The sequence below is a fragment of the Phycicoccus sp. Root563 genome, assembly GCF_001427915.1.
GTDB lineage: Bacteria > Actinomycetota > Actinomycetes > Actinomycetales > Dermatophilaceae > Pedococcus.
The window spans coordinates 2,372,801-2,428,386 of sequence record NZ_LMGM01000001.1 but is presented as its reverse complement, the minus strand read 5'-3'; the positions used below and the strand labels follow the sequence as shown (position 1 = coordinate 2,428,386).

At 71.3% G+C, this 55,586-nt stretch carries 59 protein-coding genes and 4 tRNA genes (2 of these 63 running past the window's edge); 31 read left to right on the top strand and 32 right to left on the bottom strand.

Going from position 1 to position 55,586, the window contains the following annotated elements; genetic code table 11:
* From ASD62_RS11590 to rpmH, 8 genes are all read right to left on the bottom strand, one after another.
* Positions 1-1,042 carry the 5' portion of a ParB/RepB/Spo0J family partition protein gene (locus ASD62_RS11590; RefSeq protein ID WP_056916090.1) on the bottom strand. It extends 179 nt beyond the left edge of the window, so 1,042 of the gene's 1,221 nt are visible here — the first part of the coding sequence; it begins with the start codon at positions 1,040-1,042; its stop codon lies off the left edge, out of view.
* A gap of 15 nt (positions 1,043-1,057) precedes the next feature.
* Positions 1,058-2,167 (bottom strand): ParA family protein, encoded by a 1,110-nt coding sequence (locus tag ASD62_RS11585; RefSeq protein ID WP_082580749.1) that lies wholly within the window; start codon positions 2,165-2,167, stop codon positions 1,058-1,060.
* A gap of 353 nt (positions 2,168-2,520) precedes the next feature.
* Entirely contained in the window at positions 2,521-3,267 is a 747-nt protein-coding gene (gene rsmG / locus ASD62_RS11580) for a 16S rRNA (guanine(527)-N(7))-methyltransferase RsmG (RefSeq protein ID WP_056916089.1), read from the bottom strand.
* A gap of 150 nt (positions 3,268-3,417) precedes the next feature.
* Complete coding sequence (locus ASD62_RS20730) at positions 3,418-4,134, bottom strand: R3H domain-containing nucleic acid-binding protein (RefSeq protein WP_056917340.1); 717 nt, start codon at positions 4,132-4,134, stop codon at positions 3,418-3,420.
* Between the two features lie 11 nt (positions 4,135-4,145).
* A complete protein-coding gene (yidC, locus tag ASD62_RS11570) occupies positions 4,146-5,165 on the bottom strand; it encodes a membrane protein insertase YidC (protein ID WP_056916088.1) in 1,020 nt (339 codons plus the stop codon).
* A 96-nt stretch (positions 5,166-5,261) separates the two neighbouring features.
* Positions 5,262-5,531: a membrane protein insertion efficiency factor YidD gene (gene yidD / locus ASD62_RS11565; protein ID WP_056916087.1), complete on the bottom strand. Its 270-nt coding sequence runs from the start codon at positions 5,529-5,531 to the stop codon at positions 5,262-5,264.
* Positions 5,528-5,896 (bottom strand): ribonuclease P protein component, encoded by a 369-nt coding sequence (gene rnpA / locus ASD62_RS11560; RefSeq protein WP_056916086.1) that lies wholly within the window; start codon positions 5,894-5,896, stop codon positions 5,528-5,530. The genes yidD and rnpA overlap by 4 nt, the downstream gene beginning before the upstream one ends.
* A 10-nt stretch (positions 5,897-5,906) precedes the next feature.
* Positions 5,907-6,044, bottom strand: coding sequence for a 50S ribosomal protein L34 (gene rpmH / locus ASD62_RS11555; protein ID WP_056882794.1), 138 nt, complete (start codon positions 6,042-6,044; stop codon positions 5,907-5,909).
* Positions 6,045-6,516: 472 nt separating this feature from the next.
* On the opposite strand from rpmH, the gene dnaA reads away from it, so the two are divergent.
* Positions 6,517-8,136: a chromosomal replication initiator protein DnaA gene (dnaA, locus tag ASD62_RS11550; RefSeq protein ID WP_056916085.1), complete on the top strand. Its 1,620-nt coding sequence runs from the start codon at positions 6,517-6,519 to the stop codon at positions 8,134-8,136.
* On the opposite strand, the gene ASD62_RS11545 is transcribed toward dnaA, so the two are convergent.
* Positions 8,117-9,103 (bottom strand): NAD-dependent epimerase/dehydratase family protein, encoded by a 987-nt coding sequence (locus ASD62_RS11545; protein ID WP_056917339.1) that lies wholly within the window; start codon positions 9,101-9,103, stop codon positions 8,117-8,119. The two genes, dnaA and ASD62_RS11545, sit on opposite strands and share 20 nt — an antisense overlap.
* A gap of 133 nt (positions 9,104-9,236) precedes the next feature.
* Between ASD62_RS11545 and ASD62_RS11540 the strand changes: the two genes are divergently transcribed.
* From ASD62_RS11540 to ASD62_RS11500, 9 genes are all read left to right on the top strand, one after another.
* Positions 9,237-9,974, top strand: coding sequence for a TetR/AcrR family transcriptional regulator (locus ASD62_RS11540; protein WP_235530688.1), 738 nt, complete (start codon positions 9,237-9,239; stop codon positions 9,972-9,974).
* 650 nt (positions 9,975-10,624) lie between these two features.
* On the top strand, positions 10,625-11,758 hold the full coding sequence (gene dnaN / locus ASD62_RS11535) for a DNA polymerase III subunit beta (RefSeq protein WP_056916084.1): 1,134 nt from the start codon (positions 10,625-10,627) through the stop codon (positions 11,756-11,758).
* 102 nt (positions 11,759-11,860) lie between these two features.
* Entirely contained in the window at positions 11,861-12,940 is a 1,080-nt protein-coding gene (gene gnd, locus ASD62_RS11530; protein ID WP_056916083.1) for a phosphogluconate dehydrogenase (NAD(+)-dependent, decarboxylating), read from the top strand.
* Positions 12,941-13,018: 78 nt separating this feature from the next.
* Positions 13,019-14,218, top strand: coding sequence for a DNA replication/repair protein RecF (recF, locus tag ASD62_RS11525; RefSeq protein ID WP_056916082.1), 1,200 nt, complete (start codon positions 13,019-13,021; stop codon positions 14,216-14,218).
* Entirely contained in the window at positions 14,211-14,843 is a 633-nt protein-coding gene (locus ASD62_RS20145; protein ID WP_369796225.1) for a DUF721 domain-containing protein, read from the top strand. Before recF ends, ASD62_RS20145 begins: the two co-directional genes overlap by 8 nt.
* Positions 14,844-14,889: 46 nt before the next feature.
* Positions 14,890-15,378: a thioesterase family protein gene (locus tag ASD62_RS11515; protein ID WP_082580745.1), complete on the top strand. Its 489-nt coding sequence runs from the start codon at positions 14,890-14,892 to the stop codon at positions 15,376-15,378.
* Positions 15,375-16,478, top strand: coding sequence for an alcohol dehydrogenase catalytic domain-containing protein (locus ASD62_RS11510; protein WP_056916081.1), 1,104 nt, complete (start codon positions 15,375-15,377; stop codon positions 16,476-16,478). Before ASD62_RS11515 ends, ASD62_RS11510 begins: the two co-directional genes overlap by 4 nt.
* 133 nt (positions 16,479-16,611) lie before the next feature.
* Positions 16,612-16,791 (top strand): hypothetical protein, encoded by a 180-nt coding sequence (locus ASD62_RS20140; RefSeq protein ID WP_157581444.1) that lies wholly within the window; start codon positions 16,612-16,614, stop codon positions 16,789-16,791.
* 82 nt (positions 16,792-16,873) lie between these two features.
* Positions 16,874-18,322 (top strand): protealysin inhibitor emfourin, encoded by a 1,449-nt coding sequence (locus tag ASD62_RS11500; RefSeq protein WP_082580743.1) that lies wholly within the window; start codon positions 16,874-16,876, stop codon positions 18,320-18,322.
* Positions 18,323-18,349: 27 nt separating this feature from the next.
* On the opposite strand, the gene ASD62_RS20135 is transcribed toward ASD62_RS11500, so the two are convergent.
* The gene (locus ASD62_RS20135; RefSeq protein ID WP_157581443.1) at positions 18,350-18,838 is read right to left on the bottom strand and encodes a hypothetical protein; all 489 of its coding nucleotides are present in this window, start codon (positions 18,836-18,838) and stop codon (positions 18,350-18,352) included.
* Between the two features lie 28 nt (positions 18,839-18,866).
* Between ASD62_RS20135 and ASD62_RS20130 the strand changes: the two genes are divergently transcribed.
* The 8 genes from ASD62_RS20130 to ASD62_RS11465 all read left to right on the top strand — a co-directional run bounded on the left by ASD62_RS20130 (position 18,867) and on the right by ASD62_RS11465 (position 26,527).
* Positions 18,867-19,172, top strand: coding sequence for a hypothetical protein (locus ASD62_RS20130; RefSeq protein WP_157581442.1), 306 nt, complete (start codon positions 18,867-18,869; stop codon positions 19,170-19,172).
* A gap of 504 nt (positions 19,173-19,676) precedes the next feature.
* Positions 19,677-21,668, top strand: coding sequence for a DNA topoisomerase (ATP-hydrolyzing) subunit B (gene gyrB / locus ASD62_RS11490; RefSeq protein WP_056917335.1), 1,992 nt, complete (start codon positions 19,677-19,679; stop codon positions 21,666-21,668).
* Positions 21,669-21,840: 172 nt separating this feature from the next.
* Positions 21,841-24,489: a DNA gyrase subunit A gene (gyrA, locus tag ASD62_RS11485; protein ID WP_056916077.1), complete on the top strand. Its 2,649-nt coding sequence runs from the start codon at positions 21,841-21,843 to the stop codon at positions 24,487-24,489.
* Between the two features lie 53 nt (positions 24,490-24,542).
* The gene (locus ASD62_RS11480) at positions 24,543-24,995 is read left to right on the top strand and encodes a DUF3566 domain-containing protein (protein ID WP_056917334.1); all 453 of its coding nucleotides are present in this window, start codon (positions 24,543-24,545) and stop codon (positions 24,993-24,995) included.
* Positions 24,996-25,136: 141 nt separating this feature from the next.
* Positions 25,137-25,213 (top strand) — tRNA-Ile (locus ASD62_RS11475).
* Between the two features lie 44 nt (positions 25,214-25,257).
* Positions 25,258-25,377 (top strand): DLW-39 family protein, encoded by a 120-nt coding sequence (locus ASD62_RS20725; RefSeq protein ID WP_235529214.1) that lies wholly within the window; start codon positions 25,258-25,260, stop codon positions 25,375-25,377.
* A gap of 17 nt (positions 25,378-25,394) precedes the next feature.
* Positions 25,395-25,470 (top strand) — tRNA-Ala (locus ASD62_RS11470).
* Positions 25,471-25,633: 163 nt separating this feature from the next.
* Positions 25,634-26,527: an SGNH/GDSL hydrolase family protein gene (locus ASD62_RS11465; protein ID WP_056916076.1), complete on the top strand. Its 894-nt coding sequence runs from the start codon at positions 25,634-25,636 to the stop codon at positions 26,525-26,527.
* 36 nt (positions 26,528-26,563) lie between these two features.
* Here ASD62_RS11465 and ASD62_RS11460 read toward each other — a convergent pair whose 3' ends face one another.
* From ASD62_RS11460 to selD, 4 genes are all read right to left on the bottom strand, one after another.
* Positions 26,564-27,070 carry a hypothetical protein gene (locus ASD62_RS11460; RefSeq protein ID WP_056916075.1) on the bottom strand — a complete coding sequence of 169 codons (507 nt, stop codon included), beginning with the start codon at positions 27,068-27,070 and terminating at the stop codon, positions 26,564-26,566.
* A gap of 6 nt (positions 27,071-27,076) precedes the next feature.
* Entirely contained in the window at positions 27,077-27,259 is a 183-nt protein-coding gene (locus tag ASD62_RS11455; RefSeq protein WP_056916074.1) for a YegP family protein, read from the bottom strand.
* Positions 27,260-27,393: 134 nt separating this feature from the next.
* The gene (locus ASD62_RS20325; protein WP_056916073.1) at positions 27,394-27,837 is read right to left on the bottom strand and encodes an SRPBCC family protein; all 444 of its coding nucleotides are present in this window, start codon (positions 27,835-27,837) and stop codon (positions 27,394-27,396) included.
* A 369-nt stretch (positions 27,838-28,206) separates the two neighbouring features.
* On the bottom strand, positions 28,207-29,223 hold the full coding sequence (gene selD, locus ASD62_RS11445; RefSeq protein ID WP_056916072.1) for a selenide, water dikinase SelD: 1,017 nt from the start codon (positions 29,221-29,223) through the stop codon (positions 28,207-28,209).
* 24 nt (positions 29,224-29,247) lie between these two features.
* Between selD and ASD62_RS11440 the strand changes: the two genes are divergently transcribed.
* The 3 genes from ASD62_RS11440 (at position 29,248) to selB (ending at position 32,138) form a co-directional block, all read left to right on the top strand.
* Positions 29,248-29,343: transfer RNA gene (locus ASD62_RS11440), tRNA-Sec, on the top strand.
* A gap of 14 nt (positions 29,344-29,357) precedes the next feature.
* Positions 29,358-30,689, top strand: coding sequence for an L-seryl-tRNA(Sec) selenium transferase (gene selA, locus ASD62_RS11435; protein WP_056916071.1), 1,332 nt, complete (start codon positions 29,358-29,360; stop codon positions 30,687-30,689).
* On the top strand, positions 30,690-32,138 hold the full coding sequence (gene selB, locus ASD62_RS11430; RefSeq protein WP_056916070.1) for a selenocysteine-specific translation elongation factor: 1,449 nt from the start codon (positions 30,690-30,692) through the stop codon (positions 32,136-32,138).
* Positions 32,139-32,144: 6 nt separating this feature from the next.
* Here the strand turns inward: selB and ASD62_RS11425 are convergent, their stop codons facing one another.
* The 6 genes from ASD62_RS11425 to ASD62_RS11400 form a co-directional block, all read right to left on the bottom strand.
* A complete protein-coding gene (locus tag ASD62_RS11425; RefSeq protein ID WP_056916069.1) occupies positions 32,145-33,713 on the bottom strand; it encodes a hypothetical protein in 1,569 nt (522 codons plus the stop codon).
* Positions 33,710-34,216, bottom strand: coding sequence for a hypothetical protein (locus ASD62_RS11420; RefSeq protein WP_056916068.1), 507 nt, complete (start codon positions 34,214-34,216; stop codon positions 33,710-33,712). Before ASD62_RS11420 ends, ASD62_RS11425 begins: the two co-directional genes overlap by 4 nt.
* A gap of 3 nt (positions 34,217-34,219) precedes the next feature.
* Positions 34,220-34,819, bottom strand: coding sequence for a hypothetical protein (locus ASD62_RS11415; protein WP_056916067.1), 600 nt, complete (start codon positions 34,817-34,819; stop codon positions 34,220-34,222).
* 93 nt (positions 34,820-34,912) lie between these two features.
* The gene (locus tag ASD62_RS20485; RefSeq protein ID WP_056916066.1) at positions 34,913-35,854 is read right to left on the bottom strand and encodes a hypothetical protein; all 942 of its coding nucleotides are present in this window, start codon (positions 35,852-35,854) and stop codon (positions 34,913-34,915) included.
* A 3-nt stretch (positions 35,855-35,857) separates the two neighbouring features.
* Positions 35,858-36,427: a MauE/DoxX family redox-associated membrane protein gene (locus ASD62_RS11405; protein WP_056916065.1), complete on the bottom strand. Its 570-nt coding sequence runs from the start codon at positions 36,425-36,427 to the stop codon at positions 35,858-35,860.
* 201 nt (positions 36,428-36,628) lie between these two features.
* Entirely contained in the window at positions 36,629-37,462 is an 834-nt protein-coding gene (locus ASD62_RS11400; RefSeq protein ID WP_056916064.1) for a hypothetical protein, read from the bottom strand.
* A 145-nt stretch (positions 37,463-37,607) separates the two neighbouring features.
* On the opposite strand from ASD62_RS11400, the gene ASD62_RS11395 reads away from it, so the two are divergent.
* The 4 genes from ASD62_RS11395 (at position 37,608) to ASD62_RS11385 (ending at position 39,869) form a co-directional block, all read left to right on the top strand.
* Entirely contained in the window at positions 37,608-38,126 is a 519-nt protein-coding gene (locus tag ASD62_RS11395) for a peptidylprolyl isomerase (protein WP_056916063.1), read from the top strand.
* Positions 38,127-38,160: 34 nt separating this feature from the next.
* On the top strand, positions 38,161-39,048 hold the full coding sequence (locus ASD62_RS11390) for a rhomboid family intramembrane serine protease (protein ID WP_056916062.1): 888 nt from the start codon (positions 38,161-38,163) through the stop codon (positions 39,046-39,048).
* A gap of 276 nt (positions 39,049-39,324) precedes the next feature.
* Entirely contained in the window at positions 39,325-39,495 is a 171-nt protein-coding gene (locus ASD62_RS20120; RefSeq protein WP_200956880.1) for a Flp family type IVb pilin, read from the top strand.
* 203 nt (positions 39,496-39,698) lie between these two features.
* Positions 39,699-39,869 carry a Flp family type IVb pilin gene (locus ASD62_RS11385; protein ID WP_056916061.1) on the top strand — a complete coding sequence of 57 codons (171 nt, stop codon included), beginning with the start codon at positions 39,699-39,701 and terminating at the stop codon, positions 39,867-39,869.
* A gap of 150 nt (positions 39,870-40,019) precedes the next feature.
* On the opposite strand, the gene ASD62_RS11380 is transcribed toward ASD62_RS11385, so the two are convergent.
* Complete coding sequence (locus tag ASD62_RS11380) at positions 40,020-40,268, bottom strand: cell division protein CrgA (protein WP_056916060.1); 249 nt, start codon at positions 40,266-40,268, stop codon at positions 40,020-40,022.
* A 65-nt stretch (positions 40,269-40,333) separates the two neighbouring features.
* On the opposite strand from ASD62_RS11380, the gene ASD62_RS11375 reads away from it, so the two are divergent.
* The 4 genes from ASD62_RS11375 to ASD62_RS11360 are packed head-to-tail and all read left to right on the top strand — an operon-like array spanning position 40,334 to position 42,655.
* Positions 40,334-41,086: a DUF881 domain-containing protein gene (locus tag ASD62_RS11375; RefSeq protein ID WP_056916059.1), complete on the top strand. Its 753-nt coding sequence runs from the start codon at positions 40,334-40,336 to the stop codon at positions 41,084-41,086.
* Positions 41,083-41,790: a class E sortase gene (locus ASD62_RS11370; protein WP_056916058.1), complete on the top strand. Its 708-nt coding sequence runs from the start codon at positions 41,083-41,085 to the stop codon at positions 41,788-41,790. Before ASD62_RS11375 ends, ASD62_RS11370 begins: the two co-directional genes overlap by 4 nt.
* Positions 41,787-42,002 carry a hypothetical protein gene (locus tag ASD62_RS11365; protein WP_369818797.1) on the top strand — a complete coding sequence of 72 codons (216 nt, stop codon included), beginning with the start codon at positions 41,787-41,789 and terminating at the stop codon, positions 42,000-42,002. Before ASD62_RS11370 ends, ASD62_RS11365 begins: the two co-directional genes overlap by 4 nt.
* Positions 41,999-42,655 (top strand): aminodeoxychorismate/anthranilate synthase component II, encoded by a 657-nt coding sequence (locus ASD62_RS11360; protein ID WP_056916057.1) that lies wholly within the window; start codon positions 41,999-42,001, stop codon positions 42,653-42,655. Before ASD62_RS11365 ends, ASD62_RS11360 begins: the two co-directional genes overlap by 4 nt.
* Before the next feature lie 17 nt (positions 42,656-42,672).
* Here ASD62_RS11360 and pknB read toward each other — a convergent pair whose 3' ends face one another.
* From pknB to ASD62_RS11325, 7 genes are read right to left on the bottom strand one after another with little or no spacing between them, the layout of a single operon-like run.
* Positions 42,673-44,577, bottom strand: coding sequence for a Stk1 family PASTA domain-containing Ser/Thr kinase (pknB, locus tag ASD62_RS11355; protein WP_056916056.1), 1,905 nt, complete (start codon positions 44,575-44,577; stop codon positions 42,673-42,675).
* Entirely contained in the window at positions 44,574-45,899 is a 1,326-nt protein-coding gene (locus ASD62_RS11350; protein WP_082580738.1) for a serine/threonine-protein kinase, read from the bottom strand. Before ASD62_RS11350 ends, pknB begins: the two co-directional genes overlap by 4 nt.
* The gene (locus ASD62_RS11345; RefSeq protein ID WP_056916055.1) at positions 45,896-47,353 is read right to left on the bottom strand and encodes a penicillin-binding protein 2; all 1,458 of its coding nucleotides are present in this window, start codon (positions 47,351-47,353) and stop codon (positions 45,896-45,898) included. The genes ASD62_RS11350 and ASD62_RS11345 overlap by 4 nt, the downstream gene beginning before the upstream one ends.
* Positions 47,350-48,726 (bottom strand): FtsW/RodA/SpoVE family cell cycle protein, encoded by a 1,377-nt coding sequence (locus tag ASD62_RS11340; protein ID WP_056916054.1) that lies wholly within the window; start codon positions 48,724-48,726, stop codon positions 47,350-47,352. The genes ASD62_RS11345 and ASD62_RS11340 overlap by 4 nt, the downstream gene beginning before the upstream one ends.
* Before the next feature lie 7 nt (positions 48,727-48,733).
* Entirely contained in the window at positions 48,734-50,107 is a 1,374-nt protein-coding gene (locus ASD62_RS11335) for a PP2C family serine/threonine-protein phosphatase (RefSeq protein ID WP_056916053.1), read from the bottom strand.
* 11 nt (positions 50,108-50,118) lie between these two features.
* Positions 50,119-50,643 (bottom strand): FHA domain-containing protein, encoded by a 525-nt coding sequence (locus ASD62_RS11330; RefSeq protein WP_056916052.1) that lies wholly within the window; start codon positions 50,641-50,643, stop codon positions 50,119-50,121.
* Between the two features lie 9 nt (positions 50,644-50,652).
* A complete protein-coding gene (locus ASD62_RS11325; RefSeq protein ID WP_056916051.1) occupies positions 50,653-51,543 on the bottom strand; it encodes a DUF3662 and FHA domain-containing protein in 891 nt (296 codons plus the stop codon).
* A 296-nt stretch (positions 51,544-51,839) separates the two neighbouring features.
* Here ASD62_RS11325 and ASD62_RS11320 point away from each other — a divergent pair.
* Positions 51,840-51,922 (top strand) — tRNA-Leu (locus ASD62_RS11320).
* 174 nt (positions 51,923-52,096) lie between these two features.
* On the opposite strand, the gene ASD62_RS11315 is transcribed toward ASD62_RS11320, so the two are convergent.
* Both ASD62_RS11315 and ASD62_RS11310 read right to left on the bottom strand, forming a co-directional pair.
* The gene (locus ASD62_RS11315) at positions 52,097-52,891 is read right to left on the bottom strand and encodes a class I SAM-dependent methyltransferase (protein ID WP_056916050.1); all 795 of its coding nucleotides are present in this window, start codon (positions 52,889-52,891) and stop codon (positions 52,097-52,099) included.
* Positions 52,892-53,041: 150 nt separating this feature from the next.
* A complete protein-coding gene (locus tag ASD62_RS11310; RefSeq protein ID WP_056916049.1) occupies positions 53,042-53,905 on the bottom strand; it encodes an aldo/keto reductase in 864 nt (287 codons plus the stop codon).
* A 279-nt stretch (positions 53,906-54,184) separates the two neighbouring features.
* Here ASD62_RS11310 and ASD62_RS11305 point away from each other — a divergent pair, with 279 nt between their 5' ends.
* Positions 54,185-54,748 (top strand): NYN domain-containing protein, encoded by a 564-nt coding sequence (locus ASD62_RS11305; RefSeq protein ID WP_056917332.1) that lies wholly within the window; start codon positions 54,185-54,187, stop codon positions 54,746-54,748.
* A gap of 37 nt (positions 54,749-54,785) precedes the next feature.
* Here the strand turns inward: ASD62_RS11305 and ASD62_RS11300 are convergent, their stop codons facing one another.
* Both ASD62_RS11300 and ASD62_RS11295 read right to left on the bottom strand, forming a co-directional pair.
* Complete coding sequence (locus tag ASD62_RS11300; protein ID WP_056916048.1) at positions 54,786-55,289, bottom strand: nucleoside deaminase; 504 nt, start codon at positions 55,287-55,289, stop codon at positions 54,786-54,788.
* A gap of 33 nt (positions 55,290-55,322) precedes the next feature.
* Positions 55,323-55,586: the 3' portion of a hypothetical protein gene (locus tag ASD62_RS11295; RefSeq protein WP_056916047.1), read on the bottom strand. 240 nt of this gene lie beyond the right edge of the window; 264 of the gene's 504 nt are visible here — the last part of the coding sequence; the start codon falls outside the window, past its right edge; its stop codon occupies positions 55,323-55,325.

The window sequence follows — 55,586 nt, the reverse complement described above, 5'->3', positions numbered from 1 at the left end:
GACGACGGGGCTTGGCCTTCTCCTGGTCCCCGCCCAGGGCGACGATCTCCTCGACCGAGCGCACCGACAGCCCCTCGGCCACGATCCGCTGGGCCAGGCGCTCCATACCCGCACCGTCGTCGAGCGACAGGAGGGCCCGGGCGTGCCCGGCCGAGAGCACCCCGGCGGCCACCCGGCGCGCGACGAGCGGGGGCAGCTTGAGCAGGCGCAGGGTGTTGGAGATCTGGGGCCGGGACCGGCCGATCCGTCCGGCGAGCTCGTCGTGCGTGCAGCCGAAGTCCTCGAGGAGCTGCTGGTAGGCCGCAGCCTCCTCCAACGCGTTGAGCTGGCTGCGGTGGAGGTTCTCCAGGAGCGCGTCGCGGAGCAGGTCGTCGTCGTCGGTCTCCTTGACGATGGCCGGCACGGTGCTCTTGCCGGCCTCCTGCGACGCCCGCCAGCGGCGCTCACCCATGATGAGCTCGTAGATGACGCCCTCGGGCGCGTTGTCGAGGTCATCAGGCCCCTGACCTGCAGGAATGGGGCGCACGACGATCGGCTGGAGAACCCCGATCTCGCTGATCGAGTGGACGAGCTCGGCCATGGCGTCCTCGTCGAAGACCGACCGTGGCTGCTTCGGGTTGGGCCGGATCGACCCCACCGGGAGGTCGCCGTACGACGCCCCCGGCACCGGCGCGAGACCACGACCGCCCGTACGGTCCACGACCGAGGCGTCCGTGGCGTCCGCCTCCTGCCGGGGTGCGGTGGCACCCTCCCCGTCAGCCGCCCCCTCGGACCCTGCCCCGTCCCCGCTCCCGTCGGCCGTGGGCCGCTCGGAGGTCTCGGTCCGCCGTTCGGCGGCGCCGCCCTCGACCGAGGTCGTCGCGTCCGGGCCCTCCGTGAGGGTCTCCTCCCCTGCCGGGGTCTCCTGCGCACGGTCCACCGTCGTGGCCGGCCGCTGGTCCTGGAAGAACACGTCGACCGGACGGCTCGAGGTCGGAGAGGTCGGGGCGTTGGGGATGAGGGCACCCAGGCCCCGGCCGAGGGCGCGACGCTTCTCGCTCATGTGGGGGGTTCCTTGTCAGTTCTGCGCGGGGGCGGGCGGGGGGACGGGGCCGGCTGCCCCACGGTCGGCGAGCTCGGCGGCGGCGCCGAGGTACGAGAGCGCGCCACTGGAGTTCGGGTCGTACGTCATCACGGTCTGGCCGTGGCTGGGCGCCTCGGAGATGCGCACGGACCGCGGCACGGTGTTGCGCAGGACCTGCTCGGGGAAGTGGGTGCGGACCTCGTCGGCCACCTGGGCCGAAAGCCTCGTCCGACCGTCATACATGGTGAGCAGGATGGTCGACACGTGCAGCGTGGGGTTCAGGTGGTTGCGGATCAGCTCGATGTTCTTGAGCAGCTGGGAGAGACCCTCGAGCGCGTAGTACTCGCACTGGATCGGGATGAAGACCTCTTGGGCCGCGACGAAGGCGTTGACCGTGAGCAGACCGAGGCTGGGCGGGCAGTCGATGAGGACGTAGTCCGGCGTGGGACGGTCCGACGACTCCGCCTGCAGGAGGTAGGCGGTGATGGCGCGCTGGAGACGGGTCTCTCGCGCCACGAGCGAGACCAGCTCGATCTCGGCACCCGCCAGGTCGATCGTGGCGGGTGCGCACCACAGGCCCGGGATGTCGGGGCACTCCTGCACCACGTCCATCATCGGCGTTCCTTCGACGAGCACGTCGTAGATGCTCGGGACCTCTGCGTGGTGGTCGATGCCCAGCGCGGTGCTGGCATTGCCCTGCGGGTCGATGTCGATGACCAGCACCGTGAGCCCGGCCTGCGCCAGGGCAGCCGCGACGTTGACCGTCGTGGTCGTCTTGCCGACCCCGCCCTTCTGGTTCGCGACGGTGAGCACGCGGGTGGTCGGCGGTTTCGGGAAGACCCGCCCCGTGAGGGCGATCCGCTTGCGGGCGTCCTCGGCGACAGCGCGCGCCAGCGGGGTGTCGTGGTCCCCGTGCGGCAGGGACGAGGCGAGCTCTTCCCGCTGCTCTGTTTCACGTGAAACGACGGCCGCCAGGGCGTCCTCGGCCGCGGCCGAGTCCCCGACGTGCGACGGCGTGGGCGCACCGGCGACTGGCGACTCCGACGCGGACCCGGTTTCACGTGAAACCGGCGCGGTCGCCACGGGCGACGAATCGGCTGCCATACCCGCAGGGACAGGACCTGTCGCCCCGACATCCTTGACATCAGCCGGGGTCGCGTCGTCTGTTTCACGTGAAACAGGAGCATCAACTGCGTCGCTGGTCTGGCTCTCGACGGCTTGCTCCTGCTCGTCGGAGACGTTGGGCCAACCCACAGCGGTGCTGGGGCCCGCCTGACGTCCGGGCCATCCCAGACCCCGGTTCAGCTGCAGCGCTGCTGTCGTCACGCGGTCACCTCGTTGGCCATGGGCATCATCCAACCCTACGTGGGGGTGGCCTCACAAACGCGCCGATCCCGCCTCGCCACGCGGGTGCTCGTCCGGTCTGACCGCTTGGTCCCGTTGCGTCCAGCGCGGGCTCAGGCGTCGCGTCGGGAGGCTGTTCCCGGCCGCGTCGCCTTCTTGACACGACGAGCCTCCGCCTTGGTCGCCGGGCGGGGCTTCACGACGAGCTCCAGCGTGACCGTGGGAACCTCCAGCAGGTCGCCTCCGTAGCGCTGCACCTGCGATCCCACCATGCCGAGCTTGCGGAGCAGGGGTGCGGCCGCCTCCAGCTCGTCGTCGGCGCTGCTGCCCTTCAGGGCGACGAGCGTTCCACCGGCAGCCAGGAGGGGGAACGTCCACCGGGCCAGCTTGTCGATCCTGGCCACCGCTCGAGCCGTGGCCCATTCGACGGACAGCACTCCGTGGAACTCCTCGGCCCGGCCCCGGTGGACCGTGCAGTTGGTCAGACCGAGCGCCTCGATGGTGTCGGACAGCCAGGTCGTGCGGCGCAGCATGGGTTCGACGAGGTGCAGGTGCAGGTCAGGGCGCGCGATGGCCAGCGCCAGGCCGGGGAGCCCGGCCCCGGATCCCACGTCCACGATCGCCGCGCCCTCAGGGAAGGCCTCGTGCACCACGGCGCAGTTGAGGATGTGCCGCTCCCACAGGATCGGGACCTCACGGGGACCGATGAGGCCGTGCGACACCCCGGTGTCGGCCAGGATCGCGGCGAACGCCTCGGCCACGGCGAGGCGGTCCCCGAAGACCACCGCGGCCGCCGCGGGTGCAGCGGGCGCGATGAGCGGAGCCTCGGCGGCGTCTCTGGGGGCGGGCTGGTCGCTCATGTCACCTCGGGGTCGAATCGATCGGGCTGCGCCGACCAGCGTAGGGGCCGGGTCCGGCGAGGGGAAAATGCGCGACGGGCGCAGGTCCGGTGTCCCGGTCCTGCGCCCGTCGGGCGGCGCCTTATCGGCGCTGTTTCACGTGAAACCGCGTCAGCCCGGCAGCACGACGACGAAACGGCGAGGCTCGACCCCGTCCGACTCCGACACCAGGCCGGCGGCGAGCACCTCGTCGTGGACCACCTTGCGCTCGAACGCGGTCATCGGCTCCAGCGACGCCTGCTGGCCCGTCGCCTTGACGTCGGCGATGGCCTTCTGGGCGATGGTCACCAGCGCCGCTCGTCGCTCGGCGCGGTGGCCGGCCACGTCGAGCATGAGGCGGCTGCGCTCACCGGTCGCGGACTGCACCGCGAGCCTGGTGAGCTCCTGCAGCGCGTCGAGGACCTTGCCGTCCGGTCCGACCAGGCGGCGGGGCACCCGCCCTTCGTCGGAGTCGACGATGGAGACGGCAGCACGGTCTCCATCGACGTCCACGTCGATGTCGCCGTCGAGGTCGGCGATGTCCAGCAGGGTCTCGAGGAAGTCGGCTGCCACCTCGCCCTCCCGCTCGAGGTCAGCGGTCTTGGCGGGGCGACGACGGGAGGTCGAGCCGGAGGCTCCTGCGTCGTGGGCACCGGTCGCGTCGGTGGCATCGTCGGAGTCGGAGTCGGTGTCGGCCTCGGAGGCTTCGGAGTGCGCGCTGACGGTGTCCGTCTCGGCGGCGTGCGCGTCGGTGGCGTCACCCGCGGGGGTCGCGTCGGTGCTCGCTGCGACCTCGGTCTGGCCGGCCTGGCTGGTCTCGTCGACGACGGTGTCGTGGTGCTCGGTCATGGTCATCGCTCTCAGTTGTCGGTCTGCGGCTTGGATTCCTGCACGGGCGAGCTCGCGGTGGCCGGCTTCGGCTTGCCTGCGGCACTCGTCTTCTTCTTCTTGTTCCGGCTCGGCTGCTGCCGCTGGCCGGACGCCTTGCGAGCCTCTTCCTCGGGCTTGTCGAGTCCCTTGACCCGGAACTCCTCGACCGGCTTGCCGCGCTTGGCCCGACGCTCCTGCATGGCCTTCTCCGCCGGCGAACCCGGGGCGGGCATCTTGCGGATGACGTAGAACTGCTGGCACATCGACCACACGTTGGTGGTGAGCCAGTAGAGCAGGACACCGATGGGGAAGTTGACGCCGGAGATGGCGAAGAACAACGGCATCAGGTAGAGCAGCATCTTCTGCTGCTTGGCGAAGGGGTTGTCCAGCGCTGAGGCCGGCATGTTCTTCATCATCAGCTGACGCTGGGTGGTGAACGTGGAGGCCGACATCAGCACGATGAGCACGATGGTGACGATCTGCGTGGTCAGGCTGTCCGCACCGATGAACTTGTCGGAGAGCTGGGCACCGAAGAGCGTCGACTGCTCCGCCTGACCGGCCAGGGTGCGGCTGATCGGACCGATCGGCTGGGTCTCGCCCGAGGCGATCTTCTGCAGGCCGTTGAGGACACGGAACAGGCCGAAGAAGAACGGGGACTGCAGCAGGATCGGCAGGCACGAGCTGAACGGGTTGGTCCCGGTCCGCTTGTACAGGTCCATCGTCTCCTGCGTCATCGCCTGACGGGAGTCCGGGTCGGTCTTGCCCTTGTACTTGGCCTGGATCTTCTGCATCTCGGGCTGGATGAGCTGCATCCGCCGGGAGGCGTGGATCTGCTTGACGAACAGCGGGATCATCGCCGCCCGCATGACCACCACGAGGCCGATGATCGACAGCACCCACGCCGCGCCCGAGTCCGGCGGGATCCCGATCGTGTCGAACAGGCTGTGCCAGCCGTACAGGATCCACGCGACGATCCATTCGAACGGGTAGATCAGATCACTGAAGCTCATGGTGTCCTCAATCTGGTGGTGGGCCGTCGGGCTGACGTCCCACCAGTGGTTCCGACCATGCAGTGCGTATGACGCGTGGCCGGCAGGTCTGGTGCCCTACCGCTGGGCTGCGGGCTGGGCGGGTCGTGCTGACTGGGCTGGCACATGGTCGACACCCCCGGCGGTCCAGGGATGACACCTGCCCAACCGCTTCAGGGCGAGCCAGGTTCCCTTGACGGGACCGAATCGCTGGAGGGCGGTGACGGCGTAGGCAGAGCAGGAGGGGTAGTACCGGCACGTCGGGGGCCGCATCGGGGAGACGAACCGCTGGTAGAGCACGATCAGGCCGATCAGCGGAGTCGTGACGACCTTGCCGACGGACCTCATCGTCGACCCGACCCCACCCGAGCGAGGACCTTCGGCAGGACCCGGTCCAGCTCGGCCCCGAGCTGCGCCGAATTCGCCTGCGCGGCAGCGGGATTCGCCCGAACGACGAGGTCCGTACCGGCCGGGACGTCGCTGAGACGGGCCGCCATCAGCGCCCGCAGCCGACGCTTGGTCCGGTTGCGCACCACTGCGCCACCGACGGCCTTGGAGACGACAAAACCGACCCGCGGCGGTTGTCCCGCGCGCGCGTCGGTCTGTCCTGCATGGACCACGATGAGCGTGGAGCCTGCTCGGGCTCCCCTGGGGCCCCTGAGCGCTGCCGAGAACTCCGAGCTCGTGCGGAGCCGGTGCCCTGCGGGCAGCACAGGGACTGCCTCAGGCGGAGAGCTCGGAGCGGCCCTTGGCGCGACGAGCCGACAGGATGGCGCGACCCGCACGGGTGCGCATCCGCAGGCGGAAGCCGTGGGTCTTGGCCCGGCGACGGTTGTTCGGCTGGAAAGTACGCTTGCTCACGAGGTTTCTCCGTTACTGGTCAGGCCCGGTTGGCCTGCTGAGTGCTGGTGGGCGGCACGCGGCCGCAATCGGAAACCCGCGCCGCGACCGGCTCCTGGAAGGGAGCGACCACGGGGTGTCACGGGCATGCGAAAACGGCCGACAGGCCTGCTCCAAGGTACGCGAGCGTGAACGGCAGGGTCAAACCAGCCCGTCGGCGGGCGGCACACGGGACGAACCACCCCGCTTTAACACCGCCGGGGGCGACGTCCACGCGGACACGCCGAGACTCTGCCCCGAATTTGCCCGGGACAGGCAAATTTTCCGGAGTGTGGCTTGCTCCGCGGGGGCTGATGTTGTTAGCGTCCGTCCTCGTCCCGGTCCTTGCCCACAGGTTGTGGATAACCATGTGGATGAGGCACAGTGTGGACCGGACACCATGACCCTGCGACAGGGCAGCAACGCGGACACCGTCGAAAGGGATGTGGGACCTGTGAGTGAGGCCGATCTGGACTTTGCTCAGATCTGGCAGAACACCATCGCCTCCCTCGACGCCGACGGTCTGCCCGTCCGCGAGCGCGCGTTCCTCGCACTGGCCCGGCTCTCGGGCCTGCTCGACGGGACCGCCCTGGTCAAGGTGCCGAACGACTACACCAAGGACGTCGTCGAGCAGCGGGTCCGCGACGCGGTGACCCGTGCGCTGTCCTCCCAGCTCGGCACGCAGGTGCAGCTCGCGGTCACCGTCGACCCCTCGCTCGACGAGGACCACTACGTCGAGGACACCGTCGGGTTGCCCGACCAGCGTGGTGAGCAGCGCGGCGGTACCGCCTCCTACGGCGGGTACGGCGAGGCCCCGGCGAACTTCCGCGACGCGGGGTACGGCGAGAGCCCGCGGGAGGTCGGCCACCTCGAGAACAACGGCTGGGCCCCGAGCCAGCGTGAGCCGCAGCACCAGCCCGCGCACCGGGTCGACCCCGACGAGCGGCCGGACCCCTCGGGCGAGCAGGCCGCCCAGGCCCCCGGACCGGCGCCCGCGCAGCGGCGTCCCCGCGACGAGGTCCCGAGCATCACCGACGAGTCGGCGACCCGGCTCAACCCCAAGTACACCTTCGACACCTTCGTCATCGGGGCGAGCAACCGGTTCGCCCACGCGGCAGCGGTCGCCGTCGCCGAGGCGCCGGCCAAGGCGTACAACCCGCTGTTCGTCTACGGCGAGTCCGGGCTGGGCAAGACCCACCTGCTGCACGCGATCGGGCACTACGCGCGCAACCTCTACCCACACGTCAAGGTGCGCTACGTGAACTCCGAGGAGTTCACCAACGACTTCATCAACAGCATCCGCGACGACAAGGCGAGCAACTTCCAGCGCCGCTACCGCGACGTCGACGTGCTGCTCATCGACGACATCCAGTTCCTGCAGGGCAAGGTGCAGACGCAGGAGGAGTTCTTCCACACCTTCAACACCCTGCACAACGCCAACAAGCAGGTCGTCATCACCAGCGACCTGCCCCCCAAGCTGCTGTCCGGGTTCGAGGAGCGGATGCGGAGCCGGTTCGAGTGGGGCCTGCTCACCGACGTCCAGCCCCCCGACCTCGAGACGCGCATCGCCATCCTGCGCAAGAAGGCCATCCAGGAGCGGATGAGCGCCCCCGACGAGGTGCTCGAGTTCATCGCGAGCCGGATCTCGACGAACATCCGCGAGCTCGAGGGCGCCCTGATCCGCGTCACCGCGTTCGCCAGCCTCAACCGGCAGAGCGTGGATATGGGCCTGGCCGAGATCGTGCTCAAGGACCTCATCCCCAACGAGCAGGGGTCGCAGATCACGAGCGCGACGATCATGGCCCAGACAGCGGCCTACTTCGGGCTCACCATCGAGGACCTGTGCGGAACGTCCCGCTCGCGGGTGCTCGTGACGGCCCGCCAGATCGCGATGTACCTCTGCCGCGAGCTGACGGACCTGTCCCTGCCGAAGATCGGCCAGCAGTTCGGCGGCCGCGACCACACCACGGTCATGCACGCCGACAAGAAGATCCGCCAGCTCATGGCCGAGCGCCGGGCGATCTACAACCAGGTCACCGAGCTGACCAACCGGATCAAGCAGCAGTCTCGCTGATCCCGTTTCCGGCGGCGCCGGGAACAGCAGCAGGGTCCTGCACGAAGGCCACCGTGTCGGCGAGGGTCTGCTCCCACGGTGTGGGCGCCATACCGAAGACGCGCTCGGTCTCGGAGGAGTCGAGCACGAACGGGCGGTCGAACTGGTGCCGGGTCTCGGCCAGCTCGCGCAGGAACGGCACCGCGAGCCCCATCCCCTTCACCACGGGAGCCGGTATGGCGCGCACGGCCGGCGTCCTGCGCCCCACCAGGGCCGCGACCTCACCTGCGACCTGACGCATCGAGCGGGCCGGTGCGCTGGGGACGTGCCACGCCCGTCCCCAGGCCCGGTCGTCCTGGGCGAGCAGCGCGGCGAGCCGGCCGGTGTCACGGACGTCGGTCCAGGTGTGGGCTGCGTCGGGGTCACCCACGAGCAGCCACACCGGCCGACGACGGACCACCGGGGCGACGACCAGCTCCTGGAGCATGCTCATCCGCCCGCCGATGCCCGGCCCGGTGTAGTCGCAGGCCCGCAGCTCGGTGACGCGGACCCGGCCCGCGGCCTGAGCGGCGAGGGCGTCCTCCCACATCCGCACGCGCAGCGCACCCTTGTGCCCGTTGGGCACGAGCGGGGTCTGCTCGGTCATCGGCCCGTCGACCCGGCCGTAGCCGTAGAGGTTCCCGACGATGACCAGCCCGGCACCCGTGCGCTCGGCCGCGCTGAGCAGGGACGCCGCCAGCGGGGGCCAGTCGCGGTCCCACGTCGAGTAGTCCGGCGGGTTGAGGGCGTTGACCAGGGCATCCGCCCCGCGGGTCAGCTCGGTGACCCGGTCAGCATCCGTCGCGTCGGCGGCGACCGGCTCGACCCCGTGGAGGTGTGCACCCCGCCCGGACCGCGACACCAGCCTCACCTCGTGCCCTGCCGCCACCAGCTCACGGGCCGTGTTCTGCCCGACCGCCCCAGCCCCCATCACCACGTACTTCGCCATGACCACCAGCTCCTTGATCCTCAAATGTGAGCACTGCTCTCTGTTTCTCGAAGTAGATACCCGGGAACGGCCCCTCGTCAAGAGCACTGCTCACATTCGTGACACCTGCTCACTGAACTGGCAGGATGGGCGGGTGCCCACCGATGACGCCCCCCGCACCGGGTCCGCCCCCATGGGGATCCGTGCCCGCAACCGCGCCGCGATGGAGGAGGAGATCCTCGAAGCCGGCCGACGCCACCTCGCCCGGGACGGCGCGGCCGCTCTGTCGCTGCGGGCCGTCGCGCGCGACCTGGGCATGGTGTCCTCGGCGCTCTACCGGTACGTCGCCAACCGGGACGACCTGCTCACGCTGCTCATCGTCGCCGCGTACACCTCGCTCGGCGACGCGGTCGAGGAGGCGCACGCCGCCATACCGGACGACGACCTCGGCGGACGCTGGGACGCGATCGCGCACGGCCTGCGCACCTGGGCCCTGGCCCACCCGCACGAGTACGCCCTGGTGTACGGGTCGCCGGTCCCGGACTACGACGCCCCCTCGGAGCGTACGACCGAACCCGGCACCCGGGTGCAGCTGCTCCTCGTCCGGCTGCTCGCGGACGCCACCCGATCCGGGCAGCTGGCGACGGGCGAGGACGGAGGGGAGGCCACGGATCTGGCCGAACGAGCAGTCGGAACCATGGTGCGCAGCGAGTTCTTCGAGGGCAGCTGGGTCGACGCGCGCACGCTCGTGACCGGCCTCGCCGCCTGGTCCCTGATCATGGGAACGCTGTCGACGGAGCTGTTCGAGCAGCTCGGGGCCGACACGGTCACCGACAAGGACGCCTACTTCGCCTCGATGGTGACGATCGCGCGCCGTCTCGTCCTGTCCTGAACCCCCGTCATCCACGGCTTGTCCTCAGGCTGTTCCCAGTTGTCCACAGCACTCTCCACAGCTGTGCGTGCTCGTTCATCCTCCCGACACGTGACGCCACCCGGCAGCGCCGGAGCACGGGCCCGCCGCCCTTGAGCACGGGAAAGCAGACAATCCCGGCCAAGTCCCCGTGGTCCACACCTGTGGACAAGTCTGTGGGTATGTGTGGCGGCCCCCTGTCTCTCATCCGTTCGGCTGATCCTTCTGCACACCGGTGGACAACCTGTGGACAACCGGTGCACGACACACCGCGGAGCTGGGGACAGCCCGGGAGTGTCGTGTGGAGACGCTGTGGGCGCGGGATCGGCCTCCACAGCCCGGACCCATCGGTCCGGCGCGGCGTCCACGCGGTGTGCACAGGGGGATCGGCCCGCTGACCTGCGCCGACGCGCCCCGTCCACAGAGTGCACACCCCCTACAACGATGACGAGATCCCTCAACTCATAGATCCAGCCCCGAGTACCAATCCTGCCCCCGACCCCCTGCAGATCACACGAAAGGCGAATCCTCCATCCGGGTTGGCCGACCGCAGCGCGAGCACTAGGGTCAGTGCGCAATCACATTCGTGGTGTTTAGGCGGCGGGGCCGCACGTGAAGGGCAGGTAGCGACGGTGAAGTTCCGGGTCGAACGTGAGGTCCTCGCCGACGCCGTGATCTGGGTGGCCCGAGGGCTCCCCGCCCGTCCCCCGGTCCCGGTCCTGGCCGGGGTCCTCCTCGAGGCGAACGACGAGGGCACCCTCACGTTGTCGGCCTTCGACTACGAGGTCTCCGCCAAGATCACCGTCGCCGCGGACGTCGCGGAGAGCGGCACCGTCCTCGTGCTGGGGCGGTTGCTCGCCGACATCTCGCGCAACCTGCCGACCAAGCCGGTCGACGTCGCCACCGACGGCAACAAGGTCGCGGTGACCTGTGGTTCGTCGCGCTTCAGCCTGATGCAGATGCCGGCCGACGACTACCCGACCCTGCCCACCTCCCCCACCGCCAGCGGCCACATCGACGGCAAGGTCTTCACCGAGGCCGTCGGCCAGGTCGCCATCGCTGCCGACCGCGGCGACACGCTGCCGATCCTCACCGGCGTCCGCGTCGAGATCGACGGCGACAAGATGACGCTGCTCGCCACCGACCGCTACCGGCTGGCCATGCGTGAGCTGACCTGGAACCCCGAGGCCACCGACGCCCAGCACCTCGCGCTGGTGCCGGCCCGCACGCTCTCCGAGACGGCCAAGGCGCTCGGTGCCTCCGGCTCGATCGAGGTGGCGCTCGGTTCGTCCGCCGGGGGCGACGGGCTGGTGGGCTTCGAGGCCGGCCAGCGCCGGACGACCACCCGCCTGCTGGACGGCGAGTACCCCAAGGTGACGTCGATCTTCCCCTCCAGCGTCGACACCGAGGCGGTCATCAAGACCTCCGACCTCGTCGAGGCCGTCAAGCGCGTGGCCCTGGTCGCCGAGCGCAACACCCCCGTCCGGCTGCGGTTCACCGACGGCCAGGTCGCCATCGAGGCCGGCACCGGTGACGACGCCCAGGCCTCCGAGGCGGTCGAGTCGACGCTGACCGGTCCCGAGATCGAGATCGCGTTCAACCCGCAGTTCCTGCTCGACGGCCTCGGCGCCGTCGGCACCGAGTTCTCCCGGTTGTCGTTCACCCAGCCGTCGCGCCCGGCGGTGCTCTCGGGCCAGGACGAGCTGGACGGCGAGGCCGACACGTCGTACCGGTACGTCCTCATGCCCGTCCGCTTCGCGAGCTGAGCTCACCCGGGCGTAGCCTGACCTAGGCGCACGGCGCGGTATGCCGTGCGCCACGGAGGTCCTCCTTCGCGGACCCCGCCCCCACACGAAAGGCGTCGTCACATGCAGCTCGGTCTGATCGGCCTCGGCAAGATGGGCGGCAACATGCGCGAGCGCATCCGCCGCGCGGGCCACGAGGTGGTCGGCTTCGACCACAACCCTGCTGTCTCCGACGTGAAGACGCTGGCGGCCCTCGTCAAGAAGCTCGACGCCCCCCGCACCGTGTGGGTGATGGTCCCGGCCGGCGAGCCGACCAGGGAGACCGTCGCCAAGCTCGGTGACCTGCTCGACAAGGGCGACATGGTCATCGACGGTGGCAACAGCCGCTTCACCGACGACTTCGAGAACGAGAAGCTGCTCAAGTCCAAGGGCATCGGCTACGTCGACTGCGGTGTCAGCGGTGGCATCTGGGGCCTGGAGAACGGCTACGGCCTCATGGTCGGCGGCACCGCGGCCAATGTGAAGAAGGCCATGCCGATCTTTGACGCGCTGCGCCCCGAGGGCCCGCGCGAAGAGGGCTTCGTCCACGCCGGCAAGGTCGGCGCCGGGCACTACACGAAGATGGTCCACAACGGCATCGAGTACGGCCTGATGGCCGCCTATGCCGAGGGCTACGAGCTGCTCGAGGCCAAGGACATCGTCACCGACGTCCCCGGTGCCTTCAAGGCCTGGACCCGCGGGACGGTCGTCCGTTCCTGGCTGCTCGACCTGCTCGTCGACGCGCTGGAGAAGAACCCGCACCTCGAGGACGTCTCCGGGTACACCGTCGACTCGGGCGAGGGTCGCTGGACCGTCGAGGAGGCCATCGCCAACTCGGTGCCCATGCCCGTCATCTCGGCGTCGTTGTTCTCGCGGTTCGCCTCGCGCCAGCAGGAGTCGCCGACGATGCAGGCCGTCGCCGCTCTGCGTGGCGGGTTCGGTGGCCACCAGGTCATGTCGGTCGCCGAGGGCGAGAAGCTGCGCGCCGACGGTGCTCCCAAGCACGAGAAGGCCGTCGCCGCCAAGGCTGCCGCCCACGAGAAGCCCACCAAGAGCGCGGCCAAGGCTGCTGCCAAGGGCCGCAAGGCCGCGGCCGCGGGCCCGTCGTCCGGCACCGGCGCGACCAGCCCGACCCGCAAGCGCGCAGCGAAGAAGTCGAGCTGACCCACCCCCGGGGTATGGCGCCTGTCGGCGGACCCGTCCGCCCGTCCACCCATCCGTCGAGCACCTGATCGGTCGATCGTGCACGTCCGTCACCTGACCGTCTCCGACTTCCGCAGCTACGTCACGGCCGAGCTGCCGCTCGAGCCCGGGGTGACGACGCTGGTCGGCCTCAACGGCCAGGGCAAGACGAACCTGGTCGAGGCGATCGGCTACCTCGCGACCCTGTCGAGCCACCGGGTGGCGACCGACCAGCCGCTGGTGCGGTTCGGGGCGGAGCAGGCCGTCATCCGGGGGGCCGTCGTGCGGGACGGTCGGGAGACCATGGTCGAGCTCGAGCTCAACCCCGGGCGAGCCAACCGGGCCCGCCTCGGCCGCTCCCCGGCAGGGCGGCCGCGCGACGTGCTCGGCACCCTGCGGACCGTGCTCTTCGCGCCGGAGGACCTGGCCCTGGTCAAGGGCGACCCGAGCGAGCGGCGCAAGTTCCTCGACGACCTGCTCGTGGCCCGGCAGCCACGCTGGGCCAGCGTCCGCGCCGACTACGACAAGATCCTCAAGCAGCGCAACGCCCTGCTGAAGTCGGCCGCCCCGGTGCTGCGCCGAGGACAGCGCCGGCCGCCGCCGCGGCCCACCGACGAACCCGTCGAGGACGCGCGCGCCTCGGCGCTGCACACCCTCGACATCTGGAACGAGCACCTCGCAACCGTCGGGTCGCAGCTGCTGTACGCCCGGCTGCGCCTGCTGCGCGACCTCGGCCCCTACCTCACGAAGGCCTACGACGAGGTGAGCGCCGGCCAGTCCGACGCCCGCGTCTCCTACAAGAGCTCCCTGCGTGAGGCCGCCTCCGCGTCCCTCGCGGCGGGCGAGGTGCCCGAGATCGACCAGCTCCGCACCGAGATCCTCGAGACCCTGGGCGAGCTGCGTGAGCGCGAGGTCGAACGCGGCATGTCCCTGGCCGGCCCGCACCGGGACGACCTGGTCCTGTCCCTCGGCGATCTCCCCGCCAAGGGCTACGCCAGCCACGGCGAGAGCTGGTCGTTCGCGCTGGGACTGAAGCTGGCGGCATACCAGCTGCTGCGGCACGACCTCGGCGACGACCCGGTCCTCATCCTCGACGACGTGTTCGCCGAGCTGGACTCCGGCCGCCGCGAGCGGCTGGCCGCGATGGTGGCCGACTGCGAGCAGGTGCTCATCACCGCGGCCGTGGACGCCGACGTGCCGAGCACGTTGACCGGCCGGACGTATGCCGTGAGGCTGGGTGAGGTGAGCCTGCGTGAGTGAGGACCCCGGCGAGGACCTCCCCGAGCCCCTGCTGCAGACCTCGGCCGCAGGCGACACGGACGCGGCTCCGTCAGAGCCTGCCCAGCCCGGCCTGCCCACCGAGCCCAGCGAGCCCACAGCTTCCGGTGAGGCGGCGGGGTCGGTAGAGGACGCGGCGAGTGCCGCCCTCCAGCGCGCGCGGGCAGCCGCCCGGGACAAGGGACTTCGGCCGGGGCTCAAGCCGATGCGCCGACGCCAGCCCGGGGTCCCCAGCAGGACGCCGCGCGACGGTCGCGACCCCCTGCTGCTCGGCGACCAGATGGACCGGCTGCTGTCCGACCGCGGCTGGAAGGTCGACGTCGCGGTGGGTTCGGTCATGGGCCGGTGGCCGCAGATCGTCGGGGAGGAGGTCGCCCAGCACTGCGTGCCCGTGACGTTCGAGCTCGGGGTGCTCACCGTCCGGGCCGACTCCACCGCCTGGACGACGCAGCTCAAGCTGCTCGAGTCGGCGATCATGGGCCGGCTCGAGGGGGAGGTCGGCAAGGGCACCGTCGCGGCGCTGAAGATCGTCGGTCCCAGCGCACCCTCGTGGTCCAAGGGTCCCCGGCGCAGCACCGGACCCGGGCCCCGCGACACCTACGGCTGAGGCCGCCGGGCAGGTCGCCCGGGCCGTGCCTGCCTAGGATCGAGCCATGACGGCCGACGCTGACCGCACTGCCACCGACGGCTCGGGATCGAGGCCGGACCCGCGCTCCCTGACCCGGGCGCACTTCGACCACGTGGTCACGGCGACGACCCGGTGGTCCGACAACGACATGTACGGCCACCTCAACAACGCCGTCTACTACGAGCTGTTCGACTCCGCCATCAACGGCTGGCTGATCGCGGGTGCCCGGATCGACGTGATGGCGCTGCCCGAGCTCGGGGTCGTCGCCGAGTCCGGCTGCCGGTACTTCCGTGAGCTGGAGTACCCCCGACCCCTCGATGTCGGCGTGCGGGTCGAGCGGATGGGGCGCAGCAGCATCACCTACGCCCTGGGCCTGTTCGACGCCGGGTCGGACGAGCTGGCAGCCCTGGGGCACTGGGTCCACGTGTACATCGACCGCACGACCCGCTCGAGCGTCCCCATCCCGGCCGTGGTGCGCGACCTGCTCGACGACGCAGTCCTGGCGCGGGCGTGAGGATCACCGGTGCGGTCCTCGAGGAGGTCGGCCGGGCCGGCCCCTGGGCGCAGACCCGGCCCCTGACGGTCGGAGAGCTCGACCTCGACGGACCGGGCCCGGGCGAGGTGCTGGTGCGGATGGAGGCCGCGGGGGTCTGCCACTCCGACCTGTCCGTCGTCGACGGCAACCGGTCCCGCCCCGTCCCGATGCTGCTCGGTCACGAGGGGGCGGGACGAGTTGTCACGGTCGGGGCCGGTGTGGACGACCTGGTCGTGGGGCAGCGCGTGGTCATGACGTTCCTGCCCCGGTGCGGGGCGTGCCCGGGGTGCGCGACCGGTGGCCGGATGCCGTGCGGTCCCGGTTCGGTGAGCAACGGCGCCGGTGAGCTGCTGGGTGGCGGGCGTCGCCTCTCGCGCGACGGCGCCCCGGTGCACCACCACCTCGGGGTCTCCGCGTTCGCCACCCACGCCGTCGTCGACACCCGCTCCGTGGTGCCGGTCGAGGACGACGTCCCGCCCGACGTCGCCGCGGTGCTGGGCTGCGCCGTGCTCACCGGCGGGGGTGCGCTGCTCAACGCCGCGCCCCCCGAGCCCGGGCAGTCCGTCCTCGTGGTCGGCCTGGGCGGGGTCGGTATGGCGGCCCTGCTCACCGCCGTGGCCCTCGGCGCCGGCGAGGTCATCGCCGTCGACGGGGTCGCGGCCAAGCGCGCCCAGGCCCTCGACCTGGGGGCGACCCGGGTGCTCGACCCGGCGGAGCTGGGGGCAGGAGACGTCCGCGGCGACGTGGTGGTCGAGGCAGCCGGGAACGCGAGGGCGTTCGAGGCGGCGCTGGCTGCGACCTCCCCCGGGGGCCGCACCGTCACCGTGGGGCTGCCCCACCCCGACGCCCGGGCCAGCATCTCGCCGCTGCAGCTCGTCGCCGAGGCCCGGACCGTCATCGGCAGCTACCTGGGCTCGGCCGTCCCCCGCCGCGACGTCCCCGTGTTCGCCCAGTGGTGGCGCGAGGGACGGCTGCCCGTGGAGGCGCTCGTCTCCTCGACCATCGAGCTGGACCAGGTGAACGAGGCGATGGAGGAGCTTGCGGCGGCACGCGCCGTACGGCAGGTCATCCGGTTCTGAACCGGCACGGCGGTTCGGCGTGTGTCAGCACGACGACACCCGCTCCGTCTGCCGGGCCACGGAGCGGCCAGCCGTTCGGGGCGAGGGTGGAGCCACCCGGAAGCGCCGGGGCCCGGACACCCAGGAGATCGTGATGCGAAGCCAACGTCACCTCGACACCGCGCACCACCACCCCGTCGTGAGCAAGGCCCGCGGCACCTGGACCTGGACGTGCGAGTGCGGGGGCGCCCACTGCCGCACCGACCTGAACCGGCTGAGCTGGCGCCGCGTCGTCGTGGAGGCCCTCGCACACTCGACGACCATCGCCGCCTGAACCCGTCCCCGACGGCGGACGGCATGGCGACGGGCGCCGCCGACCTCTGGCGGTTGTCGGTGGGGCCGCGCACCATGGACCCATGAACGAAATGTCCGGATCAGCACGCTGCGGGATCGTCCCGCCGTACCTCCTGCAGGCGCTCGCCGCCGCCGACGGCCACGCTGCGGCGTCGGCCGAGCACACCCTGCGCCGCGACGTCGAGCACCGTTCGCGCCGTGAGGGACGCCCCACCGCCGCTTCCCCGACCCGGGCTGCCGGTGGCACCACGACGTCCCCGTCAGCCACCGGTCCTGCCCCCGACGACGGGTCCGGACCGCAGCGCGTCGTCGGTGACGCCAAGGGGGCCGAGACCCTTCCCGGCACGACGGTTCGCCGTGAGGGCGAGCCGGCCACCGGCGACCCCGCTGCCGACGAGGCCTACGACGGCCTGGGCCAGACCTGGTCGCTCTACTCGCAGGCCTACGACCGGGACTCGCTCGACGGCAAGGGGCTGCCGCTGCTCGCGACGGTGCACTACGGCAACGACTACGACAACGCGTTCTGGGACGGCACGCAGATGGTGTTCGGCGATGGCGACGGCGAGGTCTTCAACCGGTTCACCGTCAGTGTCGACGTCATCGGCCACGAGCTGACCCACGGCGTGACCGAGCTGACCGCGGGACTGACCTACCAGGGCCAGTCGGGGGCGCTGAACGAGAGCGTGTCCGACGTGTTCGGGTCACTGGTGCGCCAGCGCGCCCTCGGACAGTCCGCAGAACAGGCCGACTGGCTCATCGGGGCGGGTCTGTTCACGGCGGACATCAAGGGGGTGGCGCTGCGTTCGATGAAGGCGCCGGGCACCGCGTACGACGACCCGCGGCTGGGCAAGGACCCGCAGCCGGCCACGATGGCCGGTTACGTCGAGACCACCGACGACAACGGCGGGGTCCACACCAACTCCGGCATCCCCAACCACGCGTTCTACCTGGCGGCGACCGCCATCGGCGGGAACGCCTGGGAGGCACCCGGCCAGATCTGGTTCGACACCCTGACCGGCGACGGGATCGCCGCCGACTGCGACTTCGCCACCTTCGCCCGCCTCACCGTGGCCGCCGCCACCACGAGGTATGGCGCAGGGTCCAGCCAGGCGACGGCGGTCGAGCAGGCCTGGGCCGAGGTCGGGGTCGCGGTCACCGCCGGCCAGGGTCCGGCCGTGCCGTCCCCCACCGTGCCGTCCCCCACCGTCCCCTCCCCCGCTCCCGCGCCGGCCGAGCTCGTCCAGGTGCGGCGCACCGGGGGTCTCGCGGGGATGCGCCAGGCCCGCACCGTGGCGCTGTCCGAGCTCCCCGAACCCGATGCGAGCCAGTGGCGCAGCCTGCTCGCGGAAGACGGGTTGCACGCTCTGGCCGCGAGCCCGGGCGGGCGCACCATCCCCGACGCGTTCACCTACCACGTGGCCTGCCCACCGGACGGTGACGAGGTCACGTTGCCCGAGCACGGCATACCGGATCCGGTGCGTGAGCTGTTCCGTCGCACCCTCGGCGACTGACCGGTCAGGGCTGACGAGGTCGCGGTGTCAGCGGGTGGCCTGAATCGTCCGGATGATCCGGGTCATGACCGCCGCGCTGCGCGAGGCGCTGGCTGCCGTCGTCGAGACGTTGGCGATCCCGTCCGCGGTGCGGACCATGAGCGCGTCGCCGGCAACGGTCTTCGTCCCCGACGTGATCACGTAGCTGGCGCGCACGGCCGGTCCGGCCTTCGTCGTCACGTGCCGGATCTTCGTCACCGTGCCGCCCGAGCCGAACTCCAGCTGGCGCCGCAGGAGGTCGTCCGCAGGGATCTCCTGGTACGGCAGGTGCATCACGACGACGACCGTCGTACCGACCAGGATGGTGTCCGTCTGACGCAGCAGGCCGTCCTTGAGCTCGGTCGTCCCGACGCCGAGTCGAGCGGCCAGCGCCTTCATGGCCGGCGCCTGCGCGTTCTGGGTCAGCATGGCGTCCGCGTCGACGCGGCCGAGCTCGATCGGGGCGGCGAAGCTGATGCCGGCGGGCTTGACGGTCACGCGCTGCTCGTCGCCGCGGAGGGCGGTCGTGGACGAGGCTGCCGGCTTCGCGCTCGCCGACCTGGTGGTCCTCGGCGTGGAGGTGCCGGCGGCCGAGGCGGAGGTGCTCGGCGTGGAGGTGCCGGCGAGCGAGGTGGAGGTGCTCGGCGAAGGCACCGCCGTGCGGGTCGCCGTCTGGGTGATCTCGCCGGGGATCGGTGGTGGTGTGGTCAGGGTGGCCGACGAGAGACCGACCCCCGATCCACACCCGGACAGCCCGAGGGCCGCCACGACCAGCACGACGGACCCGGTCAGGCCCTTGGCACACGTCTCCCCCGCATGGCCGAGAAGATAGGTGGGCGGCTGCCTGTCGCGAGGGCCGAATGGGGGAAAATGGCCCAGACGGGCCATACCGGCGGTGCTCCTGCGGAACGGGCCCCACACGAGCCGCTCGCGGACGCCGGAAATCCCGAAATCTGGCTCTGGAGGACGGGGTGACGTACCGGGACTCCAAACCGGGCCCTTTTTTGGTTCAAATCGTGGCTCACGGGCCTCCTGACGCCCTGTGCGACCACCCTGACAGGTAGACTGGGGGGTGAAATCGCGGCCGGCTGGTCTCCACCAGAACGGCCGCGTGCCATGAGCAGGGAGCAGCGACGCGCCGGGGCGACCCCCGAGCGCGCTGCCCCACCGGAGAAGGAGCACCGTGTCCGAGTCTGACCAGACGCCACACGAGAGCACGCCGAGCACCACCCCGAACGACGCACCGGGAGCCACGCCCAACTCGGACCCCAGCGAGAACCTCACCGCAGCGCAGGCCGAGGCGGCCCGACTCGCGGCCGAGGCAGAGCTCGCCGGGGTGCCCGCCGGCGCCGACTACGACGCCAGCGCGATCACGGTCCTCGAGGGCCTCGAGGCGGTGCGCAAGCGTCCCGGCATGTACATCGGCTCGACCGGTGAGCGGGGACTGCACCACCTGGTGTGGGAGATCGTCGACAACGCCGTGGACGAGGCGCTGGCCGGCTACGCCGACACCATCGACGTCACGCTGCTCGCCGACGGCGGGGTGCGCGTCGTCGACAACGGCCGCGGCATCCCGACGGGCAACAACGACCAGTACGGCATGTCCACGGTCGAGCTCGTCCTGACGCAGCTGCACGCCGGCGGCAAGTTCGGCGGCGGTGGCTACAAGGTGTCCGGCGGCCTGCACGGCGTCGGCTCCTCCGTGGTCAACGCGCTGTCGACCCGCCTCGACGCCGAGGTGCACCAGCTCGGCCACGTCTTCCGGGTCTCCTTCGACCACGGTGAGGCCACGGCCCCCCTGGAGAAGATGGAGGCGTCGGACCGCACCGGCACCACCATCACCTACTGGGCCGACGGCGACATCTTCGAGACGACGACGTACGACTTCGAGACGATCCGCGCGCGCTTCCAGCAGATGGCGTTCCTCAACAAGGGCCTGACCATCAACCTGGTCGACGAGCGGGTCCCGGAGGCGGCGGTCGACGCCGACGAGGCCGATGTGGTCGACGTGACGGAGAAGAAGCCGCGCAAGGTCAGCTACAAGTACGACAACGGCCTGGTCGACTACGTCACGCACCTGGTCTCGTCCAAGAAGTCCGAGCCGGTCCACAACGAGATCATCTCGATCGAGTCCGAGGACACCGAGCGGCAGCTGTCGCTCGAGCTCGCGATGCAGTGGACGACGGCGTACTCCGAGTCGGTGCACACCTACGCCAACACCATCAACACCCACGAGGGCGGCACCCACGAGGAGGGCTTCCGCGCGGCGATGACCAAGCTCATCAACGACTTCGCGCGCAAGCAGAACCTGCTCAAGGACAAGGACGACAACCTCACCGGCGACGACATCCGCGAGGGCCTCACCGCCGTCGTGTCGGTCAAGCTCGGCGAGCCGCAGTTCGAGGGCCAGACCAAGACCAAGCTCGGCAACTCCGAGGTCAAGGGGTTCGTCCAGCGGGCCATGACCGATGAGTTCGGCCACTGGCTCGAGGCGCACCCGACCGAGGGCAAGGACATCGTCCGCAAGTCGATCCAGGCCGCCGCCGCCCGCATGGCCGCCCGCAAAGCGCGCGAGGCGACCCGGCGCAAGGGCCTGCTCGAGTCCGGCGGCCTGCCCGGCAAGCTGCGCGACTGCCAGAGCAAGGACCCCTCGATCTCCGAGGTCTTCATCGTCGAGGGTGACTCGGCCGGCGGCTCGGCCGTGCGCGGTCGCAACCCGCACAACCAGGCGATCCTCCCGATCCGAGGCAAGATCCTCAACGTCGAGAAGGCCCGCATCGACAAGGTGCTCGCCAACAACGAGGTCCAGGCGCTGATCTCGGCGTTCGGCACCGGCATCGGCGAGGACTTCGACAAGACCAAGGCGCGCTACCACAAGATCGTGCTGATGGCCGATGCCGACGTCGACGGCCTGCACATCCGGACCCTGCTGCTGACGCTGCTCTTCCGGTTCATGCGTCCGCTGATCGAGGAGGGCTACGTCTACCTCGCGCAGCCGCCGCTGTACCGCCTCAAGTGGAGCAACCACGCGCACGAGTTCTCCTACTCCGACCGTGAGCGTGACGCCATGCTCAAGGCCGGGCAGTCCCAGGGGTGGCGCCTGCCGAAGGACGCGGGCATCCAGCGCTACAAGGGTCTGGGCGAGATGGACTACCAGGAGCTGTGGGAGACCACGATGGATCCTGACCACCGCGTGCTGCTGCAGGTCACGCTCGACGACGCGGCCGCGGCCGACGAGATCTTCGCGATCCTCATGGGTGAGGACGTCGAGAGCCGTCGTGGCTTCATCCAGCGCAACGCCCGCGACGTCCGCTTCCTGGACATCTAGGTATGCAGCGGGGCTCGCCGACGGTCGGCACTGCGGGGGGCGCTTGGCCTGTCCATCCGCAGCTCGCGCGCTGCGCGCACTCCCTGCTCCCGCCAACCCACCACGGCCTGCGCGCCCCCCGCAGCACCTCCCTCTGATCGTCACCGTTCCTCGTTGATATGCAAGGATTTTCATGACTGAGATACCGCCGATCGAGTACGACCGCACTGAGGCGGTCGACCTCAACGCCGAGATGCAGCGCAGCTACATCGACTATGCGATGACGGTCATCGTCAGCCGCGCGCTGCCCGACGTGCGTGACGGGCTCAAGCCGGTCCACCGCCGCGTGGTCTACGCGATGTACGACGGTGGCTACCGTCCGGACCGCGGCTACAACAAGTGCAGCCGCGTCGTCGGCGAGGTCATGGGGCAGTACCACCCGCACGGTGACTCCTCGATCTACGACGCCCTCGTCCGCCTGGTGCAGGACTGGTCGCTGCGGTACCCGCTGGTCGACGGGCAGGGCAACTTCGGGTCCCCGGGTGACGACCCGGCGGCAGCGCCGCGGTACACCGAGTGCCGGATGGCCCCGCTGGCCATGGAGATGGTCCGCGACATCCACGAGGAGACCGTCGACTTCCGCGACAACTACGACGGCAAGACGCAGGAGCCGACCGTCCTGCCGAGCCGGTTCCCGAACCTGCTCGTCAACGGCAGCTCCGGCATCGCCGTGGGCATGGCCACGAACATCCCGCCGCACAACCTGCGCGAGGTGGCCGACGCCGCCCAGTGGATCCTGGCCAACCCCGAGGCCGACCGCGAGGCCGTGCAGGCGGCGGTCGTCTCGAAGATCACCGGACCGGACTTCCCCACGGGCGCACTGATCCTGGGCCGCAAGGGGATCGAGGAGGCCTACCGCACCGGTCGTGGCTCGATCATCATGCGCGCGGTGGTCGAGGTCGAGGAGATCCAGGGCCGGCAGTGCCTCGTGGTCACCGAGCTGCCGTACCAGGTGAACCCCGACACCCTCGCGCAGAAGATCGCCGAGCTGACCAAGGAGGGGCGGCTCTCGGGCATCGCGGACATCCGCGACGAGACCTCGGGTCGTACCGGCCAGCGCCTGGTGGTCGTGCTCAAGCGCGACGCCGTCGCGAAGGTGGTGCTCAACAACCTCTACAAGCACACCCAGCTGCAGACGAACTTCGGCGCCAACATGCTCGCGCTCGTCGACGGGGTGCCGCGCACCCTGCCGATCGACGCCTTCATCCGGCACTGGGTCGACCACCAGATCGAGGTCATCCAGCGCCGGACGAAGTTCCGCCTGCGCAAGGCCGAGAACGAGATCCACATCCTGCGTGGTCTGCTCAAGGCGCTCGACGCCCTCGACGAGGTCATCGCCCTCATCCGCCGGTCGCAGACCGTCGAGGCGGCGCGCGACGGGCTGATCGCCCTGCTCGAGATCGACGAGATCCAGGCCCGCGCCATCCTCGAGATGCAGCTGCGCCGCCTGGCCGCCCTCGAGCGCCAGAAGATCATCGACGAGCACGACCGCCTCGAGGCCCTCATCCTCGACTTCGAGGACATCCTCGCCAAGCCCGAGCGCCAGCGGACGATCGTGTCCGAGGAGCTCGCGGAGATCGTCGACAAGTACGGCGACGACCGGCGCACCCGGATCGAGTTCTTCGACGGCGACATGTCGATGGAGGACCTCATCCCCGAGGAGGACGTGGTCGTCACCATCACCCGTGGTGGTTACGCGAAGCGGACCCGGGTCGACGCATACCGGTCGCAGGGACGCGGCGGCAAGGGAGTCCGCGGCGCCTCGCTGCGCGGCGACGACATGGTGGACCACTTCTTCACCACCACCTCGCACCACTGGCTGCTCTTCTTCACCAACCTCGGACGGGTCTACCGCGCCAAGGCCTACGAGCTGCCGGACTCGGGCCGCGACGCCAAGGGCCAGCACGTCGCCAACCTGCTCGCGTTCCAGCCGGACGAGAAGATCGCCCAGGTCCTCGACGTGCGCGACTACGCCCAGCAGCCCTACCTCGTGCTCGCCACGAAGAACGGCCTGGTCAAGAAGACCCGCCTGGGCGACTACGACTCCCCGCGCAGCGGTGGGCTCATCGCCATCAACCTCAAGGACGGCGACGAGCTCGTCGCGGCCGACCTCGCGTCGCAGACCGACGACCTGCTCCTCGTGTCGCGCAAGGCCCAGTCGGTGCGGTTCCACGCCACCGACGAGCAGCTGCGCCCGATGGGCCGCGCCACCAGCGGCGTGACCGGGATGCGGTTCCGCGGCGACGACTCGCTGCTGTCGCTCAGCGTCATCCACGAGGGTGAGGACCCCGACGTGTTCGTGGTCTTCGAGAACGGCATGGCCAAGCGCAGTCCGTCCTCGGACTGGAACGCCAAGGGCCGTGGCGGCCTCGGTGTCGCCGTCGCCAAGATCACCGAGCGCAACGGCGACCTCGTGGGCGCCCTCACGGTGAGCGAGGACGACGAGGTCCTGGTCATCATGGGCAAGGGCAACATCGTCCGTATGCCGGTGGGTCCCGTCACCCGACGTGGCCGCAACACCCAGGGCATGAAGTTCGCCAGCCCGGGGAGCAGCGACTCCGTCGTGGCCGTCGCCCGGAACCCCGAGCGTGCCGCCGAGGAACTGAATGACTCTCAGGTCGCCGAGGGTGCCGAAGGCGACTCCCAGGCCGTCGATGCCGTACCGTCGTCGGAGAACGAGCAGGTCGCCCAGGTGGCCGGCGAGGGTGTCGACGAGTCGGTCGACACGGCGCCGGAGTCCACCGAGGAGACCGGGACTGACGCCAGCGGAGGTAACGAGTGAGCACGGCAGGCCAGACCAGCACCTCCCTGCCCGGTGGGAAGGAGTCCGGTGCCATGAGCCGCAACGCCGATGGTTCGGCAGCACCCCGCGCCGGCGCGCAGTCCCGACCCGGGGCAGCCACCACGGCGGCGAGCGCAGCCCGGGCCCGCCGGGTGAAGCTCACCGTCTCGCGGGTCGACCCCTGGTCGGCGATGAAGATGTCCTTCCTCATCTCGGTCGCCCTCGGCATCGCCGGTGTCGTCATGGTCGCGGTGCTGTGGATGATCCTCTCGGGCATGGGCGTCTTCTCCGAGGTCAACCGCCTGGTCGGGACCGTCTTCAACGACGCGCAGAACCCGTTCGACATCATGGACTTCCTCGGCTTCGGTCGGGTGCTGTCCCTGTCGATCGTCATCGGGGTCATCGACGTCATCCTGCTGACCGCCCTGAGCACCCTCGGAGCGTTCCTCTACAACATCTGCTCGGCCCTCGTCGGCGGCCTCCAGCTGACCCTCACCGACGACTGAGAGCCGGCCCCGCGGCATACGCGAAACCGCCCATCCTCCGGCCCCGGAGGGTGGGCGGTATCCGTTTTGGTGGGCGGGTCACCTGTCATGTAACCTCGTGCCTCGCGCCACCCTCCGTGGCGCAGCGGAGATTGGGCTCACGGGCCTATAGCTCAGACGGTTAGAGCGCTTCCCTGATAAGGAAGAGGCCACAGGTTCAAGTCCTGTTAGGCCCACCAATCCCGATCCCCGCGGGTTCCTCTGCGAGGGAAGGCGGACCGCCGTGAAGAAGATCCTGCTCCTCATTGCGACCGTCGTCGGGGCTGCCGCGGTGCAGAAGAAGCTCAAGGACCAGCAGGCCGAGAAAGACCTCTGGGCCCAGGCGACCGACTCACCCTCGTAGTCGCAGCCCGCACGTCGGGGGCCATGGCGCAATTGGTAGCGCACCTGCTTTGCAAGCAGGGGGTTAGGGGTTCGAGTCCCCTTGGCTCCACCACAGATCAGAGGCCCTTCCCGGTGTGCCGGGAGGGCCTCTTCCGTTTGCGCCGCCCGCTCCACTCGTTGCCGCGGCGTCGCGGGGTTAGGTTGGGCTGGGTGCCACCGACGTCACCCGCCGGGGCGAGCCGGACCCGGGCTGTTCACGAACATCGGAGTTCCTGATGCGCCGCACCACGAGTGTCCTCGCCACGACCCTCTTCACCGCAGCCCTGGGAGTGGGAGTTGCCGTCCCCGCCACCGCGAAGGTGAGTCCCCCCAAGGCGAACCACCACTCGATCAAGACATCCCCCTACGTGGCGCTCGGTGACAGCTATGCCTCCGCGGCGGGGGTGGCCCCGCTCGTCGCCGGCGCCCCGGCCACCTGCAGCCGGTCGACGCTGAACTTCGCCCACGACCTGGCCGCCGCCACGCAGCCGAGGTCCTTCACCGACGTCACCTGCAGCGGCGCGAAGACCGCAGACTTCTACGGCTCGCAGGCTCCCGGTGTCGCGCCCCAGCTCGACGCGGTGACGAAGAAGACCCGGTTCGTGACCATGACGATCGGTGGCAACGACGAGGACGTCTTCACCAGCTCGTTCTTCGGCTGCGCGACGATCTCGGCGACCGACGTCCTGGGCAACCCGTGCCAGCGCAAGTACGGCACCACCTTCACCGATGCGATCGTCAACCAGACCTACCCCAACGTCCTGGCCGCGCTCAAGGCGGTACGCAAGAAGGCGCCCGCCGCGACGATCGCGATCGTGGGCTACCCGCAGATCCTCCCCGAGGTCGGCCGGCTCGACTGCTACCGCTCGATGCCGATCGCCATGGGTGACGTGCCGTGGCTCAAGCACGAGCAGGACGTCCTCAACGCCGTCATCGCCAGGGCGGCACGGCATGCAGGCGCCCGGTTCATCGACATGGCTGCCAGCTCCCGTGGGCACGACGCGTGCGCCCCCGTCGGCACTCGCTGGATCGAGCCGGCCATTGCACCGGTCAACGCCTTCCCGGTGCACCCGAACGCCACCGGCGAGGCCGCGATGGCCGAGCAGACCCTGCTCCAGCTCGGACTCTGACCCCGCGAGCCCCGGGGCGTCTGAGGGATCCGACGGTCAGGGGGCCAGCAGGGCCAAGGGGACGCGGCAGTTGACGCCGACGTCGTTGAGGCGGGCGACGAGCGGGCGCCCGTCGACGACCGGGAGGACCAACGGCTTCGGCTTGCCCGCCGCCAGCGACCGCGCGTACGCGTCGCGGGCAGTGACCAGCTGCTCCCAGTCGTCGATCCACTGGGCGGTCGGCTGGTCGGCGTCGACCACGCCCGGACCGAGGGAGCGCAGCGTGGTCAGCATCTCGACCACGGCGTCGTTCTGCGCGTTGATGGCGCCGAGCCGCTGGTTGCGTGGTGCGGACGTGGGCACCGCCGCCGCCGACACCGAGTCACGCATCGTCGCGCACGCCACGCCGACGGTCCGGGTGATCGCCGAGTTCTCGATGACCGCAGGGTTGTCGGTGTTGGCGAACGCCCAGAGCTTCACCAGGGCCACGGCGACGACGACCCCAGCGACCACCACGGAGACCCGAGCCGCCCAGACCCGCCAGCGCTCGGCGCGATCCGCCACGGAGACCTAGCCGTCCACCTCGACGGTCGGGGCTCCTGCCGCACTGGTCTGCACCGAGGCGATGCCGTTCTGGGCAGCGGACTTGCTCTCGTACGCCTCACCGACGGCGACGACCTGGCCGTTGCCGGCCTTGAGACGGAACCGCCACTTGCCGGCCTTGTCCTGGTAGAGCTCGAACTTCCCCGCCATGGCGCACCTCCGTCGAGTGGACAACCGAAACGCTTGGCAGCCTAGGACCGCCGGGTGCGCCCGTACAGGTCCATGAGGTGCGGACTCAGGCAGCGTCGGCGGACGTCGAGCGCACCCCTCGACCGGCCGGCTCGTCAGTGGGTCGCGCGGGCCTCGGCCATCGACTTGAGCTTCGTCATGGCGTCCATCGTCTGCTTCGGCAGGTCGCGACGGATGAGCGGGGTGAAGAGCTTGCCGAACCCCCGGGTGCCGATGTCGATCGAGTGCGTCAGGGTCGTCCCCACCCCGTCCGAGGCGGCGACGAAGTCCACCGTGACGTCCATCATCTTGTCGGTGAACTTCATCGCGAAGTGGCGGTCGGGTTCGCGCGCGATGACCTCGCCGTCCATCGAACCCGTGCGCCGGCCGTCGTCGTAGTGGTACTTCAGCTTGGTGCCCACGTCGTTGGCCCCGGCGTCGAGCTTGTCGATCCCGGTGCACCGCGACAGCCACTGCGGTGTCTGGCTGAAGTCGTCGACGATCGCGAAGACCACGGACGGTGGGGCGCTGACGGACAGCGTGTGTGCGAAGCGGGGCATGACAGGTCTCCGGACACGTCGAGGGGTCGTGCAGGGGTGCGGACACCGTACTGCTCCGTGCCACCCTCCGGGTCCGTCGCACGGACGAGTTCGCACCGGGCAGCTAGGGGGTGGGAGGTATGGCGTGCACCTCGAGGCCGGGCGGGGCCGGCCGGGGGCGACGGGGCTCCCGCACCCCTGCCGGTACACGGCATACGCGGTGACGTCGGTGGCGTCGGCGGGAGCGAGGGAACGCACCAGGGCGACCGCCTCCCCGGCGTTGTCCGCGGGGACGGTGCACGTGCTCAGCCCGCCGCGACGCGAGCGCGCGGTGACGTCGAAGGTCCTCATCACCCCAGCGTGCGCTCCCGAGCCCCCGACGACAAGACCTCAGGTGATGCGCAGGCGAGGGGGGCCGGCGACCGTGTGGCCGACGACCGGGGCACCGGGCACCTCACCGACCACGAGCAGGCCACCGCTGGTCTGGGCGTCGGCGAGCATGAGCAGCACCTCCTCGGAGACCTCGGCGTCCAGGTGGGGGCGCACCCAGTCGAGGTTGCGCCGCGTTCCGCCGCTGACGTACCCCTCCCGCAGCGACTCCCGGGCCCCGTCGAGCACCGGCACCGCCGTCGAGTCGAGCACGGCCCCCACCCCGGACGCGCGCAGCAGCTTCCACAGGTGCCCGAGGAGCCCGAACCCGGTCACGTCGGTCGCCGCCCGCGCCCCGCCCGCGACGGCAGCGGCGGAGGCGACGTCGTTGAGCGCGACCATCGAGGCCACCGCATGGGGGAAGACCTCACCGGTCGACTTGTGGCGGTTGTTCAGGACCCCCACCCCGATCGGCTTGGTCAGGCTGATGGGCAGCCCGGCCACGGCGGCGTCGTTGCGCAGCAACAGGTTCGGGTCGGCCAGGCCGGTCACCGCCATCCCGTACTTCGGCTCGGGGTCGTCGATGCTGTGCCCGCCAGCGACCGCACAGCCGGCGGACCGGGCGACGTCCAGGCCCCCGCGGAGCACCTCGCGCAACAGCTCCAACGGCAGGACCGCCCGTGGCCAGCCCACGAGGTTGACCGCCAGGACGGGACGCCCGCCCATCGCGTAGACGTCGGAGAGGGCGTTCGCCGCGACGATGCGCCCGAAGTCGTAGGCGTCGTCCACGACCGGGGTGAAGAAGTCGGCGGTGCTGATCACCGCGGTGCCGCCGTCGATGCGCAGCACGGCCGCGTCGTCGCCGTCGTCGAGCCCGACCAGGAGGTCACCGTCACCGGCTCCGACCGGTGCGCCGCCGACGAGACCGCGGACGACCTCCTCGAGCTCCCCGGGCGGGATCTTGCAGGCGCACCCCCCACCGGAGGCGTACTGCGTCAGCCGGACAGGCGTCTCGGTGGTCGCGTCGAGGGTGCTCACCGTGCCTACGCTAGCCTCGCCAGCGGAGGCGTACAGGTGCCTGGTGGCCCTCCCGGTCTTCAAAACCGGTGAAGCCGAGCAGCTCGGCTTGGCGGGTTCGATTCCCGTCCGCCTCCGCCACGACAGGAGGACGTATGCCGCAGCCGCAACCGGGCGACGTGCGTCGCCTCGTGCCGCGTACCGACACCGTCCTTGCGGAAACCGCTGTGGCAGAGGCGATCTCGCGCCTGGGTCGAGACACGGTCCGGACCGCCGTGGTGGCTGCGCAGGAGCAGGTGCGTCGCGGCGGCATACGTCCCGACGAGGTGGTGTCAGCGACGTTGGCAGGGCTGCCCACCCGGGCGACCACGCTCACGCCGGTGCTCAACGCGACCGGGGTCGTGATCCACACCAACCTCGGACGGGCACCGCTGTCGGCTGCCGCGGTCGAGGCCGTCGTCGCCGCGTCAGGCACCGTGGACGTCGAGCTCGACCTCGCCACCGGCAACCGGTCGACGCGTGGTCGGGGCACGCTCGCCGCCCTCCTCGGCGCGGTGCCGTCCGCCGGTGGGGCCCTCGTCGTCAACAACGGGGCCGCCGCCCTGGTGCTCGCCACGGCCGCCCTCGCCGCCGGACGCGAGGTGGTGGTCAGCCGCGGGCAGATGGTCGAGATCGGCGACGGGTTCCGCCTGCCCGACCTCATCGAGAGCACCGGTGCCCGGCTGCGGGAGGTCGGCACCACGAACCGCACCACGCTGGCCGACTACGAGCGCGCCCTCGGCCCCGAGACCGGCTGCATCCTCGTGGTGCACCCCAGCAACTTCCGGGTCGAGGGGTTCACCGCATCGGTCGGCATCCGCGAGCTCGCCGGACTCGGTGTGCCGGTGGTCCACGACATCGGCAGCGGCCTGCTGCGTCCACACCCGCTCCTGCCCGACGAACCGGATGCGACGACCTCCCTGCGCGACGGGGCCGCGGTCGTGACGTGCAGCGGCGACAAGCTGCTCGGTGGACCACAGGCCGGCCTGGTCCTCGGCACGGCCGACGTCGTCGGTCGTCTGCGCCGCCACCCGCTGGCCCGCGCGCTGCGGGCCGACAAGACCACGCTCGCCGGGCTGGAGGCCACCGTTCGCGGCCCCCGCCCCCCGGTGTGGGAGGCGCTCGAGGCCGACCCGGGGGCACTGCGGTCCCGCTGTGAGCGCCTGGCCGCGGAGGTCACCGGTGCGGTGGCCGCCAGCCACCCCGCGCACGTCGTCGAGGTGGTGCCCGCCGACGGTGTCGTCGGTGGCGGCGGTGCACCCGGACTCCCCCTGCCGGGGTGGGCGGTCGCCCTCCCCGAGCCGTATGCCGCCGCGCTGAGGGCGCTCGACCGCCCCGTCCTCGCGCGCCTGGACCACGGCCGTTGCCTGGTCGACCTGCGGTGCGTCTCCGGCGAGCGGGACGCGGACGTCGCGGCGGCCATCCGGTTGGCCGGGCGCACGACGTAGATGGCGGTCGTCGCCACCGCCGGCCACGTGGACCACGGCAAGTCCACCCTGGTCCGCCTGCTCACCGGCACCGAGCCGGACCGGTGGGCCGAGGAACGCGACCGTGGACTGACGATCGACCTCGGCTACGCCTGGACCGACCTCGACGGGGTGCACCTGTCCCTGGTCGACGTGCCCGGCCACGAGCGGTTCGCCGCCAACATGCTGGCCGGACTGGGGGCCGTCGCCGGGGTGATGTTCGTCGTGGCGGCCGACGAGGGCTGGGCCCGACAGTCGGAGGAGCATGCCCGAGCCGTCGCGGCACTCGGCCTGCGCGAGGTGCTGCTCGTCGTCACCCGGTGCGACCTCGTCGACGAGTCGAGGGCGCTCCGTTCGGCGCGAGCCGCGGTCGAGCACCTGGCCGCCCTGGGCCTAGCGGCCCGCGAGTCCGTCCTCGTCTCGGGTCGCACCGGCGCCGGGTTGCCCGGGTTGCGTGCGGCGCTGCGCCGGCTCGCTGTCGCCGTGGGGGACGCGGACCCGAAGGCACCGGTACGGCTGTGGCTGGACCGCGCGTTCACCGTGCGTGGCGTGGGTACCGTCGTCACCGGCACCCTGACCGCTGGGACGGTGCAGGTCGAGGACGAGCTGCTGCTGCGCGGTGAGGTGGTCCGGGTCCGCGGGGTGCAGACCAGTGACCGGCCCGTCGACCGGGTGGCGGCGCCAGCGCGGGTGGCGCTCAACCTGCGGGCGGTCCCGCTCGACGGGGTCGCCCGGGGGGACGTGCTGCTCGACCCGCGCCTGCCCGGCCCGGCAGCGGTCGTGGACGTGACCACCCACGAACCCTGGCCACGCGGCGCCATACCCCGGTCGTGGCCGCGCCAGCTCGTGCTTCACGTGGGCACGGCCGCAGTGGGCGTGCACGTCCACGCGATGGCCGACCGCCGGCTCCGGCTGCGACCCGCCACCGCCCTGCCGCTGGCGCTCGGCGACCGCGGGGTGCTGAGGGATCCGGGGCTGCACGAGGTGCGCGCCGGTGTCGAGGTGGTGGCGCTCGACCCGCCACGGCGACGTCAGCGACCGACGGTTACTCGTCAGGGTGCTGCCGACGAACCCGGCACGGCTGCTACCGCCGGCGACGACGGACCCCTGGCGACGCTGGGGTCGTGGCTGGCGGTCCACCCCCTCGACCCGCCCACCCGGGAGCAGCTCGGGAGCTGGGGAGTGACCGCCCACGTGCTCGCGGGAGCAGAACGAGCCGGACAGGTGACCCGCCTCGGCGGACTGGTGCTGGCCGGCGACGCGGTGGCTCGCGCCACGGACGCCGTCCAGGGGCTGGCCGAGCCGTTCCGGCCCGGTGACGCAGCCGCCGCGCTGCAGACCTCGCGCCGGGTGGTCATCGCCCTGCTCGAACGGCTCGACAGCCTCATGGTGACGCGCCGGCTCCCCGACGGGACGCGGGTGGTGCGGTAGCCGACGTCAGGGAGCGACGGTGATGGTGCCGCCCTCGAAGGTGCAGGTCATGGTGCCGTCGGCGAGGCGCCGGGTGTCCGTGAGGGGATAGCCGTAGGGGCCGGTCGCCCCGCCCTGCGCCTTCCACTCCGCGCGGACCGAGCCGAGCACCCGTCGGCCGGGCCCGGTGCCGAGCGCCCAGACGTCGCCGCCCTGGAAGCTCTGGTAGACCCCTCGCGCTGCCGTCCCCTGCGCCCCGGTGGGGAAGTGCAGCCAGCCCTGGTCGCGCCCACCGGCGACCCACGCCGTGTGGATGACACCGCTGATCGCCTGGGTGGTCGTCGAGGCCGAGTCGATGATGCAGCCCTTCTGGAAGCGCTGGACCCATGCGCCGTTGCCGAGGTCCTCCTTCGGCGCGACCGGGTAGCCCAGCCGACCGGCCTCCCGGCCCTCGCGCTTCCAGACGTCCCACCGGACGCTCCACACGGACTGGATGGTCGTCGAGGCCGAGTCGACGACGCAGCCGGACTGGAACTCCTGCCGCCAGCCTCCGTCGACCATGCCGGAGTACCGGTTGCTGATCGGGTACCCGAGCCGTCCGGACTCGCGCCCCTCGCTCACCCACAGGGTGTACGCGTCGGCGTAGACGACCTTCGGCGCGGTGCTCGGCGAGTCGGCGATCGCGCCGCGCTCGAAGAGCTGGACCCAGCCGCCCTGCGCCCGCCCCGTCATCCAGTCGCTGGCGGGGTAGCCCAGTAGACCCTTGACCCCGTCGACCTGGGTCCACACGGTCTTCACGACGTTGGGCACCGCGCGGGTACCCGTCCTGGAGTTCGTGTGGATCGAGCCACCCTGGTAGTCGACCCGGGTGCCGCGGTTGTCGCCGTTGTCCTTGATCGGCCCGAGGGACGACTTGAGGAACGACCCCTGGGCGCCCATGTCGCGGTACTTCTTCTCGATGGCGCCCCAGCGTGGGAGCAGGGGCGAGCTGTGCTCGTTGGTGCGGTTGTCCTGCAGCGAGGTCGTCGTGCAGGCGTCCCACTTGTAGGGGGCGACACAGCTGACGACCCGGCAGTGCACACCTCCGCTGCACTTCACCTGGGTGTTGCACTGGCCGTACCGGAAGGCGTTGCAGCAGACGCGGCGCTGGTCGCACGTGGCGCTCGAACCGGTGCCGCAGGAACAGCTCCAGCACTTGCTGTCGCAGATGCCGTCGGTGCAGCCGGTCGAGCACTTGGAGCAGGAGGCGTTGCAGTCGACGATGTACCGGTAGCCGCCACCGCACCACGAGGAGTCGGCGGCCTTCCACCACCCGGCCGCGAAGCTGCCGGGCGGACAGGTGTTGGCTCCCTTGTTGACCGTCGCGCAGAACACCGTCCAGCCGCTGCTGGCGGTGTTGCCGGGGCCGCAGATCGTCGCGTACGCCGGCTGGGGCCGCAGGACGTAGTCCTTCGGTCGTGTCGCGAGGGCCGAGCCGGCCACCGCCGCACCGACGAACACGTCGCGGCGGGACACCGGGCGCATCCGCCGCGTCAGCGAGGTGACGAACCCGGCGATGCCGCCCGGGCCGGCGTTGAGGTCGTCGAGAGCGCTCACGGGTGTCCTCCCTGTCGGGCCAGGGTGGCCCGGTCGGTGATGCGCAACGAGTTGACGAGGGCGACCGCCCGGGGCACCGAACCCATCCGTCGGGCGTGGCTGCCGAGCACGGTGAACAGGCAGAACGCCCGACCGCCCGAGCTGAAGAAGTGCTGGGACGCGCTCAGCCCCGGCAGCGGCCGCTGCAACCGGTTCGGGCCGAACTGCGACGGGGCCAGGCGGGGCAGCCCCTGCTTCTCGAACAGGCCCTGGTCGGCGACCTCGGTGCCGTAGTCGACGAGGGCCACGAAGATGTCGTCCGGGCCGAGTAGGTCGACCACCCCGGTCCCGAAGTCCCCGCGTGCCGTCGGCATCGGCCTGGTGCAGGCGTGCAGGACCGGGCGGGTCACGTCCTCGGCGGCTCCCCGGGCGGTGGGGCCCAGGTCGGTGGCACCGGGACGCCGTGAGACGGCGACGTGCCACCCCCGAGGTGCCTGAGCGGCGAGTCCGTATGCGTCTGCCATGGTTCAGCTCCCAACTGCGGCGACCAGCAGTGCGGCGGCCGCTCCTCCCAGCGCCACCCTAGCGATGATTCGTGCCGGTTTGGCCCAACGCTCCACCCGGGTGAACACGGCGTGCAGCGCGGCCCGGTCGGTGACCCGGCCCATGAGCAGCGACGGGAGGGCGCGGACCACGCCGAACACCGCCCCGATGGCCAGCCCGGCACCGAGCTGCCCGGAGAGGGCGGCGAGCAGCACCACGCCATACGTCGTCGCACTCGTGATGATCGTGACGAGGCCGAACCCGAGCTGCACCCCGAACCCCAGTCCCATCACCCAGCCGCGGTACTCGTCGAGCCAGTCGACGTCGACCTGGCGGCGCCACGAAGGCACCATCCGGTTGCCCGGCGCCGAGTCGAAGCCCAGGCCGACGAGCAGCAGCAGGGCCACGACACCGAGGGCCCAGGGCGAGGCGCGCAACTCCTCGGGCACGGCGGAGCCGAGCAGGGCGGCGAGGGCCCCGAGCCCGAGACCGCCGACCAACGACCCGACGAGGTATGCGGCGGTGGTCAGCCACCAGCGGGAGTTCCTGGCCCGCTCACCGAGCGGGCTGATGCTCGAGAGCATCGACTCACCTCAAGGGGACCACGTGGCGCGCACGGCGGCGACCGCCGCCATGGGCAGGCCCAGGGCGAGGGCCAGGACGGTGACGGACACGGGTCAGTGCTCGTGCGGGCCGGGCACCGCGTGCTCGTGGGCGTCGTCGTGGTCGTGCCCGTGGTGGTCGTGACCCTCGTGGTCGTGCCCGCTGTGGTCGTGCCCGCTGTGGTCGTGGTCGTGCTGGTGGTCGTGCCCGTTATGGTCGTCCGGGCCTTCGGGGTCAGGCGACTCGTAGAGGCTGGGGTGACCCGGCGCGATCCCTGCCGCGAGCAGCTCACCGTCCATGCGGGGGAGGTTGTCGCGCTCGCCGCGGCCGAGGTCGTCACCCACGAGCGCTCCGGGGCCGCTGCGGCCGGCCGCGGCACGGGCCTCCTCGCTGTCGGACACCCCCTGGGCCATCAGGTCGCGGACCTGCGGCCACGTGGTCGCCGAGCCCTCGCCGGTGACCTGGCCCCCCTCGACGTAGACGAAGTAGGGCGAGCCGGGGATGTCGTAGTCGAGCCAGGCGGCGGAGGACTGGATCACGGGCACGTCGCCGGCGAGCGACCGGAGGCTCGGGACCGACTCCTCCTCGGGGCCCTTGGCGACGACTCGAAGGGCACCGTCGCCGGGCACGTCGACACCGCGCTGGAACTCCTCCCAGAACGTCTGGCAGACGCTGCAGCCGCTGGTGAGGAAGGCGAGCAGGGTCCGCTGGCCGGGGGCCGTCACGACGACCTCGGATGCGGCGCGCTCGAGGTCGGTGCCGACGATGTCGTGCGCCTTCGTCGAGTCGTGCCGGGTGGCCGGGATGACCCCGGTCTCCAGCTCGACCGGCACGGGACCGGGCTTGCCGCCCGTGGTCGCGGTGGTCACCCCCGTGCCGGCGTCCTTCTCGAGCTCGAGGCCTGCCCCGAGCTCGTGGAGGGCCTTGAGGATGAGCGCGTGGCTGCGCAGCAGGCCGAGCACGAGGACGCCGAGCAGGACGACGGCGACCCCCTCGGCGATGACGACGGCAAGCATGGGTCAGCCCTTCATGCGGGTCGGGTTGGCGCTGCGGACGGCGGTGGCGGTGGTGGTGGGGAGGACGGCCATGACCATCCAGGCGAGGCCGGCGATGACGACGGCGAGGGCGACGGTGGTCACGAGCGACGCACCGGCCGGCGCGTTCGCAGCTGCTCCGGACCACACGGCGGACGGCGGGTCCGCGGCGAGGGCGACGGCGACCAGCGCGGCAGCAGCCGTGAGGACGAGGTGGGACCGGGTCGCGGGGGTGTCGGGCTTGCCGAAGCACCCGCACGACCCGAGGACCCCGCCGCGCGTCAGGACGCGCCCCACGAACAGGGTGAAGACGAGGTAGGCCGCGGCCACCACGGCCGCGCTCGCGCGGCCCGGGGCCACGACGGCCCAGACGCCGACGACGACCTCGCCCACGGCGAAGAGCCGGACCAGTGCCGCCCCGGGGCCCGGTGGGACGACGAACCCGGCGGAGCGCAGGGCGCGCACCAGGGGCAACGGGTCGATGACCTTGGGCACACCGGCCACGACGAGCAGCCCCGCCACCGCGAGGAACGGTCCCGCGAGTGCGTCCCACATGGCGTCCACGCTACCCGCCGGGTGCGACGACCCGGCGGTCGCGACAGGCGGGAGTCGTCGTGGAGGTGGGCTGGGAGCGGCAGGGGGCCGGTGTGGGGCGGCAGGGCGGCATACCGGGACAAACACCGCGGGGTGCCGCTCCGTCGGTCGACGGTGCGGCACCCCGGAGGTGCGCCCTGCGCTGAGGGCGGTGGAGCTGCGTCAGTCGACCTTGTCCTTGGTCTCGTCGGCCTTGTCGGCGACGGCCTCGGCGGCGTCCTTGGTCGCGTCCGCGGCAGAACCTGCAGCGTGCTTGCCCGTGGAGGTCACCTTGTCCTTGGCGTCGGACGCAGCACCGGCGGCCTTGTCCTTGGCCTCGGTCGCCTTGTCCTTGACGGTGTCGGCTGCTGCTCCGGCCTTCTCCTTCGCGGCGTCGGCGAGGTTCGAGACCTTCTCCGAGGTGGAGGCGCGGCCGCTGGTCGGCGCGGTGTACGGGTCGTCGAGGGGGGTGGCCCACGGGTCCTCGCGCGGCGCGGACTTGCGGAACACGGCGAACGCGGCACCGGCAGCGGCGAGGACGCCGAGGAAGATCAGCACCTTGCCCTTGCGACCGCTGCGCTTGGCGACGGCGTCGCCCTTGAGGACGTGGAACGCCCCGCTGGAACGGTCGGCCGTCTCGCCGGCCACGTCCGTGGCGGTGCTCTTGGCGGCAGCGGAGGCTGCGGCCACGGCCGCGATGGCCTCGGCGACCTTCGGCAGCAGGCTGTCGACGATGGTGTCGCGGGCGGTGTCGACCTTGGGCGCGAGGCCCTCGACAGCACCCTGCAGCTTCGGGGCGGCGACCTCGATGCCGTGGTCGACGTGGGGCTTGGCCCAGTCGCGGGCAGCCTCGACGTGGGGCTTGCCCCAGTCCTTGGCCTGGCCGGCGCGGTCCTTGGCGACCTCTGCGGCCGGGGCCACACGGTCCTTGAGGGTCGATGCGTAGTCCGCCGCGGTGTGGGCCGTCGAGCTCACAGCGTCGGCGGCCTGCTCGGTCTTGCTCTTGGTGCGGAACACCTGTGCCTCCCTGGTGGTGCGGACATGTCTGGCTTCCCCGAGGGGATGCCACTCCTGCCCCATCCTGCCTTGTTTCGGCTGGTGGGCAACCCAGCGGGGCTCCCGCGGACGACGCCCGGACGGCCTCCGTGGAAGGATGAGCAGCATGGACGTCACCCTCAAGACCAACCACGGCGACATCAATGTCACCCTCTTCCCCGACCACGCTCCCAAGACGGTCGCGAACTTCGTCGGCCTCGCCAAGGGCGAGCAGGAGTACCGCGACGACGCGGGCCGCACGAACCCCACGCCGTTCTACGACGGCCTGGTGTTCCACCGCATCATCCCCGGCTTCATGATCCAGGGCGGGTGCCCCGTCGGCCAGGGCTTCGGTGGCCCCGGCTACACCTTCGACGACGAGATCAGCCCGGACAAGAACTTCAACCAGCCCTACATGCTCGCCATGGCGAACGCCGGCAAGCGCATGGGCAAGGGCACCAACGGCTCGCAGTTCTTCATCACCGTGGGTGACACCTCGTGGCTGCAGGGCAAGCACACCATCTTCGGCGAGGTCGCCGACGGCCCGAGCCGCGAGGTCGTCGACAAGATCGCGAACGTGCGCACCGGTGCGAACGACAAGCCGGTCGAGGACGTTGTCATCGAGTCGGTCGTCGTCAACGACTGACCTCGACCCGATCCCCCGAAGACAGGACCCGCGCATGAGCGAGCCCACCGCCGGAGCGCAGCAGCAGACCACACCGGTCTGCCCCCGGCACCCCCAGCGCGTGTCGTACGTGCGGTGCCAGCGCTGTGGCCGGCCGGTGTGCCCGGACTGCCAGCGGCCCGCGGCCGTCGGCGTCCAGTGCGTCGACTGCGTCCGCGCCCAGGCCAAGACGATGCGCTCGGCCACGACCGTCTTCGGGGGACGGGTCACCGACACCCCCGTGGTGTCCTACGCGATCATCGCGCTCTGCGTGCTCGTGTACGTCCTCCAGCTCGCGGTGCCGGGCTTCAGCGACCAGGTGGACTTCAGCCCCTACACGGGTGAGTCCGAGCCCTGGCGGTTCGTCACCTCGGCCTTCGCGCACAGCCCCCAGCAGATCACCCACATCCTGTTCAACATGGCGGCCCTGTGGATGGTGGGTGCGCAGTACCTCGAGCGCCTGCTCGGTGCCGCCCGGTATGCCGCGGTGTACCTGATCAGCGCGGTGGGCGGCTCGGTCGTCTACCTCCTCATGTCCACGCCCCCCACCAGCACCCTGGACCGGACCTCGTGGTTCACGCCGATGGTCGGTGCCTCGGGTGCGGTGTTCGGGTTGTTCGGGGCCCTGCTCGTGCTCAACCGGCACCTGGGCCGTTCCTCCGCGGGGATGTACCTCACCATCGGCATCAACGCCGTGATCGGGTTCGTCCTGCCCAACGTCGCCTGGCAGGCGCACCTCGGCGGACTGCTGACCGGCGCGGCCCTGGCGGCCGTCATCTCCTGGACCACGCCGCGCGAACGCCGACGCTGGCAGTGGCCCGGCCTTGGGGCCGTGCTCGCGGTCCTCGTCGTGCTCGCTGTCGTGAAGTACGCGCTCTCCCCCGGGTTCGTCCTCGTCGGCTGACGGGCTCCGGGTTCCCGGCAGCGGGTGGGGACCCGCGTATTACACGCCTGTCATTTGTCCCCAGCTGTGGAGAAAGGTGTGGACAACTCCCTGTGGACAACGGTGGGGACGAGCGGCGGACAGATGTGGACAAAGGTGGGGATGCCCGCTGGTGCCCGAGGATGAGGCGTCTAGTCCTGATGTAGGAGGCTATGGCTGCGTTGTCCGCATGATCACCTTTGCGGTGCTCGCTGCAAGGCTCTGGGGACTCGACACCGACGTCCACAGGGGGACCACATGACCACGCTCCAGCAGATGATCCGACGCCGCTCCGGCTCCGAGCGAGGGGCCACGCCGGTGGAGTTCGGCCTCACCGTCGGTCTCGTCGCGACGTTCCTCGTCGTGGTGGTGGGCCACTTCGGCGAGAGCCTCGCCGGGATCTTCGACGCGGCCAGCCGGGGCTTCTGAGCAGGAGGGCTCTGCGCCCGACCGGGGTGCGTGGGGGAAGCCACGAGCTCGGGGCCGGCCGGCACCGCCGGCGGGGACCAGGCCCCTCTCGTGCGGATGGTGGAGAACGACGACCCGCACGAGGACGATGTCCGACCGGATCGGCGCTGCCACTCTCTCCGTAGGGCCACTCGCCCGATCCGCCGGCCGCAAGGGAGCCCACCATGACCTCGATCCACAGCAAGATCCAGCAGCGCATCAACCGCGAGCGCGGCGCCACCGCCGTCGAGTACGGCCTGATGGTCGGCCTCATCGCGATCGTCATCATCGTCGCGGTCGCGCTCCTGGGCACGAACCTCTCCGACATCTTCAACACGGGTGCCACGACGGTCTGACCCGGCTGACCCCACCGACCCCTGGCCGCCGGAATCCCCCACCGGCAGGCCATGGTGTTCGCCCCGGCGAACGACAGGAGCGCACCCCGGCCCAGCCGGGGTGCGCTCCTGTCGTGTGGGCAGGTCGTCAGGCGACCCGCGTCCGGTGGTTCAGCGCCAGCGGGTGGTCATGGCGAACCCCGACAGCATCAGGCCGAAGCCGATGCCGAGGTTCCAGCGGCCGAGCGCCTCGACCGGGAAGCGCTGGCTGGTGATGTAGAAGACGACGATCCACAGCAGTCCGAGCACCATGAGGGTCAGCATCACGGGCACGAACCAGGGCGGGTTCCCGACCTTGGCCTTCGCGGGCTTGCTGGGCGGGGTGTAGGCGCGCTTGGCGCGGCCCTTGGACTCCGGCACGGGAAAACTCTCCTCGCAGGTCGGACGGCATCGAGCCGCCGGGACGTTTGGCATAGCGTAGTGCCATGGCGGACCAGAGGCTGACGTGGTTGACGCGTCGGCCCACGGTGTGGTCGGCGGTCGTCCCCCTCGTCGCGCTCGGCGCCGGGGTCATGTTCGCGCTGAGCGCGGCCACGGCCAGGGGCACGGACCTGCGGTCCTCCGGAGGTGACGTCCCCGGCCTGATCAGGGAGCAGACGCGGCAGAACGCCATCGCCGCCCAGCGGGTCGCCTCGCTGCGCGCCGAGGTCGACCGGCTGTCGGCCCAGCAGGCCCCCGGCGACCTCCAGGTCACCGAGCTGACCAAGGACGCGGATGCCCTGCGGCTCGCCGCCGGGACCGAGCCGGTCGCCGGACCAGCGGTCCAGGTCACGATGACCGACGCGAAGACCGTTCCCGACGTGCTGCCGGACGGCTTCTCGGTCGACGACTACGTCGTGCACCAGCAGGACGTCCAGGCCGTCGTGAACGCGCTGTGGCAGGGCGGCGCCGAGGCGATGATGCTCATGGACCAGCGCGTGGTCTCGACGAGCGCGGTCCGCTGCGTCGGCAACACGTTGATCCTGCAGGGACGGGTCTACTCGCCGCCCTACGTCATCACGGCCATCGGCGACCAGGGGCGGCTCCGTGCGGCCCTCGACTCCAGCCCCAGCATCGGGATCTACCGCCAGTGGGTCGACGCCGCCGGTCTGGGGTACGACGTGACGTCGCGTCGCGAGATGACGTTCCCGGCCTACGCCGGCTCGATCAACCTCCAGGACGCCCGGGCGGCGCGATGAGCTCAGGTGCGGCCCGCGCGGGTCGGTGGGTGCTCGGGCTGGCCGGGGACGTGTTCGTCACGGCCGGCCTGCTCCTGCTCCTGTTCGTCGGGTGGCAGCTGTGGTGGACCGACGTCACCGCCAACCGGGTCCAGGACGACACCGTCCACGCGCTCACCCGCGACTTCGCGTCCGGGGCGTCCGGCTCGGCCGCGGCCAACCGGGTGCCGGCTGCCGTGCCGTTCGGCAAGGCCTTCGCGATCGTGCGGATCCCGCGGCTCGGCGCCGACTACGCGCGGCCCGTGCTCGAGGGCACCAGCCGCGACATCCTCATGGACGGTGTCGGCCACTACACGGGCACGGCGCGGCCCGGTGCCGTGGGGAACTTCGCGATCGCCGGCCACCGCACCACCTACGGGCGCCCGTTCCACGACATCGACCTGCTCCGCGCGGGCGACAAGGTCGTGATCGAGACCCGGACCGAGTTCCACGTGTATGCCGTGAAGCGGCACGTCATCGTCGCGCCCACCGAGGTCGATGTCATCGCGCCGGTGCCGCAGAAGGTCGGCACCAGGCCCACGCAGCGGTGGCTCACGATGACCGCGTGCCACCCCAAGTACAGCGCGGCGCAGCGGTACGTCGTCTTCGCCGAGCTGGTGCGGTCCTACCCCCGGGCGGCGGGGCTGCCCGCCGACGTCCTCGCCGCACCGAAGGCAGGTGCGTGATGATCTACGCAGCGATCTGGCGGGCGCTGCCCGGGCCCTTGGTGGTCCGGGTGCTGCTGGCCGTGGTGCTGGTCGTCGCCGTGGTGGCGTTCTGCTTCCTGTGGCTGTTTCCGCGGATCGCGCCGCTCATGCCGTTCAACGACAACACGGTCGACCCGTCGGCCGCCCGTCCCCACGCCGTCCACGCACCCCAGCTCGAGGCCTCCCCATGACCCGCATCCTCGTCGTCGACAACTACGACAGCTTCGTCTTCACCATCGTCGGCTACCTCCAGCAGCTCGGTGCCGAGTGCGAGGTCGTCCGCAACGACGCGCTCACCGCCGCCGACGGTGCGGACTTCGACGGGGTGCTCGTGTCGCCGGGTCCCGGCACCCCCGAGCAGGCCGGTGTCTCGATGGCGATGATCGAGGCGTGCGCCGAGCGCGCCCAGCCGATGCTGGGGGTCTGCCTCGGTCACCAGGCGCTCGGGGTCGTCGCCGGGGCGACCGTCGGGCGGGCACCGGAGCTGCTCCACGGCAAGACGTCCCGGGTCCTGCACGACGACACCGGCGTCCTCGAGGGCCTGGGCAGCCCGTTCACGGCCACCCGGTACCACTCGCTGACGATCGACCCCCCGACGCTGCCCGAGACGCTGGTCGCCAACGGGCACACCGAGTCCGGCATCATCATGGCCGTCCGCCACCGCGACCTGCCCCTGCACGGGGTGCAGTTCCACCCCGAGAGCGTGCTCACCGAAGGTGGGCACCGCATCCTGGCCAACTGGCTGCAGGTCTGCGGCCTGGACGACGCCGTCCAGCGCTCGGAGGGCCTGAGTCCCCTGGTCCGCGACGCCGAGGGAGTGGCCCGGGCCGTCGCCGCCCACTGACCTCCGGTCGGTCCCGGTCAGGGCGTCTGGATCGGCGCCGGGGGTGTGACGGGGATGGTGCTCGTCGGCGCCGTGGTGGTCGTCGTCGTGCTCGTCGTCGGCGGAGCCGTCGTGGTGGTCGGTGGGGCCGTCGTGGTGGTGGTCTGGGTCGGACGCGGCGGCTGGGCCACCGTCAGCACGATCTGGGTGCCGTCGTCGACCTTCTCGCCCTTCTTGATGCTCTGCTTGGTCACCGAGTCCTCGGTCTCGGAGCTCTCGACGTACTCCGTCTTGATGCGGAACCCGAGGTCACCGAGGATCTGGGCGGCCTCGCTGCGCGACTTGCCCGCGACGTCGGGAGCGGTGATCTTGCCCGAGGACACGGTCAGGCCGACGGCGCTGCCGACCGGGACGGACTCGCCGGCTCCCGGGTCGGTGGAGACGACCTGGCCCTTGTCCAGTCCCGAGTCGTCGACCTCCTTGATGGCGCCGACCTTGAGGTTGAGGTTGGACAGCGCCGTGCGCGCCTCGTCCTGGCTGTAGTCCCTGAGGTCGGGCAGGTCCCTGGTGTCGGGGCCGGCCGAGATGCTCAGCTGGACGCGGGAGTTGCGTGCCGCGAGCTCGCCGCCGCCTGGACTCTGCTCGATGACGTGGCCGATCTCCTTGGTGCTGGCCACCTGGGTCGACTCGGGCACCAGCCCGGCCGCCCTGATCTCCGCCTCGGCTGTCTCGACCGGCTTGTCGACCACGGACGGGATGGACACCTGGGCAGGCGTGTCCGGTGGCCGGTCGAGGAAGGACTTGCCGGCGAGGGCGAGCAGCACCAGCGCGCCGACCACGGCGAGGACGAGCAGCACGTAGGCGAGGCCGCGTCGGCGACGCGGTTCGTCGTCGGGGTCGTGCCCGATGGCCGGCAGGGTCGCGGTGTTGCCGTGGCCGCCACCGGCGGTGCCGGGAGCGGTGGCGGTCGTCGGGGTGGCACCCGCGGGCAGGACCGTGGTCGCTGCCGCGGCGGCCCCGAGGGCACCGATCGCCACGGTGGCCTCCGGCGCCGAGCCGGCCGTCCCGCGGGCTGCATCGCTGATGGGGCGCCCGAGCCGGGCGGCCTGCAGGTCGGCGCGGAACGCGGTCGCGTCCTGGTAGCGGGCCTCGCGGTCCTTCGCGAGCGAGTGCAGGACCACCGCGTCGAGGGCCGGGCTCACGGCGGGGTTGAGCGAGGACGGTCGCGGGGGCGGCTGGCCCACGTGCTGGTAGGCGATCGCGACCGGTGAGTCGGCCTGGAACGGCGGGCGACCGGTGAGCAGCTCGAACAGCAGGCAGCCCGTGGAGTACAGGTCCGAGCGCGCGTCGACGTGGTGGCCCTGGGCCTGTTCGGGCGACAGGTACTGCGCGGTGCCGATGACGGCCTGCGTCTGGGTCATGGTGGCGTTCGCGTCGGCGACCGCCCGCGCGATGCCGAAGTCCATGACCTTGATGTCGCCGCGGGAGCCGATCATGACGTTGGCCGGCTTGATGTCCCGGTGGACGATGCCCATCCGGTGGCTGTACGCCAGCGCATCGAGCACGCCCTCGGTGATGCGGGCCGCCTCCGCGGGCTCGAGGTGGTGCCGGTCGTTGAGCAGCTCGCGCAGGGTCTGGCCCTCGACGTACTCCATGACGATGTAGGGCACCGGGACCGAGGCGCCGCCGGACTCGGTCAGCCGGTCCTCGCCGGAGTCGTAGACCGCGACGATGCTCGCGTGGTTGAGCCCGGCCGCCGACTGGGCCTCACGGCGGAACCGGTTGAGGAACGAGGGGTCGCGGGCGAGGTCGGAACGCAGCAGCTTGATGGCGACCGGCCGGGAGAGGCGGGCGTCGTGGCCGAGGTGCACCTCCGCCATACCGCCGCGACCGAGCAGGCCGCCCACTTCGTAACGGCCCCCGAGGAGCTGTGGTGCGGTCACGGCTTCTTGCCTCCCTTGCCCTTGCCGTGGCCCTTGCCGGCGTGGCCGGGGGCGGGCCGGGCCGGGGCGCTGGCCACGGTGGTACGGGTCGTGCGGGTCGGCGAGGCGGTGTTCTTGGCAGGGGTCATGGTGGAGCGGGTCGTGGCCTTCGGGGTGGTGGGTGTGCTCGTGGCCCTCGGGGCGAGGGGTGTGCTCGTGGCGGCGACCGGGGTGGTCCGGGACGGGGTGGGCGTCGAGCTGGCGTTGCCGCGGGAGGTCAGCGACACCACGAGGGCGACGGCGAGCAGGACCGCGACGCCGGCAGCGACGGGCAGGGCCCAGGGGGGACGCCGGGTGTCGTGCACCTCGGTGTCGTCATGACCGGGGTCGGTGGCGAGACCGGCGGCTGCCGCGGGGGCGAGGAAGACGGAGGTCGGCAGCGTGTCGTCGCCGCTCAGGCCCTCGGGCGCTCCGGCGATCACGGGGGTGACGGCCGAGGCGGCTCCGGCCCGGAGGTGCTCGGGGACCTCGCCGTCCGGGAGCTCGAGGGCGGCCGCGAACTCCGCGGCACTGGCCGGACGCTGGGAAGGGTCCTTTGCCAGGGCGGCCATCACCGTCGTCCGCAGGGGTTCCCCGACCTCGTCGGAGAGCTGGGGGGCCGGTTGGCTGAGGTGCGCCAGGGCGGTGGTCACCATCGACTCGCCGTTGAACGGTCGACGCCCGGTGAGCATCTCGTAACCGACCACGGCCAGGGCGTACACGTCGCTCAGCGGGCCGGCCGGTCGGCCGGCGGCCTGCTCCGGTGCGAGGTAGTGGGGCGTGCCGAGGACCTCGCCGGTCTGGGTCATCGGGGCCTCGCTCAGGGCGCGGGCGATCCCGAAGTCGGTGAGCTTGGCGTACCCGTCCGGGTCGACGACGATGTTCGCGGGCTTGACGTCCCGGTGGACGACCCCCGCGTCGTGGGCCGCCTGGAGGGCCAGCGCGGCCTGTCGCAGGATGTCGGTGACCTCCTGCTGCGGCAGCGGCGCACGCTCCTTGATCAGGGTCGAGAGGGGTTCGCCGACGAGCAGCTCCATGACCAGGAAGGCCGTGCCGTCGTCCTCGCCGAAGTCGTGGACCGTCCCGATGTTCGGGTGGCTCAGACCGCCGGAGTGGCGGGCCTCGGCACGGAAACGTTCCGCGAAACCCTCGTCCTGCGCGCTGTCCGGCCGGAGCACCTTGACGGCGACGTCACGGTCCAGGGTGACGTCGTGGGCACGCCAGACCTCACCCATCCCGCCCATCGCGATGGACTCCTCGAGGCGGTAGCGGCCGGCGAGCACGTCGCCCTGCGTGGGGGTCACTTGCCGAGCACCGCTTCCATGACGGCCTTGGCGATGGGGGCCGCGACCCGACCGCCGGCGGCCTCGTTCCCCGCGTTGCCACCGTCCTCGACGACGACGGCGACGGCCACCTTGGCGCCCACGGCGGGCGCGAACCCGGTGAACCAGGCGTGCGGGGCCTTGCCCACCTCGTGCTGGGCGGTGCCGGTCTTGCCGGCGACGTCGACGCCACTGATCTGCGCGGCGGTGCCGGTGCCGTTCTCGACGACCCCCTGCATCATCCGGGTCAGGGCGTCGGCGGTCTCCTTCGAGACGGCCTGGGACAGCTGCTCCGGCGGGGGTTCGTCGAGGACCTCCAGGTCGGAGGAGGTGACCTTCTTGACCAGGTGGGGCTTCATGACGATGCCGCGGTTGGCGACGGCGGCGGAGATCATGGCCACCTGCAGCGGGGTCACCCGCACGTCGTACTGGCCGATCGCCGACTGGGCCAGCTGGGGTTCGTTGAGCTCGGCCGGGACGCTGCTCGGGGTCACCGTCATGGGGATCGTCAGGCGGTCACCGATGCCGAACTTGGCTGCCTGCGAACGGAAGTCGTCGGCGCCGATCTGCATGCCGAGCCAGCCGAACGCCGTGTTGCACGAGATCTCGAGCGCCCGCTTGAGGGTGACCTTGCCGTTCGGCCCGCACGGCTGGCGGTCGTCGTTCGGCAGGTTGGTCGTGGTCTGCGGCAGGTCGAGCGTGGCCGGTCCGGGGATCTGCGACTCCTCGGTGAACTTCCCGGACTCCAGGGCGGCGGCCGACGTGACGATCTTGAACGTCGACCCCGGCGGGTAGAGGTTGCCGGCGATGGCGCGGTCGACCATCGGGCGGCTGCTGTCGGCGTTGAGGTCCTTCCACGCCTTCACGACGGCGGAGGTGTCGTGGCTGCTCAGGACCGAGGGGTCGTATGACGGGTGGCTGACGAGGGCGAGCACCTCACCCGTGCTCGGGTCGAGGGCCACGACCGCCCCGCGCTGGTTGCCCAGCGCCTTCTCGGCCGCGGCCTGCGCCTTGGCGTTGACCGTGAGCTCGAGGCTGGCCCCGGTCTGGTCCTTGCCGGTGAGGATGTCGCTGACGCGGCGGTAGAACAGCTTGTCCGAGGAGCCCGAGAGCAGCGCGTTCTCGGCACCCTCGATCCCGCCGCCCGCGCCATACGTGAAGGAGTAGTAGCCGGTGAGGTGGGCGTAGAGCTTGCCCTGCGGGTAGGTGCGCAGCCACTTGAGCTCGTCCTTGGAGGCGACCGACTTGGCGATCGGGGCACCCCCCACGAGGATCTGGCCGCGCTCTCGGGCGTAGTTGGCCAGCAGGGTGCGGCGGTTCTCCGGCCGGTCGTCCAGGGACTTGGCCTGGACGAACTGGATGTAGGTCGAGGAGATGAGCAGCGCGCCGAACAGCAGCGCCACCACCATGGAGAGCCGGCGGAGGGGGGCGTTCACCGCAGCGCCACCATCTCGGTCTTGGCCTCGCCGGTGCTGGACGCACCGACCGGCGTCTCGACGACCGGCCGACGGGCCTGGTCGCTGATGCGCAGGAGCAGGGCCACGAGCGACCAGTTGGCCAGCAGGGAGGAGCCTCCGTAGGACAGGAACGGCATGGTCAGGCCGGTGAGGGGGATGACCCGGGTGACCCCGCCGACGACGACGAAGCACTGCAGCGCCACCGAGAAGGCCAGTCCGCCGGCGAGCAGCTTGCCGAACCCGTCCCGGACCCCGAGCGCCGTGCGCAGGCCGCGCTCGACGAGCAGGACGTAGAGCATGAGCAGCGCGAACAGGCCGATCAGGCCGAGCTCCTCGCCGAAGCTGGGGAAGATGAAGTCCGACTCCGCGAAGTAGGTCAGGTCCGGGCGACCGCGACCCAGGCCGGTGCCGAAGAGGCCACCCGCCGCCATACCCATCAGGCCCTTGGCGACCTGGTCGGACTGGCCGGGGGCGAACGGGTCGAGCCACAGGTTCACGCGCGCCTGGACGTGGGAGAAGAGCAGGAAGGCGAGGTAGGCGCCGCCGCAGAACAGGGCCATGCCGATGGCGATCCAGGACACGCGCTCGGTCGCGACGTAGAGCATCGACACGAACAGGCCGAACAGGAGCAGCGACGAACCCAGGTCCTTCTCGAAGACCAGGACGAGCAGGCTGAGGATCCAGGCGACGAGGATCGGGCCGAGGTCGCGACCGCGCGGGAAGGTGAAGCCGAGGACCTTGCGGCCCGCGAGCGAGAGGGCGTCACGGGTCTGCACGAGGTAGCCCGCGAAGAAGATGGCGAGCACGATCTTCGCGACCTCGCCGGGCTGGAACGTGAACGGCCCCAACCCGATCCAGATGCGCGAGCCGTTGACGGTGCGACCGACGACGGGCAGCAGCGGCAGGATCAGCAGCCCGAACCCGACGATCGACGCGGTGAACGTGAACCGGCGCAGCGCGCGGTGGTCGCGCAGGAACCACAGGACCGCGGCGGCGATGGCGACGGCCAGGGCGCTCCAGATGAGCTGGCGCAGGGCCAGGCCCTCGCTGATGCTGCGGCCCTCGGCGATGTCGAGCCGGTGGATCATCACCAGTCCGAGGCCGTTGAGCAGGGTGACGATCGGCAGGAGCAGCGGGTCGGCGTACGACGCCTTCCAGCGCAGCAGGAGGTGGAACGCGAGCGAGATCGCGAGCAGGCCGGCGCCGTGGGTGATGAGGCCGGGCGGGAACGCACCCGAGACCGAGAGGCCGACGTTGACGTAGGCCAGGACGACGATGCCGACGGCCAGCAGCAGCAACGTCAGCTCGACGTTGCGGCGGGTGCGGGGAGCGAAGCTCGAGACGGTCGTCATGGCGCGCTCAACGGGTCGTCGTCGACGGGGTGCCGGTCGTCGTCGACGAGGTCGTCGGGGTGGTGGTGGTCGTGGTGGTCGTGCTCGGGGACGTCGTGGTGGTGCTCGGCGTGGGGGTCGACGAGTCGCCGGTGGCGCAGGTGCCACCGGTCGCCCGGCTCACCGCGCAGCGGGACGCCTCGAGGCGCAGCTCCTCGACGAGGGCCTCGGCGTCCTTGAGCGTGTCCTTGGAGATCGAGGCCTCGACCTTGGTGCGGTAGAAGTCCGGCAGGTCGCTCACGACGACGTCGGACGCCTCCTCGACGTGCGACAGCGCGATCGGCCCGAGGTCCTGGGAGACGCCCTGGTAGATGGCGACCTTCCCGTCGTGGGCGCCCACGAAGTACTGGCCCTGCGACCAGTCGTACGCGGCATACGCGCCACCACCGAGGACCACGAGCACGACGGCGAGGACCGCGGCCCTGCGCCACCAGCGGCCGGGCCCGGCCGGGCCCTCCTCCGCGAGGGTCACCTCGTCGTCGTCCTCGCCGGTGGCCTCGCGGGTGAGCGCAGCGGCCTTGGCAGCAGGAGTGACCGGTATGGCGCGGGTGCTCTTCTTCGTGCGCGTGGAGGCGGCGCCCACGATCTGCGGCTGCGTCGGGGGGCCGTCGACCTTGGTGAGGTCGACGACGTCACCGATGACGATGGTCACGTTGTCCGGTGCGCCTGCCTTGAGCGCGAGGTCGACGAGCCGGTCGGCCGTCGCGCCAGGAGCGTCGCCGGCCGTGACGATCTCGGCGATGGTGTCACCGGCGACGTAGTCGGTGAGGCCGTCGGAGGCGATGAGGTAGCGGTCGCCCATTCGCGCCTCGCGCACGGTGACGTCCGGCTCGTCGTCGGGCTGGCCGGTCAGGACGCGGGTGACCAGGGAGCGCTGCGGGTGACCGATCGCCTCGTCGGCGGTGATGCGGCCCTCGTCGACCAGGGACTGCACGAAGGAGTGGTCCTTGGTGATCTGTGTGAGCTGGCCGTCGCGGGCGAGGAAGGCGCGGGAGTCGCCGATGTGGGCCAGGACGAGCTTGTTGTGCGACCGCAGGATCGCGATGAGCGTCGTCCCCATGCCGTGCAGGCTGGGATCGGACTTGACCATGTCGGCGAGCTCGTCGTTCGCCGACGTGATCCGTCGGAGCAGGGCCTTGCTCGCCTCGGCGCTTCCCAGCGCCTCGCCGTCGAGGTCGGCCAGCGCACCGATGACCACCGAGGACGCGATGTCGCCGCCGGCGTGGCCACCCATGCCGTCGGCCATCGCCAGCAGCCGCGGTCCGGCGTACCCGGAGTCCTGGTTCTCCGACCGCACCATCCCGACGTCGGAACGCGCGGCGTAGTTGAACGCGAAGGGCATGTCGTCGAGGCCTACTTCCGCAGCTCGATGACGGTCTTGCCGATCCGCAGGGTGGTCCCGACCTCGACCCGGACCGGGCCGGTGAGGCGCTCGCTGCCCAGGAAGGTGCCGTTGGTGGAGCCGAGGTCCTCGACGAACCACGCGCCGTCGCGGTGGAAGATCTTGGCGTGCCGGCCGCTGGCGAAGTCGTCGTCGAGGACGAGGGCGCACTCGGGGTTGCGGCCGATGACGGTGCCGGACTCACGCAGGGGAAGGCTGGTGCCGGTCAGGGCGCCCTGCGTCACGACGAGCGTGCGCGGCGTGGACGAGGCCTGGCGCCGAGGGGTCTTCGCCGGGGGCTTGGCGGCGGGGGTCTCGTCGGCCTTGGCAGCGCGCGCGGCCGGCTGCCGCTTGGCCGGCGCGGGCTTGCGCGGGGTGCGGCTGACCACGCGGGTGCCGTAGATGTCGCCGCGCAGGACGCCGACGACGCTGAACACGAAGATCCACAGGAGGACGAGCAACCCGAGGCGGATGATCGTCAGGGTGAGTTCACTCATGCGACGAGGTCACCGCCGCCCGGCGCGGTAGACGACGGAGGTGCGGCCCACCGTGATCCGGTCCCCGTCGGAGAGGCGTTGGCTGGAGATCCGCTCGCTGTTGACGAACGTGCCGTTCGTCGAGCCGAGGTCGCGGATGCTGGCGACGAGGTGCGGTCCGTCGTTGGTCACGCGGATCTCGCTGTGGCGCCGGGAGATGCCGGGGTCGTCGAGGATGATGTCTGCGGCGTCATCGCGACCGAGGACGGTCATCGCGCCCATGAGGGGGTAGCGCTCGCCGTCGACGTCGAGCCACGGCCGGTCGGCGGGGTTGACCCGGCGGGGCGGAGCCGGTGGGGCGACCGGCGCCTGCGCCTGGGTGGCCTCGAGGCCGTCGTCGTCCGGGACCTGCCGCGCGGGGTGACCCTGAGGGCGGGCGGAGTGGGCCGGGGGTGAGACCGCGGCAGCCGCCTCAGCCTCGGAGTAGGGGCTGGGAGCCGACCCGGCGCCATACCCGCCGCTGCTGCGGCGACCGGGGGCCTCCCCGGGGCGACGCGCCGTCGAGGTGCGCAGGCGGAAGACCCCGGTCTCGAGGTCGTTGGCGCTCGCGAAGCTCACCTGCAACGGGCCGCCGGGCTGGTAGCGCTGCGACTCGGCGTGCTCCTGGGCGGCCGCGATGAGCTCGTTCTCGAGCTCCTCGTCGTACCCGCCGAGGCGGTCGTAGTCGGTGTCGGAGAGCTCGACCGTGTAGAGGTTCGGCACGATCGTGCGGCCGGGGCCGAGGATCGCGGCACGGTCGTCCATGGCCCGCCGGATCGCCGAGGCGATCTCCACGGGCTGGACCTCCGACTTGAAGGCGCGCGCAAAGGCACCGTTGACGGCACGCTCCAGGCGTTGCTCGACCCGGTCGAACAGTCCCACCGCTCGGCCTCCTTCGCTGACTGGCCCCTGATCGTAACCGGCTCGGCTGGCCGCGGCGCCCGCCGCGCCATGCCGCCGCGCGGCGACCCAGCCAATCGCGACCAGCCACCCGACGCAAAACGCCGGTTGCTCGGGGAAACGGCAGTTGCAGGCCGCAGTTTTGCCCAACAACCGCCGTTTTGCCGTGTCGCGCACCCGGTGGTGTCGTGCCGTCGACCCGCCCGGCCCGTCCCACGGCTGTGCCGGAAAGAGCCGGTTTGGAGTTCGGGGCACCGATACAGCACACTGTTCACCGCGCGCGAGTGGCGGAACGGCAGACGCGCTGCGTTCAGGTCGCAGTGTCCGAAAGGGCGTGGGGGTTCAAATCCCCCCTCGCGCACGCAATGACGAAGGGCCCCCGAGAATCTCGGGGGCCCTTCGCCGTGCTGGTGCACCGGGCGTCGCTGGTCCGGGCGGGTCCGGGCGGGTCCGGGCGGGGTCCGAGCTGGGTTCCGGCGGGGTCCCGGGGCCGTGGCTCCGGCGCTGTCGGCAGGGGCGCTGTCGTCAGGGGCGCTCAGACGTGGACGGGCGGGGCGCTGCCGTCGCTACCGGCCGGCGTGTGCGGAGTCTTGAACCCGACCCACAGGTATGTCGGGATGATCGGCATCAGCGCACGGAACGATGCCCGCGGCAGCCTGGCCGCGAGTCCGGGGACGATGTCGCCACCGCTGTAGCGCTGCGGGTCGGCCAGGACCGGCACCGTGTAGTCCCAGAGGTCGAACGCGTTCAGCAGCTGCTCGAGCGACCGCCGGGTCCGCAGCCGCTCGTAGTACTGGTCGCCCTTGCGGGTGATCCGGACGTACGCGTCCCCGGCCTTCGGCGGGAGCCACGACAGGAACGGCAGCCGGTGGTGTGGCTCGATGATCCCGAGGCGGTTGGCCAGGCCGAAGTAGGCCACGCCGTCCGGGGACAGCACCCGGTGGATCTCGGCGACGACGGCGGCCGGGTCGACCACGTGCTCGTAGATGTGGTTGAGCACGACGACGTCGACGCTGTCGTCCTCGAACGGCAGGTGCTCTGCGTCGCTGAGGTGGAAGGTGACGTCGGCCCCGAACCGCTCCTTGGCCAGGGCGACGCCACCCTCGTCGATGTCGACCCCGTGGGTCGTGGCGCCGGCCTTCGCGAGCTCGTCGGCGATGTAGCCGGCCGAGCAACCGACGTCGAGCGCCGTCAGCCCGGTGAGGTCCGGCCGGCCGAGCGCGTGGCGCAGGACCGCGAGGATCTTCGCGGCCTTCTGCCGCCGCTTCTGCTCGTCGAGCATCGCCGCCATCTGCTGGGAGTAGTCGAGCTGCGGCTTGCGTTCGGCCATGGCCTGGCTCCGATCGTGGGGTGTGCGTCGGCGGACAACCTATCGGCGTGCGGTCGGTGCCCTGACCTCACGAGTTTGAAGCCCCAGCGACACCATCGCGTCGCTGGGGCTTCAAACTCGCGGTCAGAGGGTCGCGGTCAGAGGCGGACGTCAGGCGTCGGCGTCCAGGGCCTTCAGCTCGTCGTCGGTCAGCTCCAGCTCGGCCGCCTTCACCGAGTCGGTGATGGACTCGGGCCGCGAGGCCCCCGGGATCGGGATGACGACGTCGGCCAGCGAGAGCTCCCAGGCCAGGGCGACCTGCTGGGGGCTCACGTCGTGCGCCTTGGCGACCTCCGCGAAGGCCGAGTGGTTCGAACCCAGCTCGGAGGCGTTCGAGATGCCACCGAGCGGGCTCCACGGCAGGAACGCGATCCCGAGCTTCGCGCAGTGGTCGAGCTCGCCGCGGCTGGACAGGAACTTGGGCGAGAACTGGTTCTGCACCGACACGAGCCGTCCGCCGAGGATCTCCTGGCTGAGGTCGATCTGCTCGATGTTCGCGTTCGAGATGCCGGCGCGGACGATGACGCCCTCGTCGAGCAGGTCGCGGATCGCGCCGACCGACTCTGCGTACGGCACGGACGGGTCCGGCCGGTGGAACTGGTAGAGGCCGATCGCGTCGACCCCGAGCCGTCGTGCCGACTCCTTGACCGCGGACTTGAGGTGCTCGGGGCTGCCGTCCAGGGTCCACGAGCCGTCGCCGGGGCGGAGGTGGCCGCCCTTGGTGGCCACGAGGACCGACGAGCTGTCGCCGCCCCAGGACTTCAGGGCCTTGGCGATGAGCGACTCGTTGTGGCCCACCTCGTCGGCGTCGCGGTGGTACGCGTCGGCCGTGTCGATGAGGGTGACGCCGGCGTCGAGCGCGGCGTGGATGGTGCGGATCGAACGCTCCTCGTCCGGGCGGCCCTCGATGGACATGGGCATGCCGCCGAGTCCGATCGCGCTGACCTGGGTGTCGCCGAGTGTGCGCTGCTGCATGGGGGTCCTTCCGTGGGGATGGGGGCCTCACCACGCTAGGTCGGTATGCCGCGTGGTGCCCACTCGAGGCACCTGACCACCCGCAGGAGGGTGGGACGCGTCAGACTGGTCGCGTGGGAGCACCCGATGGCGTCGCGTAGGGCCCGCAGGGCGATGGCCGGCGAGGGACCGCCGCGCGAGCACGTCGCCGGAGGCACCACCTCGCCGGACGAGATCCCTGGCCGGGCACCGCACGCGAGCCCCGACGCGGAGCCGGCCCGACGGCATACAGTCACGTCCATGGTTGATGACGCGCAACGGACGACGTACGTGCTGGTGGACGGCGAGAACATCGACGCCACCCTCGGCACGTCGATCCTGTCGCGTCGGCCCCAGCCGGACGAGCGCCCGCGGTGGGACCGCCTCAAGAACTTCGCCGAGGAGGAGTGGGGCCAGCCGGTCAAGGGACTGTTCTTCCTCGCGGCCAACGGCGACCTGCCGATGGGGTTCATCCAGGCGCTGCTGGCCATGGAGTACCGCCCGGTGCCGCTGTCGGGGCGTGCGCACGAGAAGGTCGTCGACATCGCCATCCAGCGGACCCTCGACGCGCTCGCCGACCGCAACGCCGACGTCATGCTGGTCAGCCACGACAGCGACTTCGTGCCGCAGCTCGGCAAGCTCTGCGACGGCCGCAAGGTGGGGCTCGTCGGGTTCCTCGAGTTCCGGAGCAAGGCGTTCGTCGAGCTCGAGTCGCGGGGCCTGGAGTTCTTCGACCTCGAGTACGACGTCGACGCGTTCACCGCACGCCTGCCGCGTGTCCGCGTCATCCCGATCGACGAGTTCGACCCGTTCGAGTTCATCTGAGCCGGAGCCGGTCGCGCCCTCGACCGCGGGCAGCCGCCTAGGGGGCGTGCCGCGTGGCGAAGGCCTCGTGCAGCGCGCGGACCTCGTCCGTCAGCTCGGGGGCCGGTCCGGCGACCACGACCCCGGGCGCGACGTCCTGCACGGGCAGGGGCGTGACCGGGCCCGCGGGGAGTCCCCACCCACGGCGCCAACCCACGAGCTGGGCGGTGGACGCGGCATACGCGATGCGTCCCAGGCCCACCCACGCATGGGCGGCGGCGCACATGGGGCAGTGCTCGCCGGAGGTGTAGACGGTGGCGGTGGCGCGCTCGGCGGGGGTGAGGGTGGTCGCGGCGAGGCGGGCCAGCTCGAGCTCGGGGTGACGGGTGTCGTCACCGGTGGTCTGCTCGCGGTTGCGGTCCTCGGCGACGACGCGGCCGTCCGCGGTGACCAGGACCGAGCCGAACGGTCCGTCGCCGGCCTCGAGGGCCTCGCGGGCGAGCTCCACGCAGCGACGCAGGTGGCGCAGGTCGTCCTCGGTCAGGTCGGTCCCCAGGGTCATGGACCCATGGTGGCCGATCTGCGAGCGAATCGGTCAGATCCGGCCGGTGGTGATCCAGGCGCAGGCGCGGTGGACGGCGTCCCAGGGGTCGGTGCCGAGCTCGACGGTGAACCGCCGGACGTGGGCCTGCGGGTCGGTGAGGACCGCGGTCCACGCGTGACCGCGGGCACCGATGGTGAGGACGGCGCGACGCAGGAGGGTGCAGGAGGCGATGTCGACGGTCATGGCGCCGCCGTTGCCGAGCTCGCGGCGCATCGAGAACGCATGGCCGTCGATGATGTCGGTGCACCGGGCCGC

Coding starts and splice junctions, on each gene's coding strand:
- ASD62_RS11375 (WP_056916059.1), top strand. CDS start 40,334: ATGGCGGACCAGAGGCTGACGTGGTTGACGCGTCGGCCCACGGTGTGG.
- ASD62_RS11310 (WP_056916049.1), bottom strand. CDS start 53,905: ATGCAGCAGCGCACACTCGGCGACACCCAGGTCAGCGCGATCGGACTC.
- ASD62_RS20140 (WP_157581444.1), top strand. CDS start 16,612: ATGCGAAGCCAACGTCACCTCGACACCGCGCACCACCACCCCGTCGTG.
- ASD62_RS11420 (WP_056916068.1), bottom strand. CDS start 34,216: ATGGCAGACGCATACGGACTCGCCGCTCAGGCACCTCGGGGGTGGCAC.
- ASD62_RS11585 (WP_082580749.1), bottom strand. CDS start 2,167: ATGGCAGCCGATTCGTCGCCCGTGGCGACCGCGCCGGTTTCACGTGAA.
- ASD62_RS20325 (WP_056916073.1), bottom strand. CDS start 27,837: ATGCCCCGCTTCGCACACACGCTGTCCGTCAGCGCCCCACCGTCCGTG.
- ASD62_RS11335 (WP_056916053.1), bottom strand. CDS start 50,107: ATGCCCTTCGCGTTCAACTACGCCGCGCGTTCCGACGTCGGGATGGTG.
- ASD62_RS11315 (WP_056916050.1), bottom strand. CDS start 52,891: ATGGCCGAACGCAAGCCGCAGCTCGACTACTCCCAGCAGATGGCGGCG.
- ASD62_RS11415 (WP_056916067.1), bottom strand. CDS start 34,819: ATGCTCTCGAGCATCAGCCCGCTCGGTGAGCGGGCCAGGAACTCCCGC.
- ASD62_RS11300 (WP_056916048.1), bottom strand. CDS start 55,289: ATGACCCTGGGGACCGACCTGACCGAGGACGACCTGCGCCACCTGCGT.
- ASD62_RS11385 (WP_056916061.1), top strand. CDS start 39,699: ATGACCTCGATCCACAGCAAGATCCAGCAGCGCATCAACCGCGAGCGC.
- yidD (WP_056916087.1), bottom strand. CDS start 5,531: ATGAGGTCCGTCGGCAAGGTCGTCACGACTCCGCTGATCGGCCTGATC.
- ASD62_RS11330 (WP_056916052.1), bottom strand. CDS start 50,643: ATGAGTGAACTCACCCTGACGATCATCCGCCTCGGGTTGCTCGTCCTC.
- ASD62_RS11390 (WP_056916062.1), top strand. CDS start 38,161: ATGAGCGAGCCCACCGCCGGAGCGCAGCAGCAGACCACACCGGTCTGC.
- ASD62_RS11395 (WP_056916063.1), top strand. CDS start 37,608: ATGGACGTCACCCTCAAGACCAACCACGGCGACATCAATGTCACCCTC.
- ASD62_RS11545 (WP_056917339.1), bottom strand. CDS start 9,103: ATGGCGAAGTACGTGGTGATGGGGGCTGGGGCGGTCGGGCAGAACACG.
- gnd (WP_056916083.1), top strand. CDS start 11,861: ATGCAGCTCGGTCTGATCGGCCTCGGCAAGATGGGCGGCAACATGCGC.
- ASD62_RS20120 (WP_200956880.1), top strand. CDS start 39,325: ATGACCACGCTCCAGCAGATGATCCGACGCCGCTCCGGCTCCGAGCGA.
- yidC (WP_056916088.1), bottom strand. CDS start 5,165: ATGAGCTTCAGTGATCTGATCTACCCGTTCGAATGGATCGTCGCGTGG.
- ASD62_RS11465 (WP_056916076.1), top strand. CDS start 25,634: ATGCGCCGCACCACGAGTGTCCTCGCCACGACCCTCTTCACCGCAGCC.
- ASD62_RS11370 (WP_056916058.1), top strand. CDS start 41,083: ATGAGCTCAGGTGCGGCCCGCGCGGGTCGGTGGGTGCTCGGGCTGGCC.
- ASD62_RS11340 (WP_056916054.1), bottom strand. CDS start 48,726: ATGACGACCGTCTCGAGCTTCGCTCCCCGCACCCGCCGCAACGTCGAG.
- ASD62_RS11455 (WP_056916074.1), bottom strand. CDS start 27,259: ATGGCGGGGAAGTTCGAGCTCTACCAGGACAAGGCCGGCAAGTGGCGG.
- ASD62_RS11500 (WP_082580743.1), top strand. CDS start 16,874: ATGAACGAAATGTCCGGATCAGCACGCTGCGGGATCGTCCCGCCGTAC.
- ASD62_RS20730 (WP_056917340.1), bottom strand. CDS start 4,134: ATGACCGAGCACCACGACACCGTCGTCGACGAGACCAGCCAGGCCGGC.
- ASD62_RS11405 (WP_056916065.1), bottom strand. CDS start 36,427: ATGTGGGACGCACTCGCGGGACCGTTCCTCGCGGTGGCGGGGCTGCTC.
- ASD62_RS11305 (WP_056917332.1), top strand. CDS start 54,185: ATGGTTGATGACGCGCAACGGACGACGTACGTGCTGGTGGACGGCGAG.
- ASD62_RS11360 (WP_056916057.1), top strand. CDS start 41,999: ATGACCCGCATCCTCGTCGTCGACAACTACGACAGCTTCGTCTTCACC.
- ASD62_RS11480 (WP_056917334.1), top strand. CDS start 24,543: ATGAGCCGCAACGCCGATGGTTCGGCAGCACCCCGCGCCGGCGCGCAG.
- selA (WP_056916071.1), top strand. CDS start 29,358: ATGCCGCAGCCGCAACCGGGCGACGTGCGTCGCCTCGTGCCGCGTACC.
- gyrA (WP_056916077.1), top strand. CDS start 21,841: ATGACTGAGATACCGCCGATCGAGTACGACCGCACTGAGGCGGTCGAC.
- selB (WP_056916070.1), top strand. CDS start 30,690: ATGGCGGTCGTCGCCACCGCCGGCCACGTGGACCACGGCAAGTCCACC.
- rsmG (WP_056916089.1), bottom strand. CDS start 3,267: ATGAGCGACCAGCCCGCCCCCAGAGACGCCGCCGAGGCTCCGCTCATC.
- ASD62_RS11515 (WP_082580745.1), top strand. CDS start 14,890: ATGACGGCCGACGCTGACCGCACTGCCACCGACGGCTCGGGATCGAGG.
- ASD62_RS20485 (WP_056916066.1), bottom strand. CDS start 35,854: ATGCTTGCCGTCGTCATCGCCGAGGGGGTCGCCGTCGTCCTGCTCGGC.